General features: G+C 69.9%; 59 protein-coding genes (2 of these 59 only partly in view). 22 read left to right on the top strand and 37 right to left on the bottom strand.

Annotation, left to right across the window (positions count from 1 at the left end):
- The 3 genes from crcB to VF106_RS50375 form a co-directional block, all read left to right on the top strand.
- Positions 1–232, top strand: partial view of a fluoride efflux transporter CrcB gene (gene crcB, locus VF106_RS50385; protein WP_330847284.1) — the 3' portion only. Its footprint begins 125 nt before the window's first position; the window shows 232 of its 357 coding nt (coding positions 126–357); its start codon lies off the left edge, out of view; it ends in the stop codon at positions 230–232.
- A gap of 24 nt (positions 233–256) precedes the next feature.
- Entirely contained in the window at positions 257–985 is a 729-nt protein-coding gene (locus VF106_RS50380) for a thymidine kinase (protein WP_330847283.1), read from the top strand.
- Positions 986–1,233: 248 nt separating this feature from the next.
- Positions 1,234–1,578 (top strand): RNA polymerase-binding protein RbpA, encoded by a 345-nt coding sequence (locus VF106_RS50375; RefSeq protein WP_330847282.1) that lies wholly within the window; start codon positions 1,234–1,236, stop codon positions 1,576–1,578.
- Between the two features lie 62 nt (positions 1,579–1,640).
- Here the strand turns inward: VF106_RS50375 and VF106_RS50370 are convergent, their stop codons facing one another.
- Positions 1,641–2,252: a Rossmann-fold NAD(P)-binding domain-containing protein gene (locus VF106_RS50370; RefSeq protein WP_330847281.1), complete on the bottom strand. Its 612-nt coding sequence runs from the start codon at positions 2,250–2,252 to the stop codon at positions 1,641–1,643.
- A gap of 89 nt (positions 2,253–2,341) precedes the next feature.
- Between VF106_RS50370 and VF106_RS50365 the strand changes: the two genes are divergently transcribed.
- Positions 2,342–3,046: a chitinase gene (locus VF106_RS50365; RefSeq protein WP_330847280.1), complete on the top strand. Its 705-nt coding sequence runs from the start codon at positions 2,342–2,344 to the stop codon at positions 3,044–3,046.
- 43 nt (positions 3,047–3,089) lie between these two features.
- On the opposite strand, the gene VF106_RS50360 is transcribed toward VF106_RS50365, so the two are convergent.
- From VF106_RS50360 to VF106_RS50350, 3 genes are read right to left on the bottom strand one after another with little or no spacing between them, the layout of a single operon-like run.
- The gene (locus VF106_RS50360; protein ID WP_330847279.1) at positions 3,090–3,836 is read right to left on the bottom strand and encodes a polyprenol monophosphomannose synthase; all 747 of its coding nucleotides are present in this window, start codon (positions 3,834–3,836) and stop codon (positions 3,090–3,092) included.
- Between the two features lie 39 nt (positions 3,837–3,875).
- A complete protein-coding gene (gene lnt / locus VF106_RS50355; RefSeq protein ID WP_330847278.1) occupies positions 3,876–5,465 on the bottom strand; it encodes an apolipoprotein N-acyltransferase in 1,590 nt (529 codons plus the stop codon).
- A 59-nt stretch (positions 5,466–5,524) separates the two neighbouring features.
- Complete coding sequence (locus VF106_RS50350; RefSeq protein ID WP_330847277.1) at positions 5,525–5,911, bottom strand: DUF5313 family protein; 387 nt, start codon at positions 5,909–5,911, stop codon at positions 5,525–5,527.
- Between the two features lie 49 nt (positions 5,912–5,960).
- Here VF106_RS50350 and VF106_RS50345 point away from each other — a divergent pair, with 49 nt between their 5' ends.
- The gene (locus tag VF106_RS50345; RefSeq protein WP_330847276.1) at positions 5,961–6,443 is read left to right on the top strand and encodes a MarR family winged helix-turn-helix transcriptional regulator; all 483 of its coding nucleotides are present in this window, start codon (positions 5,961–5,963) and stop codon (positions 6,441–6,443) included.
- Here VF106_RS50345 and VF106_RS50340 read toward each other — a convergent pair.
- Together VF106_RS50340 and VF106_RS50335 are read right to left on the bottom strand one after the other, a co-directional pair.
- Positions 6,407–7,057 carry a response regulator gene (locus VF106_RS50340; RefSeq protein WP_330847275.1) on the bottom strand — a complete coding sequence of 217 codons (651 nt, stop codon included), beginning with the start codon at positions 7,055–7,057 and terminating at the stop codon, positions 6,407–6,409. The genes VF106_RS50345 and VF106_RS50340 overlap by 37 nt on opposite strands.
- Positions 7,054–8,241, bottom strand: a complete 1,188-nt coding sequence (locus VF106_RS50335) for a sensor histidine kinase (protein WP_330847274.1) — start codon at positions 8,239–8,241, stop codon at positions 7,054–7,056. Before VF106_RS50335 ends, VF106_RS50340 begins: the two co-directional genes overlap by 4 nt.
- A 90-nt stretch (positions 8,242–8,331) precedes the next feature.
- On the opposite strand from VF106_RS50335, the gene VF106_RS50330 reads away from it, so the two are divergent.
- On the top strand, positions 8,332–8,685 hold the full coding sequence (locus tag VF106_RS50330) for a VOC family protein (protein WP_330847273.1): 354 nt from the start codon (positions 8,332–8,334) through the stop codon (positions 8,683–8,685).
- On the opposite strand, the gene VF106_RS50325 is transcribed toward VF106_RS50330, so the two are convergent.
- The 7 genes from VF106_RS50325 to kdd form a co-directional block, all read right to left on the bottom strand.
- Positions 8,682–10,721: an AMP-binding protein gene (locus VF106_RS50325; protein WP_330847272.1), complete on the bottom strand. Its 2,040-nt coding sequence runs from the start codon at positions 10,719–10,721 to the stop codon at positions 8,682–8,684. The genes VF106_RS50330 and VF106_RS50325 overlap by 4 nt on opposite strands.
- Before the next feature lie 90 nt (positions 10,722–10,811).
- Positions 10,812–11,282 (bottom strand): GNAT family N-acetyltransferase, encoded by a 471-nt coding sequence (locus VF106_RS50320; protein ID WP_330847271.1) that lies wholly within the window; start codon positions 11,280–11,282, stop codon positions 10,812–10,814.
- A 16-nt stretch (positions 11,283–11,298) separates the two neighbouring features.
- The gene (gene kal, locus VF106_RS50315) at positions 11,299–11,709 is read right to left on the bottom strand and encodes a 3-aminobutyryl-CoA ammonia lyase (RefSeq protein ID WP_330847270.1); all 411 of its coding nucleotides are present in this window, start codon (positions 11,707–11,709) and stop codon (positions 11,299–11,301) included.
- Positions 11,706–12,437: a lysine 5,6-aminomutase subunit beta gene (kamE, locus tag VF106_RS50310; protein ID WP_330847269.1), complete on the bottom strand. Its 732-nt coding sequence runs from the start codon at positions 12,435–12,437 to the stop codon at positions 11,706–11,708. The genes kal and kamE overlap by 4 nt, the downstream gene beginning before the upstream one ends.
- Positions 12,434–14,002: a lysine 5,6-aminomutase subunit alpha gene (gene kamD / locus VF106_RS50305; protein WP_330847268.1), complete on the bottom strand. Its 1,569-nt coding sequence runs from the start codon at positions 14,000–14,002 to the stop codon at positions 12,434–12,436. Before kamD ends, kamE begins: the two co-directional genes overlap by 4 nt.
- Positions 14,002–15,474 (bottom strand): amidohydrolase, encoded by a 1,473-nt coding sequence (locus VF106_RS50300; RefSeq protein WP_330847267.1) that lies wholly within the window; start codon positions 15,472–15,474, stop codon positions 14,002–14,004. The genes kamD and VF106_RS50300 overlap by 1 nt, the downstream gene beginning before the upstream one ends.
- The gene (gene kdd / locus VF106_RS50295; protein ID WP_330847266.1) at positions 15,471–16,499 is read right to left on the bottom strand and encodes an L-erythro-3,5-diaminohexanoate dehydrogenase; all 1,029 of its coding nucleotides are present in this window, start codon (positions 16,497–16,499) and stop codon (positions 15,471–15,473) included. The genes VF106_RS50300 and kdd overlap by 4 nt, the downstream gene beginning before the upstream one ends.
- A gap of 80 nt (positions 16,500–16,579) precedes the next feature.
- Here kdd and VF106_RS50290 point away from each other — a divergent pair, with 80 nt between their 5' ends.
- Entirely contained in the window at positions 16,580–17,980 is a 1,401-nt protein-coding gene (locus tag VF106_RS50290) for a KamA family radical SAM protein (protein WP_330847265.1), read from the top strand.
- 52 nt (positions 17,981–18,032) lie between these two features.
- Here VF106_RS50290 and VF106_RS50285 read toward each other — a convergent pair whose 3' ends face one another.
- Positions 18,033–18,968, bottom strand: coding sequence for an LLM class flavin-dependent oxidoreductase (locus tag VF106_RS50285; protein WP_330847264.1), 936 nt, complete (start codon positions 18,966–18,968; stop codon positions 18,033–18,035).
- Between the two features lie 169 nt (positions 18,969–19,137).
- On the opposite strand from VF106_RS50285, the gene VF106_RS50280 reads away from it, so the two are divergent.
- Positions 19,138–20,520: a serine protease gene (locus VF106_RS50280; RefSeq protein ID WP_330847263.1), complete on the top strand. Its 1,383-nt coding sequence runs from the start codon at positions 19,138–19,140 to the stop codon at positions 20,518–20,520.
- Here VF106_RS50280 and VF106_RS50275 read toward each other — a convergent pair.
- Entirely contained in the window at positions 20,515–20,790 is a 276-nt protein-coding gene (locus tag VF106_RS50275) for a winged helix-turn-helix transcriptional regulator (RefSeq protein ID WP_330847360.1), read from the bottom strand. The genes VF106_RS50280 and VF106_RS50275 overlap by 6 nt on opposite strands.
- Before the next feature lie 113 nt (positions 20,791–20,903).
- On the opposite strand from VF106_RS50275, the gene VF106_RS50270 reads away from it, so the two are divergent.
- Positions 20,904–21,296, top strand: coding sequence for a RidA family protein (locus VF106_RS50270; RefSeq protein WP_330847262.1), 393 nt, complete (start codon positions 20,904–20,906; stop codon positions 21,294–21,296).
- Positions 21,297–21,307: 11 nt separating this feature from the next.
- Positions 21,308–22,360 carry a GDSL-type esterase/lipase family protein gene (locus tag VF106_RS50265; RefSeq protein WP_330847261.1) on the top strand — a complete coding sequence of 351 codons (1,053 nt, stop codon included), beginning with the start codon at positions 21,308–21,310 and terminating at the stop codon, positions 22,358–22,360.
- Here VF106_RS50265 and VF106_RS50260 read toward each other — a convergent pair.
- Positions 22,272–22,934 carry an HAD family hydrolase gene (locus VF106_RS50260; RefSeq protein ID WP_330847260.1) on the bottom strand — a complete coding sequence of 221 codons (663 nt, stop codon included), beginning with the start codon at positions 22,932–22,934 and terminating at the stop codon, positions 22,272–22,274. The genes VF106_RS50265 and VF106_RS50260 overlap by 89 nt on opposite strands.
- Positions 22,931–23,686: an SDR family NAD(P)-dependent oxidoreductase gene (locus VF106_RS50255; protein WP_330847259.1), complete on the bottom strand. Its 756-nt coding sequence runs from the start codon at positions 23,684–23,686 to the stop codon at positions 22,931–22,933. Before VF106_RS50255 ends, VF106_RS50260 begins: the two co-directional genes overlap by 4 nt.
- Before the next feature lie 118 nt (positions 23,687–23,804).
- On the opposite strand from VF106_RS50255, the gene VF106_RS50250 reads away from it, so the two are divergent.
- The gene (locus tag VF106_RS50250) at positions 23,805–24,650 is read left to right on the top strand and encodes a phosphatidylinositol-specific phospholipase C/glycerophosphodiester phosphodiesterase family protein (RefSeq protein ID WP_414639253.1); all 846 of its coding nucleotides are present in this window, start codon (positions 23,805–23,807) and stop codon (positions 24,648–24,650) included.
- Here the strand turns inward: VF106_RS50250 and VF106_RS50245 are convergent.
- Complete coding sequence (locus VF106_RS50245) at positions 24,647–25,660, bottom strand: helix-turn-helix transcriptional regulator (protein ID WP_330847258.1); 1,014 nt, start codon at positions 25,658–25,660, stop codon at positions 24,647–24,649. The genes VF106_RS50250 and VF106_RS50245 overlap by 4 nt on opposite strands.
- Before the next feature lie 63 nt (positions 25,661–25,723).
- Here VF106_RS50245 and VF106_RS50240 point away from each other — a divergent pair, with 63 nt between their 5' ends.
- Positions 25,724–26,335: a DinB family protein gene (locus VF106_RS50240; protein WP_330847257.1), complete on the top strand. Its 612-nt coding sequence runs from the start codon at positions 25,724–25,726 to the stop codon at positions 26,333–26,335.
- 113 nt (positions 26,336–26,448) lie between these two features.
- Here the strand turns inward: VF106_RS50240 and VF106_RS50235 are convergent, their stop codons facing one another.
- Together VF106_RS50235 and VF106_RS50230 are read right to left on the bottom strand one after the other, a co-directional pair.
- Positions 26,449–27,075 (bottom strand): dihydrofolate reductase family protein, encoded by a 627-nt coding sequence (locus VF106_RS50235; protein WP_330847256.1) that lies wholly within the window; start codon positions 27,073–27,075, stop codon positions 26,449–26,451.
- 57 nt (positions 27,076–27,132) lie between these two features.
- Positions 27,133–27,708, bottom strand: coding sequence for a CGNR zinc finger domain-containing protein (locus tag VF106_RS50230; protein ID WP_330847255.1), 576 nt, complete (start codon positions 27,706–27,708; stop codon positions 27,133–27,135).
- Positions 27,709–27,778: 70 nt separating this feature from the next.
- Between VF106_RS50230 and VF106_RS50225 the strand changes: the two genes are divergently transcribed.
- Positions 27,779–28,525 (top strand): methyltransferase domain-containing protein, encoded by a 747-nt coding sequence (locus VF106_RS50225; RefSeq protein ID WP_330847254.1) that lies wholly within the window; start codon positions 27,779–27,781, stop codon positions 28,523–28,525.
- Between the two features lie 87 nt (positions 28,526–28,612).
- Here VF106_RS50225 and VF106_RS50220 read toward each other — a convergent pair whose 3' ends face one another.
- Together VF106_RS50220 and VF106_RS50215 are read right to left on the bottom strand one after the other, a co-directional pair.
- Positions 28,613–29,068, bottom strand: a complete 456-nt coding sequence (locus tag VF106_RS50220; protein ID WP_330847253.1) for an Lrp/AsnC family transcriptional regulator — start codon at positions 29,066–29,068, stop codon at positions 28,613–28,615.
- The gene (locus tag VF106_RS50215) at positions 29,065–30,201 is read right to left on the bottom strand and encodes a M24 family metallopeptidase (protein ID WP_330847252.1); all 1,137 of its coding nucleotides are present in this window, start codon (positions 30,199–30,201) and stop codon (positions 29,065–29,067) included. The genes VF106_RS50220 and VF106_RS50215 overlap by 4 nt, the downstream gene beginning before the upstream one ends.
- A 180-nt stretch (positions 30,202–30,381) precedes the next feature.
- Here VF106_RS50215 and VF106_RS50210 point away from each other — a divergent pair, with 180 nt between their 5' ends.
- Together VF106_RS50210 and VF106_RS50205 are read left to right on the top strand one after the other, a co-directional pair.
- A complete protein-coding gene (locus tag VF106_RS50210) occupies positions 30,382–31,353 on the top strand; it encodes an efflux ABC transporter ATPase subunit, DrrA-related (RefSeq protein WP_330847251.1) in 972 nt (323 codons plus the stop codon).
- Positions 31,350–32,144, top strand: coding sequence for an ABC transporter permease (locus tag VF106_RS50205; RefSeq protein ID WP_330847250.1), 795 nt, complete (start codon positions 31,350–31,352; stop codon positions 32,142–32,144). Before VF106_RS50210 ends, VF106_RS50205 begins: the two co-directional genes overlap by 4 nt.
- Before the next feature lie 39 nt (positions 32,145–32,183).
- On the opposite strand, the gene VF106_RS50200 is transcribed toward VF106_RS50205, so the two are convergent.
- Positions 32,184–35,375 (bottom strand): AfsR/SARP family transcriptional regulator, encoded by a 3,192-nt coding sequence (locus VF106_RS50200; RefSeq protein ID WP_330847249.1) that lies wholly within the window; start codon positions 35,373–35,375, stop codon positions 32,184–32,186.
- 44 nt (positions 35,376–35,419) lie between these two features.
- Between VF106_RS50200 and VF106_RS50195 the strand changes: the two genes are divergently transcribed.
- A complete protein-coding gene (locus VF106_RS50195) occupies positions 35,420–36,352 on the top strand; it encodes a 5'-3' exonuclease (RefSeq protein ID WP_330847248.1) in 933 nt (310 codons plus the stop codon).
- 537 nt (positions 36,353–36,889) lie between these two features.
- Here VF106_RS50195 and VF106_RS50190 read toward each other — a convergent pair.
- Together VF106_RS50190 and VF106_RS50185 are read right to left on the bottom strand one after the other, a co-directional pair.
- Positions 36,890–37,384 (bottom strand): DUF2004 domain-containing protein, encoded by a 495-nt coding sequence (locus VF106_RS50190; protein WP_330847247.1) that lies wholly within the window; start codon positions 37,382–37,384, stop codon positions 36,890–36,892.
- A 39-nt stretch (positions 37,385–37,423) separates the two neighbouring features.
- Positions 37,424–38,080: a TetR/AcrR family transcriptional regulator gene (locus VF106_RS50185; protein ID WP_330847246.1), complete on the bottom strand. Its 657-nt coding sequence runs from the start codon at positions 38,078–38,080 to the stop codon at positions 37,424–37,426.
- A 52-nt stretch (positions 38,081–38,132) separates the two neighbouring features.
- Between VF106_RS50185 and VF106_RS50180 the strand changes: the two genes are divergently transcribed.
- A complete protein-coding gene (locus tag VF106_RS50180; RefSeq protein WP_330847245.1) occupies positions 38,133–39,071 on the top strand; it encodes a beta-ketoacyl-ACP synthase III in 939 nt (312 codons plus the stop codon).
- The gene (locus tag VF106_RS50175; protein ID WP_330847244.1) at positions 39,062–39,658 is read left to right on the top strand and encodes a lysophospholipid acyltransferase family protein; all 597 of its coding nucleotides are present in this window, start codon (positions 39,062–39,064) and stop codon (positions 39,656–39,658) included. The genes VF106_RS50180 and VF106_RS50175 overlap by 10 nt, the downstream gene beginning before the upstream one ends.
- On the opposite strand, the gene VF106_RS50170 is transcribed toward VF106_RS50175, so the two are convergent.
- The 10 genes from VF106_RS50170 to VF106_RS50125 all read right to left on the bottom strand — a co-directional run bounded on the left by VF106_RS50170 (position 39,655) and on the right by VF106_RS50125 (position 49,658).
- Positions 39,655–40,884: a GNAT family N-acetyltransferase gene (locus VF106_RS50170; RefSeq protein WP_330847243.1), complete on the bottom strand. Its 1,230-nt coding sequence runs from the start codon at positions 40,882–40,884 to the stop codon at positions 39,655–39,657. The genes VF106_RS50175 and VF106_RS50170 overlap by 4 nt on opposite strands.
- A 59-nt stretch (positions 40,885–40,943) precedes the next feature.
- Positions 40,944–41,288 (bottom strand): DUF4333 domain-containing protein, encoded by a 345-nt coding sequence (locus VF106_RS50165; protein ID WP_330847242.1) that lies wholly within the window; start codon positions 41,286–41,288, stop codon positions 40,944–40,946.
- An 86-nt stretch (positions 41,289–41,374) separates the two neighbouring features.
- Complete coding sequence (locus tag VF106_RS50160; RefSeq protein WP_330847241.1) at positions 41,375–42,040, bottom strand: DUF4333 domain-containing protein; 666 nt, start codon at positions 42,038–42,040, stop codon at positions 41,375–41,377.
- A 99-nt stretch (positions 42,041–42,139) separates the two neighbouring features.
- Positions 42,140–44,899: a DEAD/DEAH box helicase gene (locus VF106_RS50155; protein ID WP_330847240.1), complete on the bottom strand. Its 2,760-nt coding sequence runs from the start codon at positions 44,897–44,899 to the stop codon at positions 42,140–42,142.
- Between the two features lie 28 nt (positions 44,900–44,927).
- A complete protein-coding gene (locus tag VF106_RS50150) occupies positions 44,928–45,821 on the bottom strand; it encodes a diacylglycerol/lipid kinase family protein (protein ID WP_330847358.1) in 894 nt (297 codons plus the stop codon).
- Positions 45,818–46,747: a twin-arginine translocase subunit TatC gene (gene tatC, locus VF106_RS50145; protein ID WP_330847238.1), complete on the bottom strand. Its 930-nt coding sequence runs from the start codon at positions 46,745–46,747 to the stop codon at positions 45,818–45,820. The genes VF106_RS50150 and tatC overlap by 4 nt, the downstream gene beginning before the upstream one ends.
- 18 nt (positions 46,748–46,765) lie before the next feature.
- Positions 46,766–47,053: a Sec-independent protein translocase subunit TatA gene (gene tatA / locus VF106_RS50140; protein WP_330847237.1), complete on the bottom strand. Its 288-nt coding sequence runs from the start codon at positions 47,051–47,053 to the stop codon at positions 46,766–46,768.
- Positions 47,046–47,309: a bacteriophage holin gene (locus VF106_RS50135; protein WP_330847357.1), complete on the bottom strand. Its 264-nt coding sequence runs from the start codon at positions 47,307–47,309 to the stop codon at positions 47,046–47,048. Before VF106_RS50135 ends, tatA begins: the two co-directional genes overlap by 8 nt.
- Positions 47,310–47,721: 412 nt before the next feature.
- Positions 47,722–48,678 (bottom strand): helix-turn-helix transcriptional regulator, encoded by a 957-nt coding sequence (locus VF106_RS50130; protein WP_330847356.1) that lies wholly within the window; start codon positions 48,676–48,678, stop codon positions 47,722–47,724.
- 5 nt (positions 48,679–48,683) lie between these two features.
- Positions 48,684–49,658 carry a helix-turn-helix transcriptional regulator gene (locus VF106_RS50125; protein ID WP_330847235.1) on the bottom strand — a complete coding sequence of 325 codons (975 nt, stop codon included), beginning with the start codon at positions 49,656–49,658 and terminating at the stop codon, positions 48,684–48,686.
- A gap of 114 nt (positions 49,659–49,772) precedes the next feature.
- On the opposite strand from VF106_RS50125, the gene VF106_RS50120 reads away from it, so the two are divergent.
- The 3 genes from VF106_RS50120 (at position 49,773) to VF106_RS50110 (ending at position 52,012) form a co-directional block, all read left to right on the top strand.
- Complete coding sequence (locus VF106_RS50120) at positions 49,773–50,369, top strand: TetR/AcrR family transcriptional regulator (protein WP_330847234.1); 597 nt, start codon at positions 49,773–49,775, stop codon at positions 50,367–50,369.
- Positions 50,370–50,475: 106 nt separating this feature from the next.
- Positions 50,476–51,198: a FadR/GntR family transcriptional regulator gene (locus VF106_RS50115; RefSeq protein ID WP_330847233.1), complete on the top strand. Its 723-nt coding sequence runs from the start codon at positions 50,476–50,478 to the stop codon at positions 51,196–51,198.
- Between the two features lie 118 nt (positions 51,199–51,316).
- The gene (locus tag VF106_RS50110; RefSeq protein WP_330847232.1) at positions 51,317–52,012 is read left to right on the top strand and encodes a sterol desaturase family protein; all 696 of its coding nucleotides are present in this window, start codon (positions 51,317–51,319) and stop codon (positions 52,010–52,012) included.
- Positions 52,013–52,021: 9 nt separating this feature from the next.
- On the opposite strand, the gene VF106_RS50105 is transcribed toward VF106_RS50110, so the two are convergent.
- A complete protein-coding gene (locus tag VF106_RS50105) occupies positions 52,022–52,696 on the bottom strand; it encodes a TetR/AcrR family transcriptional regulator (protein ID WP_330847231.1) in 675 nt (224 codons plus the stop codon).
- A gap of 85 nt (positions 52,697–52,781) precedes the next feature.
- Between VF106_RS50105 and VF106_RS50100 the strand changes: the two genes are divergently transcribed.
- Positions 52,782–54,935 carry an MMPL family transporter gene (locus tag VF106_RS50100; RefSeq protein WP_330847230.1) on the top strand — a complete coding sequence of 718 codons (2,154 nt, stop codon included), beginning with the start codon at positions 52,782–52,784 and terminating at the stop codon, positions 54,933–54,935.
- Here the strand turns inward: VF106_RS50100 and VF106_RS50095 are convergent.
- Positions 54,932–55,372, bottom strand: partial view of an ArsR/SmtB family transcription factor gene (locus VF106_RS50095; protein ID WP_330847355.1) — the 3' portion only. The gene runs 261 nt beyond the window's last position; only the last 441 of its 702 coding nucleotides appear in the window; its start codon lies off the right edge, out of view; the stop codon is at positions 54,932–54,934. The genes VF106_RS50100 and VF106_RS50095 overlap by 4 nt on opposite strands.

Genomic DNA, 55,372 nt, shown 5'->3' with positions numbered 1-55,372 from the left:
CGGCAGCCTTGTGCTCGGCGTGCTCGCCGGCCTGCCGGCGACACCGGGTCTTTCCGCGCTGCTCGGGGTGGGTTTCTGCGGCGCGTTGACGACCTACTCCACCTTCAGCTACGAGACGCTCCGCTTGCTCCAGCAGCGGACGTACTTGCTCGCGACGCTGAACGCTGGAGTCTCTCTGGTGGCGGGCTTGGGCGCGGCGTACGTGGGGATCACGGTGGCCGCGGCCCTGTAGATAGGGTCTGCTGCCGTGGATCCCATGCCGACGCGTCTCAGTGACCCGACCGACGCACTGTCCTCGGTGCCCGCAGCCGGATCAAGGCGGGCCGCACCCGTCGTGGGACATCTGCGGTTCTACTACGGGCCGATGGACTGCGGTAAGTCCACACTCGCACTGCAGGTCGACCACAACCAGGCCAGGCAGGGGCGCAAGGGGCTGCTCCTGGTCCACCACGACCGGTCCGGCCAGCCGCAGATCACCAGCCGCATCGGCATCACCAGGCAGGCGATCGAGGTGCAGGCCGACGTCGACCTGCGCGTCCTGGTCCGCGCGCGGTGGGCCGCGGGCACGCGGGTCGACTACGTGATCGTCGACGAGGCCCAGTTCCTCACCCCCGACCAGGTGGACCAGCTCGCGGAGCTCGCCGACGACGTGCAGGTCGACGTCTACTGCTTCGGTATCGCGACCGACTTCCGCAGCCGGATGTTCCCCGGCTCGCGGCGGCTGTTCGAGCTCGCGGACGAGCTGGAGCCGGTCCAGGTGGACGTCCTGTGCTGGTGCGGGCTGCCGGCCCGGTTCAACGCGCGGGTGTCCGACGGCGTCGTCATACGGGCGGGCGACACAGTGCTCGTGGCGGACACGGACCGTGAATTACCTGATTCCGTTCCGGCGACTACCGTCCGTTACCAAGTGTTGTGTCGGCGACACTTCCGCGTCGGCGATCTCGGCCCGGCCGTCGCCGGACGCGGGCAGCTGAGCTTGACCTGACCGCCATCCTGGTGAACGTCTTGCACCAAGTGGGCGACGTCATAGAGCAATCCTCGGAGTCACGCGTCACGAACGTGTTTAAGACGCCTCTATACGGTGGAAGCTATAGAGGCAGGGGTTGCCGCGGGTCACCGTGAGCGACGGAGTGCGGTAGGTGGGAACGTTTGGGCGCACTCTGGCGTTGCTGATGGTGAGCACCACCCTTGGTTCCAGCCTGGCCGCTGTGAACCGAACGAAAGGACGTCGCCATGGCCGACCGTGTACTCCGTGGAAGCCGACTTGGCGCGGTCAGCTACGAGACCGATCGTAACCACGACCTAGCGCCACGGCGGACGATCCGCTACGCGTGTCCGAAGGACCATGAGTTCGAGGTCCCCTTCTCCGACGACGCCGAGGTTCCATCGATGTGGGAGTGCCGTCTGCACGGCACCTCGTCCAAGCTTATCGATGGATCCGAGCCAGAGACCAAGAAGGTCAAGCCGCCGCGCACGCACTGGGACATGCTTCTCGAGCGCCGGACCATCCCGGAGCTGGAGGACCTCCTGGCCGAGCGGCTACAGGAGCTGAAGGTTCGCCGCAGCCGTACCGCGTAGGCCGCGCTGGGCTGTGAACGCCGGATGCCACATCGGTTCGCCGATGTGGCATCCGGCGTATTTCAGCTGGCCAACGCGTAGTCCCTGACGAGCTGGCGTGCGCTGCGGAACAGGAAGACGACCCGCTCGTCGTCGAGATGCCGTGCCCCGTACCTGCCGGCCATGCGGCCGGCGCCGACGTGGCTGCGCATCTCCCCGTCGAGCACCCGGCCCTTCGGCGCGGTCAACACGGCGAGGTAGGCGCCGATGAACGCCTCCTGGACGTTCGCGCCGAAGACGAGCCGCCGGACGTTCGAGTGCAGGCCGTCGGCGCCGACCACGATGTCGAACCTTCGCGGGGCGTTGCGTTCGAACGTGACGAGATCGTCTTCGATGCTCGTGATCGAATCGTCGAAAACGTACTCGACGTCGGCGGTCGTCGCGTCGTAGTAGATCTCGCTGAGGTCGTCACGCATGATCTCGACGTGGCGATCGGACGCGGCGCCGAGGACCTTGGTCAGGTCCACGCAGACCGGTGCGTTCCTGCCCTCGCGAACGATCGTCAACCTCGTGGTCGCCGTCTTCGCCGCCTCGACGCGCGGCAGCACCCCCATGCGTTCGGTGATGTCCATCGCCGGACGGAACAGGTCGACCGCGTGTCCGCCCGTCTTGCGCAGCCGAGGAGCCCGTTCCACCCCGCGATCGCCACACTCTCTTGACTGGTTTAGACCAATTCTGGGATGGTTGATGACACTCCGAAGCGACCCTGCCCCGAGGAGTGACCATGAAGATCCGACTGACGGCGGCGCTGATCGCGTTCGCCTCGCTGCTGACGGCGGGCTCCGCCGTCGCTGACGTCACCCCGAAACGCACGTTCGTGGTGACGCAGGCGCAGTTCAACCAGATGTTCCCGAACAGGAACGCCTTCTACAGCTACAGCGGGCTGACCACCGCGATGGACAGCTTCCCCGCCTTCGCCGCCACCGGCAGCGACACCGTCCGCAAACAGGAAGCGGCCGCGTTCCTCGCGAACGTGCACCACGAAACGGGCGGACTCGTCCACATCGTGGAGCAGAACCAGGCCAACTACCCGCATTACTGCGACTGGAGCCAGTCGTACGGCTGCCCAGCGGGCCAGTCCGCGTACTACGGCCGCGGCCCGATCCAGCTGAGCTGGAACTTCAACTACAAGGCCGCCGGCGACCACCTGGGCATCAACCTGCTGAACGACCCGTGGCAGGTCCAGAACAACGCGGCCGTGTCCTGGAAGACCGCGCTCTGGTACTGGATGACCCAACGCGGCCCCGGCACCATGACACCCCACGCCGCGATGGCGAACCAGCGTGGCTTCGGCGAGACGATCCGAAGCATCAACGGCTCGTTGGAGTGCAACGGCGGCAACCCGGGTCAGGTGGAGAGCCGCGTCAGCAAGTACCGCCAGTTCACCCAGCAGATCGGCGTGCCGGCGGGCAGCAACCTGTACTGCTGAGGCAATACGACCGTCCTGGCCGGCGACGGGCCGGCCGGGACGGTCAGCGCCTGAACAGTGCCCTCACCTGGTTGCCGCGACGGCGCAGGCCCCACTTGGTCACGCGGATCAGCGCCTCGCGGACCACGTCGCTGCTCATCTTCGACACGCCGTGCTCGCGCTCGGTGAAGGTGATCGGGACCTCGACCACGGTGAAGCCGGCCTCGATGGTGCGCCAGCCCAGGTCGATCTGGAAGCAGTACCCGCGGGAGGCGACGTTGTCGATGCGGATCTTCTGCAGTGCCTCGCGGCGGTAGGCGCGGAAGCCCGCGGTCATGTCCTTCACACGCGCGCCGAGTGCGACGCGGGCGTAGGTGTTGGCACCCCAGGACAGCAGGTACCGGCTCTTGGGCCAGTTCACGATCTTGCCGCCGGGGACGTAGCGCGAACCGATGGCGAGGTCGGCGTCCCGCAGCGCGTCGAGCATCTTCGGCAGGTCCTCCGGCGCGTGCGAGCCGTCGGCGTCCATCTCCACCAGTACGGCGTAGTCGCGGTCCAGACCCCATGTGAAGCCCGCCACGTACGCCGCGCCAAGACCGTTCTTCTCGGTCCGGTGCATGACGTGGATCCGCTCGTCCTCGCTGGCGAGGCGATCGGCGATCTCGCCGGTGCCGTCCGGGCTGCCGTCATCCACGATGAGGGCGTGCGCGTTCGGCAGTGCGGCGCGTAGCCGGCTCACGATCCGCTCGATGTTGTCCCGCTCGTTGTACGTCGGGATCACCACGAGCACCGGCTCGAGCTGCTCCGCCATTCGTCACCCTCCTCGCCGGCGCCTTTCCGCGCCGGTCAGTCACTCAGTTCGGTCAGTTGCCTGCCGGCCGCGCCGCCGGATCATGATCGCGATGCCCAGCGCGCCCAGTCCGACGAGCACCATGGCCCACTCCGGGGCCGGGCCCAGTTGGTCCGACAGCGTAGTCGTCGACCGGAGCGGCACCCGCTCGACCAAGGCCGCGGCCGTGAAAAGGCCGGTCGACTGGGTGACGGAGCCGTCCGGGCGGACGAAGGCGCTCACTCCGCTCGTCGCCGCCACCGCGACCGTGCGCCCGTGCTCGACGGCACGCACCCGGTCCATCGCGAGCTGCTGGTAGGTCATCTCCGTCCAGCCGAACGTCGCGTTGTTCGTCGGCACGGCGAGGATGTTGGCGCCCGCCACGGACTCACGCACCACGTCGTCGAACGCGACCTCGTAGCAGGTCGCGATGCCGACGCGGGCGTTGGCCATCTTGAACACGACCGGTTCGGTGCCCGGCACGAACTTGCCCGCGCGGTCAACGGCCGAGGTGAAGATGCGGAAGAACCCACGCCACGGCATGGTCTCGCCGAACGGTTGCAGCTTCCGCTTGGTGTACTGGTCGATCGGGCCGCGCTCCGGGTCCCACAGCAGCACCGTGTTGCGGGGCAGGTCGTCGTCACCGACCAGCACGGAGCCGACGGCGATCGGCGTGCCGATCGCGCGGGCCGCGTCGTTGATGGCCGACCACGCGTCCGGGTTGCGGTAGGGGTCGATGTCCGACGAGTTCTCCGGCCAGATCACCAGGTCGGGCTGCGCGACGCGACCGGCGCGGACGTCCCGCGCGAGCTGCTCGGTGCGGGCCACGTGGTTGTCCAGCACCGCCCGGCGCTGGGCGTTGAAGTCGAGTCCGGCCCTCGGCACGTTGCCCTGGATGACCGCGACGGTCGCCTCACCGTCGTTCGCGTCCGTGCCGACGAGCGGCAACGCGCCGAACGCCGCGACCACCGGCAGCGCGAACGCCACCACGGGGGCGACGATCCGGCGGGGCCTGCGGTCGACGAGCAGCGTGCGCACCAGTGCCGTGAGCCCGAACCCGGTCATGGTGACCGCGAGCCCGATCAGCGGGGTGCCGGCGATCGCGGCCAACGGCAGGAACACGCCGTCGGGTTGTGTGAACGCGAGCTTGCCCCACGGGAACCCGCCGAACGGGAACAGCGAGCGCAGGTACTCCCCGGCGACCCAGACGAACGCCGCCCACACCGGCCACGCCGGCAGCACGCTCACCGCGGCGATCCCGGCGCCCGCGAGCCCGAGGAGCGCGGCCTCGGCGAGGCTCAGCGGCAGCCACGCGACGGCGCCGACGAACTCGCCGGTCCACGCGAGCAGCGGGACGAAGTAGCCGAGACCGGCGCACAGCGTGTAGCCGAACCCGGCGCGGGCGCGGCGGCGGTAGATCACCGCGCCCAGCATCGCGATGCCGACCGGCGCGAGCCACCAGAGCGTACGGGGCGGGTTGCTGAGGTAGATCAACACCCCGGCACCGGCCGAAACCAGGACACGCAGAAGCACGTTTCGCCAGGCAGGCGCGCTTACGTCCGATTTGTCGGACAGTGCCGGCTCGTCCGGCGAGACAGCGGGTGCGATCACCCGGCAAGCGTACGGGGTGCCGTGTTCACTCGGCGTTCCAGCCAAATCTGGCCCCAGGATCAGGGTGCCGTGCGGTGGCTGGCGGCGTAGCGGGCACGCTCCGCCGCCTCCTTCTTCTCCTTGCGGGCGTCGCGGGTGGCGCGGGCTATGCCGTGCTGGTAGCCGTGCTTCACTGCGCGCAGTTCGCAGCTCTCCTCCACGTACGACAAGGAGAAGTAAACGCCGACGATGGCCACCAGCAGCACCATCGCCAGTCGCAGCGCCAGTGGACCGGGGAACAGCAGGCATCCGGCGCCTATCGGGGCGAGGATCACCCCACCTCGGGCCGCGTGCCGCAGCACCCAGGTCCTCGCGGTGACGTCGTGGAGCACCCAGGGAGCCAGACGGGCGGGCAATCGGCCACCTACCGCGTACCACAGCCACTGTGCCGGGTTCGGTCGCTTCATACTTAGTAGTCTAATGTTTAGTGCACTAACCATTGAGGTGATGTGAGTCATGCCGCCGATCGATCTCGGGCCTGATCCGCTGGCGTTGGACCGGCAGGTCTGCTTCGCGCTGTCCCTCGCCTCGCGCAGTGTCATCGCGATCTACCGCCCGCTGCTGGAGCCCTACGGCCTCACGCACCCGCAGTACCTCGTGCTGCTGGCCCTGTGGGATCGCTCGCCACGGACCGTTCGGGACATCGGGGAGACGCTGCGCCACGAGCCCGCGACCCTCTCCCCCATGCTCAAGCGGCTGGAAGCGCTCGGCTACGTCACCCGAGCCCGCAGCACGCGGGACGAGCGCGCACTGGCCGTCGACCTCACGGACAAGGGACGTGAGCTGCGCAAGGAAGCCGAGAAGATTCCCTATCGGGTGGTCGAGACGCTCGGGATGGAGCTGTCCGAGCTCGAGGAGCTGCACGCGGCGCTGTCCCGGGTGCTGGCGGCCACCGGTTCGACTCAGAAACCCCCGGGGGACACCAGTCCGGTCTCGTAGGCGACGACCACCGCCTGCGCGCGGTCGCGGATGCCCAGCTTCATGAAAATACGACTGACATGGGTCTTGACCGTCTGTTCCGCCACCACCAGACGGGCCGCGATCTCCGTGTTCGACTCGCCTCGGGCCACCAGCAGGAGCACCTCCCGTTCGCGTGGTGTCAGCGCGGCCAGCGACGGTGGGGTGCTCACCAACGTCGGCTGACGGGCGAAGTGGGCGATCAGCCGGCTCGTCACGGTCGGCGCGAGCAGTGAGTCCCCCGCCGCCACCACGCGTACCGCCGCCACCAGTTCCTCCGGGGTCGCGTCCTTCAGCAGGAAGCCCGAGGCGCCGGCACGCAGCGCGGCGTACACGTAGTCGTCGATGTCGAACGTGGTCAGCATCAGCACCCGCGTCGGGCTGCCGGCCAGCCGCTTCGTCGCCGCCACGCCGTCCAGGACGGGTATGCGGACGTCCATCAGCACCACGTCCGGCACCGTCCGGGCACACACCTCCAGCGCGGCCTCACCGTCGGCCGCGTCCCCGACGACCTCGATGTCGTCCTGCGCGTTCAGCAGGGCGGCGAAACCGGCTCGCACCATGTCCTGGTCGTCGACGACCACCACCCTGGTCACAGGGGTAGCTCCGCGCGCACTCGCCAGCCTCCGTCCGGTTGGTCCACCTCGAACCTGCCGCCCAGCAACACCGTTCGCTCGCGGAGACCCACCAGACCCTGACCCGCGCTGTCCCTGCCTGGCCGTGGGTCGGGTGGAGGCTCGTTGGTCACCTCGATGCTCACCTTGTCGTCCGTCCGCGTGACCTCGACTCGGGTCGGTGCGCCGCCGGCGTGCCGTACGACATTGCTCAGTGCCTCCTGTGCTGTTCGGTACAGGGCCAACTGCACGACCGGTGGCAAGTCGGTCGTATTGGGCGGCAGGTCCAGTGTCACCGGCGTGCCCGCCGTGTTGATCCGCGCCACGAGTGACGGCAGGTCCGCCAGCGTCGGCTGCGGGGTGCGACTCGGGTCGGCACCGTCGTCGCGGAGTGCCGACAGCAGGCCGCGCAGCTCGGACAGCGACCTGCGGGCCACGCTCGCGATCTCCGTGAACTCCGCCACCGCCGCGTCCGGCAACCCCTGGTGGCGGTAACGGGCGGTCTCCGCCTGCACCGTGATCATCGACATGTGGTGTGCGACCACGTCGTGCAGTTCGCGTGCGATCCGCGCCCGCTCTTCGACCACCGAACGAAGCTCCCGCTCTGTCGCACTGACCTGGCGTTCTTCCTCCAGTTCGACCACCATCCGCTGGCGGCCGTTGACGAAGTCACCGAGGATCGCCCCGATCGCGCACACGACCGTGGCCGTCAGGACCGAGGTCCAGTCGCCCCGGCCCGGCCAGAGCGCCAGCAGCAGCCCGAGCGTGGTCATGACGGCGAGCATGACGATCGACAGCTGCCGGGCGCCGCGCGCCGCGACGAGACCGGCGACCAGGGCCACGGCACCGACACTGCTCGCCGCCCACGGCCACGGCTCGTCCGGTGTGACGGGCGCGGCGACGATCGCGGTGGCGAGCACCACGCTCAGTTCGATCACCCAGGCCTCGATCGGCAACCGGCGGCACAGGAGCAGCGGCGCGGCCCTGGCCGCACTGAGCGCATACGCGCTCAAGGGCCCCGTGTTGTAATGCTCGACCAGGTCGAGGGTGCCGAGCACGAACACCCCGAACACGATCACCCCGAGACCGAAGCCGCGGAGCGTCACCGCCGGTTCGCGTTGCGGTCGTTCAGGCCCATACAGTCGACTTGGCGGTGCTCCGCTCATGGGGACCACGCTAGGCGGGCGGGTGGCGGCTGGTCGTCGGGCCGGAGTCCCATGCTGCGCGTCATACCCGGGTACTACGAGGATGACCCCATGCTACGAGTGGGTTCGACAGTGCTGGGTGTGTCCGACATGCGCCGGGCGGCGGAGTTCTGGTGCCGCGCGCTCGGTTATGTCCCGCGAGACGAGATCGAGGAGAGGTTCACGGTGCTCGCGCCGCCGGACGGGGTCGGACAGAACGTCTCGTTGATGGTGAGTGAGACACCCGTGCAGGAGAAGCCGCGCGTGCACCTCGACCTGTACGCGAGCGATCCCGCCGAGGAGATCGACCGGCTCGTCAACCTCGGCGCGTCCATTGTGGACTGGACGGACTACCCGCCGGACCGGGACTTCACGGTGCTCGCCGACACCGAGGGCAACCGCTTCTGCGTGATCGACAAGAGCTAGCGCTCCGGGAGCAACGCGCGGCGGACCACCTTCCCGGCCGCGTTGCGCGGCAACGCGTTCACGAAGATCACGTCGCGCGGCACGGCGAACCGCGGCAGGTGCGCGTGCACGTAGTCACGCACCGCCGTCGGGCTGATCGCCGCGCCAGGTCGCGGCACCACGTACGCCGCGAAGCGCTGGCCGAACTCGCGGTCGGGCACGCCGACCACCGCCGCGTCCAGGACCTGCGGCAGCGTCAGGATGAGCTCCTCGACCGGGCGGGGGAAGACGTTCTCCCCACCGGAGACGATCATGTCGTCGTCCCGGCCCGCCACGAAGAGGCGACCGTCCGCGTCGAGGTAGCCTCGGTCGCCCGTCACCATCATGTCGTCGTACACCGTGTTGGTGCCGCCGCCGGTGTAACCCTCGAACAGCATGTCGTTGCCGACACAGATCCGGCCGACCACGCCAGGCGGGACCGGTAAGCCGGCCGCGTCCACGATGCCGACCCGCGTGCCCACCGGGCACCGTCCCGCGGTCGTCGGCGCCGCCTTCAGGTCCTTCGGGTCCGCGATGCTGGCCCACGACACCTCGGTCGACCCGTACAGGTTGTAGAGGATGTCACCGAACTCGGCCATGAACCCGTTCACCAGCGACGCGGACAACGACGCCCCGCTGGACGCGACGATCTTCAGCGACGAGATGTCGTAGTTGCGGATGACCTGGCGCGGCAGGTCGAGTATGCGCCGCAACATGATCGGCACCGCGATCAACGAGGTACAGCGGTGCTCCTCGATCGCCGCGAGAATGGCCTCGGGGTCGAACTTGCGGTGCAGCACCAGCTTCGCGCGCAACGCCATGCCGATCTGGAGCGCGCCAAGACCCCACGTGTGGAACAGCGGCGCCGCCACCATCATCCGTTCGCCGGCCTGGAACGGGATCCGCGACAGCAGCGCCGCCGAACTGCGGAGGCCGTGCGGGTTCCTGCGGCGCGCGCCCTTGGGGTTGTTGGTGGTGCCGGACGTCAGCACGATGATCTTGCCGGGCGAGTTCGGCGCCTTCAGCCGCTCGGCAGGCGACTCCTTGACCAGTCCGTCGATCGTGATGTCGCCCGGCTCGTGGCCCCACGTGAGGATCCTCGGCAGCGACGCGGGCAGGTAGTGCATCAGCGGCAGGAACTCCTCGTCGACGAGGAGCGCGGCCGGCCGGTGGGTCATCACCGTGTCGCGGACCTGGTCGGCCGACAGGCCGGTGTTCAGCAGCAGCACGCTCGCGCCGAGCTTTCCGCACGCCACGACCGACTCGATCATGCCGGCGTGGTTGCGGCACATGACCGCGACCCGCCTGCCCTGCCGGACGCCGTGCTTGGTGAGCCCGTTCGCGAGCCGCGTGGTGCGCTGGTCGACCTCCTCGAACGTGAGCGTGCCGAGGTCGTCGGTGATCGCCTCGTGCTTCGGGTACCGCACGCGGACCGCCCGGTACCCGCCCGCGACCGTCGCGCCCCACTTCGACAGCACGTTCAGCTGCCGGAGCAGCTGGTCCGGTCGCGCGGGCGCGAGCACCCCGGCCTTCAGCAGTATCCGCGCGACCGTCAGCTGCGACTGGTTCTTCGCCGCCTGCTCGATCCCCTTGCGGGACGTGGTGATCGCCATGCCGCCGAGGTGGTGGTGAATGAGCGTGAACGCCTTGCGGACGCGTTTGCGTAACCAGGACGCGGTGACGGTGGTGTCCATGTTGGGTAGCGAGACGGTCAGCGCCACCTCGGTCCTGGCCAGCGCGAGCGGGGCGAACCGCAGCGACACGTGCCCGCCAGGCCACCGGTCGCTGACGATCACGAAGTGTTCCTGCGGCCGGTTGACGAGGACCTCGATCTCGTGCTTCACGACCGGGCCGCCGTCAACGCAGAAACGGACCTCGTAGCGCCCTGTGTCGGTGCGCTCGCACCAGGACACCTCGGCGACGAACCTCGGGTAGCCCTCGAGGTCGGTCAGCAACGACCACACTTGGTCGAGCGGGTGGTCGAGGACTTCCGTCACCTCGACGAGATCGGTCGTCATGCTCCTCCGTCCGCGGGGCGAACGCCCAGAGCTAGTTTTACTAGCAGTGTGCTCCATTCGGAGCAAGACTTAGTTCCCGTACAGTGGACCCTATATCGCGCGGGACAGTGTTTCGGTGCCAACCCCGGGATTGCTCTCCAGTGGTTCGCGCACGCCGGTCGCGGTGAAGCCGAGGCGCAGAAACAGCTTCCTTGCTGCATCGTTGCCGTCAGCGACCCGTAGCACCACCTCGGACCAGCCGTTTTCCGCCGCCCATCGTAAAACTTCCGTTACTAGCGCGTCGCCGACGCCCCGGCCGCGCTGAGCGGGATCGACCCACAGCCCGATGAGCATGGGTCGGTCCGGTTCCGGCAAGTAGGCACCGATGAGTCCGACGGTCTCGGCGCCGTCGACGGCCACCGCCGAGAGACCCGACTCGAGGCGGCGGCGCCATTCCGACTCGTCCATGGACTGCTCGCGTTCGAGCGTGGAGCCGTAGGCGTAGGGCGCGTCGGCGAGGGCGGCCAGACGCACGTCACGCAGGGTCTGCCAGTCGTCGCAGGTCAGTCGTACTGTCTTCATGCCGGACGAGGTTAGGTCAGGCCGACGCGGGCCCGCCTTCGGTTTTCGGCGGGACGACGATCGTCGCGGTGGCCCTGGTGGCGACGATCGGCGGGTCGAGCACGGTCGCCGCGGACGGCCCGCGTTCCGGCGCCGCCCGGCAGAGCACGCGAGCCTCGAACGCCAGGTCGCGTGAGCGTGTGCCGACACGGGTGAGCGTCGCGGTCACCTCGACCACGTCACCAGCCTGGATCGGCGACAGGAACTCCACGTTCGAGTAGCCGGCGAGCAGGCTCTCGTCACCGTCGGTGTGGATGGCGAGATCCGTTGCCACGTCACCGAACAGCGCCAGCCCGTACGCGCCGTCGACCAGGTTCCCGCCGTAGTGCGCGTGCCCGTACGGCACGTAACGGCGGTGTGTGACGGAAAACCCGACTTCCAGACTCACTTGCTCTCCTTCATCGCGTGCACCAGGTACGAGGCGACCTCACCGGGTGTGGTGCCGCGGCCGAACACCCGGTCCACGCCCAGTTGTTCGGCCATCGCGGGATCGAACCGCGGCCCGCCCGCGACCAGCACCGGTCGCCGGTCCCCCATCGCCTCACGGAAGGCCGCCGACATCTCGCTGGTGTTGAGGATGTGCGCGTCGCGCTGGGTGACGACCTGTGACACCAACACCGCGTCGGCCTTCTCCGCGCGTGCCCGCTTCACCAGCTCCGGCACGGTCACCTGCGCGCCAAGATTGATCACGCGGAGCTCGCGGTAGTACTCGAGGCCCTTCTCGCCTGCGAAGCCCTTGACGTTGAGAATGGCGTCGATGCCGACCGTGTGCGCGTCCGTGCCGATGCAGCCGCCGACGACGACCAGCTTGCGGCGCAACGTTTTCCGCACCTCGCCGTTCACCTCGGCCGGCGACAGCAACGGGTACTCCCGCTCGACGACCGTGACCGCGTCGAGGTCGACGACGTGCTTGACCGAGCCGTACACCACGAAGAACGTGAACTCCTCCCCGATGCCGTGGGAGTGCACGACCATGGCCGGGTCGATGCCCATCTTGTTGGCAAGCTGCATCGCGGCGCCCTCGGCCTTGGGACCAGGCGGGATCGGCAGGGTGAACGAAGTCTGGACCATCCCATCACCCGTAGTGTCGCCATACGGCCGTATGTGTTGGTTCACCGCGTCTCCCCCGACTCCAGGAGATCGGCGGCGGGGTTGCGGTAGCCGGCCGCCTTCTCGATCACGCCGTCGGCGCCCTTTCCCTTGTCCGGTGGGCGTTTCATGAGCCCGAACGTGCCGTCGGCGATGGCGTTCAGCAGGCCGTCGTCGACGATGCGGTCCAGCAGGTCGACCGCCTCGCCGAGCACCTGGTGCGCTCGCTTCACGATGAGGCCGTCCGGCGCGGGGCGGAAGTCCTCGCGCAGCCCGGCCGCCGCGGCCAACACGTACTTGACGTTGCGCAGCGCGAGGTCCCGATCGGACAGGAACGGCGTCACGACCGCCTCGGTCATCATGCCGACCAACAGGATCGACTGTCCTGTTAGGACACTGGCCAGGTTGAAGAAGCCGTCGAGCAGGTGGCCGGCGAACACGTCGCCGGTCATGTGTTTGGTCGGCGGCATCCACTTCAGCGGGGCGTCCGGGAACAGCTCACGGGCGAGCAGGGCGTGTGCCAGCTCCAGGCGGAACGAGTCCGGCACGGTCGGGTTGATCTCGAAGGCGTGGCCGAGGCCGAGCAGTTCGTCCGGCAGGCCGGCCTCGTGCGCGAAGTGCTCGTTCAGCAGCTGCGACACGGTGACGGTGTGCGCGGCGTCCACCGCGTCGGCCGTCGTGAGGTAGTTGTCCTCGCCGGTGTTGATGATGATGCCGGCCCGTGCGTGCACCTGGCGGGAGAACCGCTGGTCCACGAAGGTGCGGATCGGGTTGATGTCGCGGAACAGGATGCCGTACATCGAGTCGTTCAGCATCATGTCCAGCCGCTGCAGCCCGGCGAGGACGGCGATCTCCGGCATGCACAGGCCGGACGCGTAGTTGGTGACACGTACGTACCGGCCGACCTCCCTGGAGACCTCGTCCATGGCGGCCCGCATGATGCGGAAGTTCTCCTGCGTGGCGTACGTGCCGGCGAAACCGTGGTGTGTCGCGCCTTCCGGCACGTAGTCCAGCAGCGACTGACCGGTCGAGCGGATCACGGCGATGATGTCGGCGCCGGCGCGGGCGGCGTTCGCGGCCTGGACGACGTCCTCGTCGATGTCGCCGGTGGCGACGATGAGGTAGATCCACGGGCGCTGGGGCGGGTTGCCGAGTTTGGCGACGAGCCGGTCACGTTGGGCGCGGTTCCGGTCGACCGTACGGATTCCCTTGGCCACGGCGGTACGACCGGCTTTCGCGGCCCGGTCGGCGTCCCGCCCCGTCGGCACCCGGTACTGGATCTGCCCGGCCGCGGTGGCCTCGGCGAGCTCGGTCAGTGAGCCGAGGTCGTGCTCACGTAAGGCGTGGAACACGGGCAGCACCACGCCGCGCTCCAGCCCGCAGTGCTCGCGCACGGTGTCCACGACCCGGTTCACCCACGGCACGTCGCCGGCCCGGTGGGTGGTGTCGGCGCCGGTGATGCCGGCGAGTCGAAGCGTGGCCCGTTCGACGGCGACCGTGGTGTGGGCTTTGGCAATACGGATGACCGGCTCCGCGGCCCGGGCGGCGAGCTCCCGGGCGGTCGCGACGACGGTGGGATCCAGGTCCAGCATCACGGCACCTCGTGAATTGTGTTGCCATCCAGGACTGTGCGCAGGCAGCGCGGGGGCACGTCGAGCGGTGGGAGACCGTCGACCAGGTCGGAGGCGTCCCACACGGCGAAGGTCGCCGGCACGCCCGGCGCGAGGACCCCGCCATCGTCGTCGCCCGAGGCGTGCCAGCCGCCACGCGTGTGCGCGGCGAACGCCTGGGCCGGGGTCAGGCCGGCGCCGGGGGTGCGGTGGTGGACGGCCGCGTGGACGGCGGCCCACGGGTCGGCGGGGGTCACCGGGGCGTCGGAGCCGAACGCCAACACGACTCCGCGCTGGGCGAGCATCGCGAACGGGTTCAACGCCGCCGCACGGTCACCGAGTCGCTGGGCGTACATGGCGTCGGGGCCACCCCAGGTGGCGTCGAACAGTGGTTGTACGGACGCGACCACGCCGAGCCTGGCCAGTTCGGCGGCCTGCTCCGCGGTGACCATCTCCAGGTGCTCCAAGCGGTGCCGGGTCGCACGTATTGCTTCCTCGCCCATGACCTTCTCGGCGTGCTGGAAGCCGGCGACCACCTCGACGACCGCCGCGTCGCCGATCACGTGGAAACCGGCCTGCACGCCGGCCTCGGTGCACGCGACGACGTGGGAGGCGATCCGCTCGGCGGTCAGGTAGAGGGCACCTCGGGTGTCCGGCTGGTCCGTGTAGGGCGCGCGGAGCGCCGCGGTGCGGGAGCCGAACGCGCCGTCGACGAACAGATCGCCGGCGAGGCCGTGCGCGCCGGCTGGGAGGTCGCCGAACGCGCCCCAGTAGCCGACGACCCGTGGCAGGTCGCCTGACCTGGCAAGGAGTTCGGCCAGGTCGTCCGTACCGGAGATGTCCGGGCCGGCACACTCGTGCACGCAGGCGATGCCCGTCGCGGCGGCGTGCCGGAGGAACGCCAGCTGCGCCTCGTCCCGCTGTTCCCGCGTGATGGACTCCCGGGCCGCACGGCGGACGTGGTGGTGGGCATCGCGGGCCAGTGGGCCGTCCGGCGACCAGCCCGGCGCGGTCCGGGCCGCCGGGGCCAGCTCGACGAGTGCCGTGGACGCCAGCGCGGAGTGCACGTCGATCCGTGACAGGTACACCGGCGTGGCGCCGGCCGCCGCGTCGAGTCCGGCGCGTGTGGGCGGGCGGCGCTCCGGCCAGCGTGTCTCGTCCCAGCCGTGCCCCCACAGCAATACGTCCGTGTCGGCTCGGTCGCGGACCGCGTCGAGCACGTCCGAGAGCGATTGGGCGGCCGTGAGGTCGAGGCCCGTGCGCAGCAGGCCGGCGGAGGTGGCGTGCACATGCGCGTCGACGAACGCCGGCGTGACGAACGCACCGTTCAAGTCGACCGTATTAAGGACCTGGCCGGGGAAGTCGTCGCCGAGCCAGGTGATGCGGCCGCCCTCGACGGCCATGGCGGTCGCGGTCCCGCCATGGATGCGCGCGTTCGTGTAGAGGGTCGTCATGCTGTCGCAGTGTGCCGCTCGCGGTGGGAGAACAACGCACGCACACCGGGATTGGCCCGGAATAGCTCAAGTGCGAAGTCGGCGTGGCCTGGCACGAAGCCGTTGCCGACGAGCATGCGGACGTCGGCGGCCAACCCTTCCGCGCCGAGCGCGGCCGAGGAGAACGACGTGGCCATGGAGAAGAACACGATCGTGCCACCGTCGGCGGTGGCCAGGACCGCGCCGTGCTCGCAACCCGGCACGTCCACGCACACCACGGTGACGTCGACCTGACTCCCCACCGCGTCGGCCACCGCCACCGGGTCGCGCGCGTCGGCGACCACGACCTCGTCGGCCAACCCGGCGGCACGCACGGCGTCACCCTCGCTGTCTGTCGGCACGAGCGCGACCAACCGCCCCGCGCCGGCCCGCCGGGCCGCGGCCAGCGAGAGGCTGCCCGACTTGCCGCCTCCACCAAGCACCAATACGGACGACCCGGAACCAGCCTCGCGCACCACACGGTCGGTGAGCGCCGGCGCACCGCACACGTCGAACACGGACAGGGCGAGCTCGGCCGGCAGGTCGGTGGGCAGTACGGCCGCGATGGAACGGCCGAACAGGATCGCGGCACCCTGGCAGGGCACCTGCTCCCCCTCGCCGGACCAGTTCTCGAGGCCGTCGTCGATCCGTAGCGGGGTGAGCGTGAGCGACACGAGCGTCGCGATTCGGTCACCCTCCGTCAACGCCAGTCGCGACTCCGGACCCACCTCGCGGACGGTGCCGAGCAGCATGCCCCCGGAGCCGGTGACCGGGTTGTGCATCTTCCCGCGGCGCTCGATGATCTCGGCCACCGCGCGGCGGACCGCTGCTGGCGAGCCGTGTTCCTCCCGCAGCTGTCGGTACGACGCGGCGTCCAGGTTCAGGCGCTCGACATCGACCAGGACTTCATCGGGCCACAAGGGAAGTTCCGTGGAGAGTCGCCAGGCTTGTTGGGGCAGGACGCCTGCCGGTTCGACCACACGATGTAGTCCGTAGGGGGAAGACACGACACACCTTCCGCAGAATTTGCGCCTATAGTACTTTCCAGCAGCATATCTTTAGGTCAACTTCGCGACCAGGAGGACGGATGACAGCAACACCCGATGCGGTCACCATCGCCACGACGGTCGCGGAGGCCGTGGGTCAACCGTACGAATACACCAGAAGAGAACTTGTCGAGCCCGACTGGCGTCGGTTCCCTGGCTGGCGGGACGTGACCGAGGCGCAGTGGCGGGACGCCCAGTGGCAGCGTGCGCACTGCGTGAAGAACGTCGGTCAGCTGCGGGGCGTGTTGGGCGACCGGGTCGCCGAGTCCTTCTACGAGGACCTGGTCGCCGACCAGGAACGGCTCGCCACGATGTCGATGCTCCTGCCGCCGCAGATGCTCAACACGATGGTGCCGGACGTCACGGACGGTGACCTGACGAAGGCGTTCCTCGCGGACCCCGTCCGGCGCTACATGATGCCGGTGGCCAGCGACCGCGACCCGATGTGGCCGAGCCATCCGCACTCGTCGCGGGACTCCCTGCACGAGGCGGAGATGTGGGTCGTCGAGGGACTGACCCACCGCTACCCGACCAAGGTGCTCGCGGAGCTGTTGTCGACGTGCCCGCAGTACTGCGGGCACTGCACGCGGATGGACCTGGTCGGCAACTCGACCCCGGTGGTGGACAAGCACAAGCTGTCGTTGAAGCCGGTCGACCGCCAGGACCAGATGATCGACTACCTGAAGCGAACGCCGGGCGTGCGTGACGTCGTGGTGTCGGGCGGCGACGTCGCGAACGTGCCGTGGCACCAGCTGGAGTCGTTCCTCATGCGGCTGCTGGACATCGTGTCGGTTCGGGACATCCGCCTGGCGACCAAGGCGCTGGCCGGCCTGCCGCAGCACTGGTTACAGCCGAAGGTCGTCGAGGGACTGGAGCGGGTCGCCCGCACGGCCCACCGCCGTGGCGTCAACCTGGCAATACATACGCACGTGAACCACGCGCAGTCGGTGACCCCGCTGGTCGCCGAGGCGGCGCGGACGGCACTCGAGGTCGGCGTCCGGGACGTGCGCAACCAGGGCGTGCTGATGCGCGGGGTCAACGCGACGCCGGACGACCTGCTGGACCTGTGCTTCGCGTTGCAGGGCGAGGCGAACATACTGCCGTACTACTTCTACATGTGCGACATGATCCCGAACGCGGAGCACTGGCGGGTCGCGGTGTGGGAGGCGCAGCAGCTCCAGCACGCGATCATGGGGTATCTGCCCGGTTACGCCACGCCCCGCATCATCTGCGACGTGCCGTACGTCGGGAAGCGGTGGGTGCACCAGGTCGCGGAGTACGACCGCGAACGCGGCATCTCCTACTGGACCAAGAACTACCGCACCGGCATCGAACACCGCGACGCCGACGCGTTGACCCGTCACTACCCGTACTACGATCCGATCTCCACGCTGCCGGAGCGGGGCAAGGAGTGGTGGCGCACGGCCGGCTCGGATGCCTGAGGCGGGTGCGACCGGGGTCGGCAGGGGCTACTCCGGGCGCACCCGCCAACCGTCACCGGCCCGCGGGACGGTGGACGGGAGTCATCGCGTCGGCGAACAGCCGCAGCGACTCGAGCGCTCGCTCGTGCGACAGACCGGGTAGTCGTGCCCAGTGGGCGAAATGCTCGAAACGTAGCTCGTCGGCGAGGTCGGCGAGACGGGCCGCGACCTCGGCGGGTGTGCCGACCAGGTAGGCATCGCGTGGCAATACGGGCGTCTCGGCTCGTTCCGCGTACCCGCTGATCTGGTTCTCCAGGTACGCGATGCCGGGCGCGGCCTCGGCCCACGCCTGTTCCGCCGACTCCGCGACGTGCAGGACGCTCGTGCAGACCAACGGCACGTCCGGGGCGATCGTGTCGAGCACGGCGCGCCGCGCACGCAGGTCGGCCGGGGTCGCGCAGTAGACGATCACGCCGTCGCCGAGGCGGGCCGCCCTCCGCAGTCCCGCTTCCGTGACTCCCCCGACGTACAGCGGCACCGGACGCAGCGGGCTCGGCGTCACCGGCACCGTGCCGGCACGACCGGTCGTCAGCGCCTCGCGCAGCAGCGCGACGCCCTCGTCGAGCAGCCGGGCCCGATGCCGCCGCGGCACGCCGAACGCCGCGAACTCCTGGTGCGCGTAGCCCTGACCGACACCGAGCACGAGGCGACCACCCGACAGGAGGTCCACCGTCGCGGCCTCCTCCGCCAGCCGCAACGGCTGGTGCAGCGGCAACACCAATACGCTCGTACCGATTCGGATCCTGTTGGTGCGAACGGCGATCGCGGCCGCCAGGACCAGCGGCGCGGGCGTCATGCCGTCGGGCGTCAGGTGATGCTCGGACAGCCACACCGTGTCCAGGCCGAGCTCGTCGGCGAGCGCCACCTCGGCGAGGCACTCCGCGTAGTACTCGACATAGTCACCGCCGCCAGGCCGGCGGAAGTCGTGCAGGATTCCGAAGGTCGGCATGTGCCCAGCCTCGCGACCGCCCCCCGCCGGCGTCCAATGAACGATCCGTTCCAGACGATGCAGGACACGTATCACCGCACGCACCGGACTCCGCTGATCGGCGGCTGTGTTCGGCCGGTCACTCAGCGAGAATGCCCCGTGGTTGACCCTGCGACCGGGGAGTGCGGGCATGGGCATCGGCAGAAGAACCTTGGCGGCCGCGGTCGCGACGACGGTGATCGGGCTCGTCCCGGTCGCGCCGGCACAGGCGGCGCCGCCGGACATCGCGGCCCGGCTCGCCGCGATCCCCGGCATGACCGTGGTGTCCGAGAACCCGGCACCGGCGCCGGGTTTCCGGTTCTTCTTCCTCACCTACCGGCAGCCGGTCGACCACACGAACCCGGCTGGGCCGACGTTCCAGCAGCGGCTGCAACTGCTGCACCGCGACGTGAACCGGCCGATGGTGCTGCACACGACCGGCTACAACATGCCGGAGCGCAGCTTCCGCGCCGAGCCGACCGTGCTGGTCGACGGAAACCAGATCTCGGTGGAACAGCGGTTCTTCACGCCGTCCCGGCCGAACCCGGCGGACTGGCGCAAGCTCGACATCTGGCAGGCGGCCACCGACCACCACAAGCTCACGCTGGCCCTCAAGGCCGTCTACGGCAAGAAGTGGCTCGCCACCGGCGCGAGCAAGGGCGGGATGACCTCGGTGTACCACCGCAGGTTCTATCCGAGGGACCTCGACGGCGTCGTCGCGTACGTCGCGCCCAACGACGCGAACAACTCCGAGGACAGTTCGTACGACGATTTCTTCGCCTCCGTCGGCGCCACCCCCGCCTGTCGAACCGCGCTGAAGGCTCTGCAGCAGGAAGCGCTGTCCCGGCGAACCGACCTGGTGAACATCTACGAGGCGTACGCGGCGGAGAACGGCCTGCATTTCAACCAGGTCTTCGGCTCGCCGGACCGCGCGTTCGAGATGGCAGTGCTCGACACCGAATGGGCGTTCTGGCAGTACAACAACGAGGCCAACTGCCAGGTGCCGGGCCGGGACGCGACGAACGAGGAAATCCTCACGTTCATCGACCAGAACGCGACGGTGTCGTTCTACACGGACGAAGGGATCCTGCCCTACGCGCCGTACTTCTACCAGGCGGCGACGCAGCTGGGCTGGGCGGAGCCGAAGTTCCGGTATCTGGAGGACCTGCTCCACTACCCGAACCTGTACGTCGCGAACTCGAGCCTTCCCCCGGAACTTCGTTCGCCGTACGACCCGGCTCCGATGATCGACGTGGACCGCTGGGTGACGAAGACGTCCAGTCAGATGTTGTTCGTGTACGGCTCGAACGACCCGTGGAGCGCGGAGCAGTTCCACCCCAGTTCGAAGGACTCCTACACCTACACCGCGCCCGGCGCGAACCACGGCGCGAACATCGCGCAGCTCACGGCGACGGACGCCGAGGCCGCCCGCGCGACCGTGCGTCGCTGGGCGGGGGTGTCGGCGCCGGCCACGCAACGCTCGACCGCGGTGCTGGACTCGTACAACCCGGACCTGGAGCGCCGGCCGCTATAGCGTCCGGTACCGCTCGCCCCAGGCACGCAGCTGGGTGAGCAGGGGCTCGAGGTCGCGGCCGAGGCCAGTGAGCGAGTACTCGACCTTGGGCGGCACCACCGGGTACACGTGCCGGTGGACGATGCCGTCGGCCTCGAGCTCGCGCAGCTGACGGGTGAGCATGCGCGGGGTGATGGCGGGCAGCAGGCGTTGCAACTCGCCGAACCGCCGCACACCGTCCCTCAGGTGCTCGAGGATCACGAGCTTCCACTTGCCGCCGAGGATCTCCATGGCCAGCTCGGTCGGGCAGTCGATGCTGGTCCGCGCCAACCGTGTCCGCACCTCGGACACTATACAAAAAGACCGTACTTGTCGGTGGAGCGTGTACTCGCGAAGCTGACCGTATGAACCTCACCAAGGTCACCACGACACCGGACTGGTACGAGCCGTACGCGATCTCGCTGGGTGTCCGGGTGGGCAACCTCGTGTTCGTGTCGGGGCAGGCAGCGGTCGACGAGCACGGCGACACGGTCGGGATCGGCGACTTCGACACACAGGCTCGGCAGGTGTTCGCGAACCTGGCACGGGTGCTGGAGCACGCCGGAACCGATCTGGCGCACGTCGTCAAGGTGACGATCTTCGTCACCGACATGTCCGTCATCGACCGGGTCATCGAGCTGCGGCGCGAGTACTTCACCGAGCCCTACCCGGCGGACACCATTGCCCAGGTCGACTGTCTTGCCCGCCCGGAGTGGCTGGTCGAGATCGAGGCGGTCGCGGTGGTGGATGCCCCGTAAACTCTCACCCGATGCGACCGTCGGGATGGCTTGTTCTCTTCTTCGTCCTCGTGGTGGCCACGCTCGGGTTGGCGGGCGACCACCTGTTCCCCGAGCCGAGACCCCTGCCGGGGCCACCGCAGAACGCGCCAAGAGTCATCGTCGCGATGGGTGACAGCACCATCTCCGGTGAGGGCGCCGGCGACTACGAACGCGGCACCAACGGTGAGAAGGGCAACTGGTGCCACCGCTCACCCCACGCGTCCATCTACCAGGTGGACATGCCGGATGTGGCGAAGGCGTACAACCTGGCCTGCTCCGGAGCGCCGTCCGCGCAGGTCGGCCTGGGGAAGGCCAGGCAGTACACGGAGATCTCGCAGTCCCAGCAGCTCGCCAGGATCGCGACCCGGAACCGTGTGGTGGCGGTCGTGGTGGCGTCCGGCGCCAACGACGACCCGGGGTTCTCGCACGTGCTCAACGCGTGCGTGCAGGCGTGGGCCGGCCGGGAGAAGCCGTGCAGCAGAAGCGTCGGACCCCAGTGGGAGCGGCGCGTCGACCGGATGATCCCGAAGCTGACGAAGGCGTTGAAGGACATCCAGACCGTGCTGCGCAACGCGGGTTACCAGCGCTCGGACTACCAGCTCGTCGTCCAGTCGTACGCGGCGCCGATCGGCCCTGGCGTCGCACGCGACCTGCAGGACCTGTCGGGGTGCCCGTTCCTGTCGCAGGACCTGCGGTGGGTCGAGGAGGACGCGGTGCCGTTGCTCACCGCGGGGGTGCGGACGGCGGCGGCCAACACGGGCGCGCGGTTCCTGGACCTGTCACGGGCGGGAGCCGGGCACGAGGCGTGCTCCTCCGCCCGGGACCCCGACCGCGAGTGGTTCCGCCGGTTGTCCGTCGATTGGGGCGACCTGCAGTCCGACGACCGCGCGACCCACGCACTGCAGGAGTCCTTCCACCCCAACGCGGCCGGGCACGAGGCGTTCGCCATGTGCCTCACGGAGTTCCTCCTGGCCGCCGACCGCGCGGCGGCGTGCCTCCCGGGCCGCGACGGGACGCTGCACGCGGCTCCCAGCCCTGACTGACCAGGAACGCGCGTAGTCCCGGGGTGCCCGTGAAGTGGTGTGCCGTCATGCCGAGCGCGCGGGCCGTGTCGGTGTTCGTTGCGCTGTCGTCGACGAACAGGCACCGTTCTGGCGTCACGCCCGCACGTTCGGCGGCTTCGAGGTAGATCCGGCGGTCCGGTTTGGCGGCCGCGAGGCGTGCGCTGTTCACGATCGCGTCGACGAGATCGGCGAGGCCCAGAATGTCCACATCGGACTCCAGGCGGGTGGTCGCGTTGGTGACCAGGACGACGGGGCCGTGCCGGCGTGCTCGCGCCAGGAGCTCGGCGACCTCCTGGTCGACCTCCCCGACGCTCGCGGACCACGCCGCCACCAGCTCGGTCGCCTGATCGGTGTGCGTTGCCAGGTCCGCGGCGACCGCCGCACGCCATTCCTCGTCCGTGCACCGCCCGGTGACCGCGGGCAGGAGACGGTCGGGGGCGAACGCCGCCGCGGCAAGGGCACCTGGCGGCACGCCGTACGCCTGCTCGATGCCGGTCATGGGCGGCCAGCGGCGCAGCACGCCGTCGAGGTCGCAGAGCAGGGCCTGCCTCATAACGCATGCCCTCCCGCGACCTGGAGCACCTGACCGGTGATCCAGCGGGACTGGCGCGAGGCGAGGAAGACGACGGCGTCGGCGATGTCCGCCGGATCGCCGACGCGGCCGAGGGGCACGACCTGCCGGACCTGTTCGACCAGGTCATCGGTCATCCAGCCGGTTTGCACCGGGCCCGGCGCCACCGCGTTGACGCGGATGCCGGCCGGGCCGAGGTCGAGCGCGGTCGCGCGAGTGAGCGCCTCCAGCGCGGCTTTCGAGGTGCCATAACCGATCTGGCCGGGGAAGGCGCGAGCCGCATCGGTGGAGATGTTGACCACGCACGGCGGTGGGTCACCGGCCCGGCGGGCGAGTTCGGCCGTGAGCAGAGCCGGGGCGACCGTGTTGACCCGGTAGTGCCGGTCGAGGCTCGCCGCGGTGAGCGTGTCGATCGAGTCGGGGGTCTCGCAGTGCGCCGCGTTGTTGACGAGCACGTCCACCTGGCCGACCGCGTCGAACAGGCGGGCGGGCGCGTCTGGTTCGGCGAGGTCGGCGCTCACGGTCGTGCCGCCCAGCTCGGCCGCGAGTTCCTCGGCGCCATTGGGCCGCGTGTGTGCCCAGCTGACACCTTCCGGGGCGGCCAGTCGCGTGGCCAGGTGGTGAACCACCACGCGGGCTCCCTCCGCCGCGAACGCACGGCTGATGGCCGCGCCGATGCCACCCGCTCCCCCGGTCACCAGGACGACCCGGCCATTCAGTCCCGTGTCGATCATGCGCCCGATCATGCCGGGCCGCCCCCAATACGGTCGACCGAAATCATTCGCGGTTCACCCGTGGTTCGCCGTGGTGGCCTAGCGTGGCAACACCTTTTCGAGACAACGGAGGTTTCCGGTGCGGCGTCCCCTGCTGCTGTTACTGACCATCCTCGGCCTGGTCGCCGGCTCGATGCCGGTCGCCGCGGCGCCGGCGCACGAGCGGGTGCGGCCACTCGCGCAGGCCCACGCGCACAACGACTACGAGCACCCCAGACCGCTCTTCGACGCGCTCGACGAGGGCTTCACGAGCGTCGAGGCGGACATCTTCCTGGTCGGCACCGAACTGCTCGTCGCGCACGACCCCGAGGACCTCGACCCGGCACGCACGTTGTCGTCGCTCTACCTGGATCCGTTGCGGGAGCGGGTGATCCGCAACCACGGCGCCGTCTACCGCGGCTACCGGGGCTTCCAGCTGCTGATCGACATCAAGACCGAGGGCGAGTCGACCTACGCGGCGCTCGACGCGCTCCTGCGCGACCCGCGATACGCGTTCCTGTGGTCCAGCTACCGGTACGGCCGTGTCCGGCAGGGCGCCGTCACCGCCGTCGTGTCCGGGAACCGGCCCTGCGCCACGATGACCGCGCAGCCCACTCGGGTCGCGTTCTACGACGGACGCATTGCCAATACGACCGACCTGGGGCCTGGCTCGGACGCCCGGCTGACCCCGCTCGTGTCGGACAACTGGACCAACCTCTTCACGTGGACCGGCATCGGGGCGATGCCGGCCGACCAGCGGGCCAAGCTGCGGGACATCGTCGGGACGGCGCACCGTGCCGGGCAGCGCGTCCGCTTCTGGGCCACGCCGGACGTACCGGGCCCGGAGCGCGACGCGATCTGGGGCGAGCTGGTCGCGGCTGGCGTCGACCACATCAATACGGACGACTTGAAGGGATTGGCGGACTTCCTCCGCGAGCACGGCTAGGACGACGGCCGAGGGTTCGTCGGGTCGGGGCTGGCGTGACGAGTGTCGGTCGCCGCGTTGGCGGACCGGCGGGCCAGGTCCGCGAAGGCCGTCCTCAGCTGGGCCGGGCCGATGACCTCGAAGTCGGCGTCGAACCCGGCAACAGTGGCGGCCAGGCCGGGCCATGACCACGAACCCAGGACGAGCCGGCAGCGGTCCGGGCCGAGTTCCTCGACCACACCGTCACGAATGAAGTCGGCCACCGCCGCGGCGGGGAGATCGAGGATCACCTCGCCGCGGCAGGGCCAGTCGCTGGAACCGTCGGAGCCCCGGAACCTGCCGACGACGAAGGCACCCACGTCGTCGCCAGGCAGGTCGCGCGGGGTGAAGCGAGGACCCGTCGGGGTGCGTGGCGCGATCCGGTCGGCACGGAAGATACGCCAGTCCTCGCGGTCGAGATCCCACGCGACGAGATACCAGCGCCCGCCCCACGTGACGAGGTGGTGGGGTTGCACCCGGCGCGGCGGGGCCGAGCCCTCGTTCCCTGGTGGGTAGTCGAAACGCAGCACCTCACGGGCGTGGACGGCGGCACTCAGCGCCATCAGCACACCGCCGTCGACCGGTGGGTTCGGTCTGCTCGCGGGCGACTCGACGGCCATGACGTGGAGAGTGTCGACGCGGCGGCGCAACCGGGCGGGCATGACCTGCCGGACGGTGTTCAGAGCACGCGCCGCGGCCTCCCCGATGCCGGCGCCGGTGCTGGTGGCGACCCGCAGCGCCACGGCGATGGCGACGGCCTGCTCGTCGTCGAACAGCAGCGGGGGCAGCTCCGTGCCGGCGGCGAGCCGGTATCCGCCCTCGGGGCCCTTGGTGGCCACGACCGGATAACCGAGTTCCCGCAGGCGTTCGACATCGCGGCGCACGGTCCGCGGGCTCACGGCCAACCGCGCGGCGAGCAGCGCGCCCGGCCAGTCCCGGCGCGCCTGAAGCAGCGAGAGCAACGACAGCAGCCGCGCTGAGGTTTTCGGCACGACCGTCATGTTGCCCCAAAAAGCGGCCACAACCTGACCGCTTCCCCTGCGAACGTTCGCGGCATGCCAGACAACGACACCATTCCGAAAGGCCCGAACACCGTGACCACCACGATTCCCGCAACCCTCGACGCCGAGCGGACCGACCTGCTCACCGCGCTCGCGACCGCACGGTCAGCCCTGACCAACACCGTCCGAGGGCTCGACGACGAGCAGGCCGGCGAGCGGCCCACGGTCAGCGCGCTGTGCCTGGGTGGGCTGATCAAACATGTCGCGTCGATCGAGGAAAGCTGGCTGCGGTTCGTGGTCGATGGTCCGTCGGCCATGCGCTACGACCTGCCAGACGGTGTCACCTGGGCCGATCTCGCGGCCGGCACCGCCCGCGAGATCCCGCGGTGGGCGATCGACCACCAGAACGGTTTCCAGATGCTGCCGGGCGAGACGCTGACCGGGATCCTCGCGCGCTACGAGCAGGTCGCCGCCCGCAGCGAGGAGATCATCGCCGGCGTCGGCGACCTGTCGGCGTCGCACCCCTTGCCGGAGGCGCCCTGGCACGAGCCTGGCGCGGTGCAGAGCGTGCGCCGGGTGCTGATGCACGTCATCGCCGAAACCGCCCAGCACGCCGGACACGCCGACATCCTCCGCGAAACGCTCGACGGACAGAAGTCGACCTGACCGGTGCCGGAGCTGGCCCAGGTCGACTGACCGGCTCCGGCACCGCCCGTCCAGTTCATCGTGGTCGACTGACCCGAGCTAGTTCGGGTCAGTCGACCTGAGCCGGCGGGCCCTCACCAGTTCCCGTGCTCCGGGCCCATGGCCCCGTATTCGAGCTCGCCGTTCCGTACGTACGTATTGGCGACGACACCGCCAGCGAAGCTCGTGGTCTTCACCAGTCGAAGCCTGCTCGGGATGGCACCCGGCCCGAAGAGCCGCTTGCCGGTGCCCACGACGACGGGGAACACGAACACCTCGAGCTGGTCGACCAGGTCGTGTCGGAGCAAGGTCTGGAGCAGGTCGGCACTGCCGTGCACCTGTATCTCCGTGCCGTCGGTCGACTTCAGTTCACGAACCAGGTCGGCGGCGTTTCCTCGCAGGAGTGTCGTGTTGGTCCACGACACGGTGTCGAGCGTCCTGGAGGCGACGTACTTGGGCATCGCGTTGAGCTTGGCGCCGATCAGGTCGTCGGGCCTGGCCAGTGGCCAGGTGGCCGCGAAGATCTCGTAGGTTCGCCTGCCCAGCAGCAACGCGCCGGCCCGAGCGGTGATCTCGCCGATCACGTCGATCATGGTCTGGTCGAAGTGCGGTACCGCCCAGCCCCCGTGCGCGAACCCGTCGTCGCGGTCCTCGTCGGGCCCGCCGGGTGCCTGCATGACGCCGTCCAGGGACACGAACGACATCGCCGTCAGCTTCCGCATGTCTCTCCTTTCACCGGTGACATCAACTCGGCGAACGAGCGACCACGAAATCGACAACTACGCCTCGGCGGCTTTGCGGGCGCGGAAGGCCGCGGCCTTGACCCGGTTCTGGCACGCGGTGGAGCAGAACCGGCGGGTGCCGTTGCGGGACACGTCGACGTAGACCCGGTCGCAGGCGGGCGCGTTGCACAGCCCGAGCCGCTCCACGACCGCGTTGCCGAGGACCACCGCGAGGCCCGTCGCCATCGAGGCGGCCCAGCTCACCGCCCACGCGGCGTCCGCGCTGTGGAAGTGCAGGTGCCACGGTTCGCCGTCGTGCCGGGCGAGGGTCGGCATCGCGCCCGCCTCGCGCATGATCCGGTTCAGCTCGACACACGCCGAATCCAGGTCGTCTGTATCGACCAACTCCACCACCTGTCGCAGACGAGCCGCCCATTCCGCCAGCTCAGCGGCATCGGACGAGGTTGGCAGGCCAGGTGTACGGGAACGGGGCATGGCGTTGCGGACGGCTGTCGTCAGGGCGTCCCCGGCGGGCGCGGGGAACGGACGACCGTGCCGTTCGCCGGGTGTCACGTCGTTGATCAGTGTGACCGCGTACTCGACCACGTCGCTCGTGTGACTGTCGAACTCCACTTGACCAGTTACTCCCATTCGAGTTAGCGTCACTGCCGTCAAGCTTAACGCCAGTTACGAAGGAAGCACGATGCAGACGACGACGGCGACCCGGTGGCTCCAGCGGTGGGACGCGCAGCAGGAGCGGTACGTCCCCGACCGCGAGGAACGGTTCCGTGTGGTGATCGACGTCGTCCGGGCCGCCACCGACGACGGCCCGGCGAGAGTGGTGGACCTCGGCTGCGGCCCCGGTTCGCTGTCGCAGCGACTCGCCGAGGCGTTGCCGTCGGTCGAAGTGGTCGGGGTCGACACCGACCCACTGCTGCTGGGCCTCGGCCGGGCCAACTCCAACCCGAGGGTGCGCCTGATCGAGGCGAACCTCGCCAACCCGGGCTGGGCGGACGCCACCGGGCTGCCGGGCCCGTGGGACGCGGCCGTGTCCAGCACCGCCCTGCACTGGCTCGCGCCCGCGGATCTCGGTCAGCTGTACCGGACGCTGGCGCAGAACCTGCGGCCCGGCGGCGTCTTCGTCAACGCCGACAACATGCACGTCGGCCAGCCGCGCCTCGACGCGCTGGCCACGGCGGTTCGTGAGGCACGCACCCGCCGTGTCGGCACCGAGTCCAACGAGGACTGGAGTGCCTGGTGGCAGGCTCTCCAGCAGGACGACGAGCTGAGCCCGCTGCTCGACGCCCGCTCGAAGGCGGCGATCGCACACAGCGGTGAGAACGGCCTGACGGTGTGGGAGCACGCCGAACTGCTCCGGCAGGCGGGCTTCGCCGAGGCGGGCCCGGTGTGGCAGTTCGGCGACGACCACGTGCTCGTCGCCGTGCGCTGACCACCCGCGCTCCCGATGCCACCGTGACAGGTCCGGCGGCGGCCCGCTGCCGGAACTGTTCGGCGAAGAGACGGCCATGACCGGCCGCTAGATCGCCGGTGATCGGGCCTCGTAGGCGGTCGACAGCACGACCGTGGTCCGGGTGGAGACCTTCGCGGCCTCGCGGATCTGCCGGAGCAGTTCCTCCAGCGCGGCCGGGGAGGCCACCCGGACCAGCAGGATGTACGACTCGTCGCCGGCCACCGAGTAACACGACTCGATCTCGCGGATGTGTTCCAGCCGCGACGGGTAGTCGTCCGGGGCGGCCGGGTCGATCGGGGTGAGCGAGATGAACGCGGTCAGCGGCAGCCCGATCACCTCGGCGTTGAGCCGCGCGTTGTACCCGCGGATCACGCCGCGCTGTTCCAACCGTCGCACCCGCTGGTGCACGGCGGACACCGACAGCCCCACCCGCTCGGCCAGGTCGGTGAAGCTGCACCGGCCGTCCGCCGCCAGCTCACGGGCGATCGCCTGGTCGATCGGCTCCAGCTCCGACGCGGTCATCGGACCGGGAGCGACACGAGCTCGTGCGGCCGCTTGTTCACCGACTCGACGCCGTCCTCGGTGACCACCACGATGTCCTCGATCCGCGCGCCCCACCGGCCCGGCTGGTAGATGCCCGGCTCCACGGAGAACGCCATGCCCGGCTCCAGCGGAAGGTCGTTGCCGGCCACGATGTACGGGTCCTCGTGCACGTCGAGGCCGATGCCGTGACCGGTGCGGTGGATGAAGAACTCGCCGAATCCGGCATCGGCGATGATCTGCCGCGCCGCGGCGTCGACATCCTGTGCCAGCACACCGGGCCGGACCGCGGCGACGGCCGCCCGCTGTGCCTCCTGGAGCACCGCGTAGGTCTTCGATACGTCCGTATCGCGCGGCTCGCCCATGACGTAGGTGCGGGTGCTGTCCGAGTTGTAGCCCGCCGCGACCGGGCCGCCGATGTCGATCACCACCACGTCGCCGGCCTCGATCACGCGGTCGGACAGACTGTGGTGCGGGCTGGCGCCGTTGGGGCCGGAGCCGACGATGACGAAGTCGGCGACCGCGTGACCCTCCTCGACGATGGCGGCGGCGATGTCGGCACCCACCTCGTTCTCGGTACGACCGACTTGGAGAAACTCGGCCATGCGGGCGTGGACGCGGTCGATCGCGGCGCCCGCCTCGCGGAGCGCGTCGACCTCCTCGGCGTCCTTGCGCATCCGCAGCTCACGCACGATCGGGCCGGCGAGCACCTGCTCGGCGTCGGGCAGTGCGCGGCGCAGGCCCAGGACGTGCAGTGCGACCATCACGTCGCCGACCGCCACCCGGGACGCCTTCGGCAGCAGCGAGGCGACCAGTGCGTACGGGTCCTCGCCGTCCACCCACGTGGACAGCTCGACGCCGAGCTCGCCCGTCGGCACCGCGTCGTAGCCGGGCGCCTCCAGCTTCGGCACGACGAGCACGGGCGCCGCCTCGGCCGGCACGACGAGGCAGGTGAGGCGCTCGAACGAGCTGCCACCGGCGCCGAGCAGGTACCTCAGATCCGAGCCGGGTGCCATGAGCAGGGCGTCCACCCCGGCGTTCGCGGCGGCCGCACGCGTCCGCTCGAGGCGCCTCGCCAGTGCCGCGGGGTTGGTCGCGGAGACGGTCGTCGACATGGCGGAAAGCCTAGACCTTGCGCGGGGAGCCACAGCGAAGGTGCGCCGCGGGAACGCGGAATCCGGGCGGCGGAAGGGGAGCCGACCCGTGTGTGCGGGGTATCAGCCGGATCTCAGCCCCGTGTCAGCCCCTGGGGTCATCGTCGGCCTCGACAACGATCCCGAAGGGGGATGACCACCATGAACAACGCCGTGTTGGCCGAGGGGCTGGCCAAGCGGTTCGGCGAGACCAGGGCGCTCGACGGCGTCGACCTGGCGGCGCCGGCCGGCAGCGTCCTCGGACTGCTCGGACCCAACGGCGCCGGCAAGACGACGGCTGTCCGCATCCTGGCCACGCTGCTCGAACCCGACTCCGGGCACGCGGAGGTCTGCGGCCACGACGTGGTCCGCGACGCGCACCGGGTGCGGCAGCTGATCGGGCTGACCGGGCAGTACGCGTCGGTCGACGAGATGCTCACCGGCGCCGAGAACCTGCTGCTCATCGGCCGGCTGTTGGGCCAGTCGCGGGTGGACGCGCGGAAGAGGGCACGTGACCTGCTCGAACGGTTCAACCTGACCGACGCCGCCAACCGGGCGGCCAAGACCTACTCCGGCGGCATGCGCCGGCGCCTCGACCTGGCCGCGAGCCTGGTCGGCCGCCCACGCGTGCTGTTCCTGGACGAGCCGACCACCGGGTTGGACCCGCACAGCCGGCTCGACCTGTGGCAGGTCGTACGGGAGCTGGTCGCCGACGGTGTGACCGTCCTGTTGACCACGCAGTACCTGGAGGAGGCCGACCAACTGGCCAATGAGATCGCGGTCGTCGACCACGGCCGGGTGATCGCCACCGGCACGCCCGCGCAACTGAAGGCCCGTACCGGCGCGCAGCCGCTCGTGGTGCGCCCGGCGGACGCGGCCGACCTCGCGATCGTGACGTCGATCGTGCACGACCTGACCGGCGCCGTGCCCACAGTGGACGGCGCCAAGGTCACCGCGTCGGTCACCGACCCGGCGGTGCTGCCGGCCGTCGTCCGCAGGCTCGACGACGCCGACGTGGTCGTCGCGGAGCTCGCGCTGCGGGACGCCAGCCTCGACGAGGTGTTCCTCAGCCTGACCGGCCACAAGGCCGCAGCAGAGACCGATACATCTGACTTGGAAAGGACCTCGGCATGACCGCCGCTGTCGCCCTGCCGCCGAAGGTGCGGCCGTCGGAAGGTCTTCGCCAGAGCGCGTCGCTTTCGTGGCGCACGCTGGTGCAGATCAAGCACAACCCCACCGAGCTGGTCGACTTCAGCGTCCAGCCGATCATGTTCCTGCTGCTGTTCACGTACGTGTTCGGCGGCGCGATCGCGGGCTCGACCGGCGACTACCTGACGTTCGCCCTGCCGGGGCTCATCGTGCAGAACGCCTTGTTCGGCACGCTCAACACCGGTCTCGGTCTGAGCACCGACCTGACGAAGGGGGTGTTCGACCGGCTGCGCGCGCTGCCGATCGCGCGGTGGGCGCCGCTCGCCGGGCGCATCGGGGCGGAGATGGTGAAGCAGGCGTGGGCCATGGGGCTGCTGCTCGGCCTCGGCGCGATCATGGGCTTCCGCGTCGGCACCAACGTGGCAGGCGTGCTCGCCGCGATCGGGCTGCTCCTGGTCTTCGCGCTCGCGTTCGCGTGGATCGCGGTGCTGGTCGGCCTGCTGGTGCGCGAGCCGGAACAGGTGATGGTCTTCGGGTTCGCGGTGATGTTCCCGCTGACGTTCGTGAGCAACGTGTTCGTGCCGACCAACACCATGCCCGGCTGGCTGCAGGCGTGGGTGGACGTGAACCCGGTGACGATCGTGGCCGACGCGCTTCGCGGGCTGCTGGTGAGCGGCCCGGTCGCGGCGCCGGTGACCGGTGCCCTGCTGTGGGCGGCGGGGATCATGGCCGTCTTCGCCCCGCTGTCGGTCCGCGCCTTCCGCAAGCGCGCCTGACCAGGTGGCGGTGGTGGCCGCCAGGGGGTGCCACCACCGCTACGCGGCGAGGACCTCGTCGGTCAACGCGCGCAGGGTTTCCAACGTTGTCGCCACGCCCTTGGCGTAGGCCTCGGTGAACACGTCCTCGCCCAGTTCGGCACGAGCGGCATCCTCGATCTGGGCGTGGTCGAGGATCGAGAGGTCCTTGGCGCCGCGGACGCCCTCGCTCGCCCCGAGCACCGTGGCGGCCTCGTACGGCTTGCCGCGACGCAGAGCCAGGTCCGCGACCCCGACGAGAATATGTGCGACGATCGGCGCGTCGTGGCTCTCCAGCGCGAGCTCCAACGCCTCGCTGTGGTGCGTGACCGCGTCCGCCAGCTCGCCGGTCGCGGCGGCGAGGTACCCGCGCGATCCCTCGATCAGCGCGGCGAACTGCGGCGCGACAGGTTTCGTCCACCGGTAGTAGGTGGCCTTCGACATCTCGACCGCGAGCTCGAGCTGCCGCCGAGACTCCTCGAAGTCCCCCGCGAGCCGTGCGAAGTCACCTCGCGCGTGCGTCACGCCGGCGTAGCTCTCCAGCATCCCGCTGCGTTCCGCGTCCTGTTCGGCCAGTGCCAGCGCTTCCGCCGCGCGGTCGCGGTCGCCGAGGTGCATGTGCAGGTTGGCGAGCCTGAGGCGGTATCGCACCAGGTCGTCGTTGGTGACCAGCGCGGAGAAGAGTTCGTTCGCTTCCTCGTAGTACCGGATCGCCGTGGCGAAGTCACCGCGCCACGCGACCAAGTCCGCCAGCGAGCACAGGCTGAACGACATGCCCCACCGCTCGCCGATCGACCGGAACGCGGCGAGCCCGACGCGGAAGTCGTCCTCGGCCTCCGCGTGCAGCTGACCGGCGTTCAGGGACGCGTGGGCACGCATCACCCGCGCCACACCGAGCACCCACGGGTCCTCGTCGGTGAACAGGACGTCCGACAGGTACATCCGCAGGCTGTCGGTCGGCCGGCCGTAGGTTTGCAGCACGTCGTTCAGCGCCAGGATCATGCGGAGCAGCGGGTGGTCGCGCACTCCCTCGGACTCGACGAGCTCGACGGCCTCGGTGAACCACATGATGGCGCGTTGCTGGTCGTAGATTCCGTCGATGGCGAGCATCGCGGCCAGTCCGAGGGCCAGCGCGCGGTCGGCGGGCGGCACCTCCCCCGTCATGGCGACGACCTCGGCGGCGAGTTCCGCGCCTTCGGTCTTGTGCCCGTGCAGCCACCAGTACCAGCCCGCGTTCGCGAGCAGCCTCGCCGCCGGGACCGCGGCGCCGGTGGCGATGGCCGCTCGGACCGCGGCATGCAGGTTGTCGTGGTCGGCTTCGAGGACGGCGAGCCATTCCAGCTGTTCGGCGCGGCGCAGATGGGGTTCCGCGGTGGCGGCGAGACGGCTGAACCAGTCGATGAACGCGTCCAGGACCCGTTCGGTCTCGCCGGCCTCGTCAAGGCGTTCCCGGCCGTACGCCTTGATCGTCTCGAGGAGCCGGTACCGGTCGCCGACGACCAATACGAGTGACTTGTCGACGAGGGCGGTGAGAAGGTCGAGCACACGCTCGGCAGCGAGGTCGGGGCCGGCGCACACCTGCTCGACGGCCTCGAGTGTGGCGCCACCGGCGAAGATCGCGAGCCTGCGCAGCAGGGTTCGCTCGCCGTCGTCGAGCAGGTCCCAGCTCCAGTCGACGACCGCACGCAGGGTCTGGTGGCGAGGCAGCGCCATCCGGCTGCCGCCGGTGAGCAACCGGAACCGGTCGCCGAGGCGGGTGGCGAGTTGGTCGAGTGACATGGTGCGCAGGCGCGCGGCGGCGAGCTCGATCGCGAGCGGCATGCCGTCGAGCGCGCGGCAGATGTGGACGACCGAAGGCGTGGTCTTCTCGTCGACGGTGAAACCCGGTCGCACCGCGAGCGCCCGGTCGGCCAGCAGCCGGACCGCCGAGAACGTGAGCGCTGTCGGGGGGTTCGCGTCGGCCGGGGGCAGTGTCAGCGGGTCGACCGGCCACAGCGTCTCGCCGGTGATCCCGAGTGGTTCGCGGCTGGTCGCGAGGATCCGTAACCGGGGACACTCGCCGAGCAGCCGGTCCGCGACGACGGCGGCCGCGCCGATCAGGTGCTCGCAGTTGTCCATGACCAGCAGCAACGCACGGTGCGACAGCGCCGCGGCGAGGCGGTCGAGAGGCGCCTCGACCGGTTCGCCGATGGCACGGCTGCTCGACGCCAGTACCTGTGCGCGCATGCCGAGCGCGGTCAGCACCGCGGGCGCGACGTCCGCACCATCGCCGACCGAGGCGAGCTCGACGAACCACACACCGTCGGGCAGGCGGTCGACCAGAGCGCGACCCGCCTCCGTCGCGAGCCGGGTCTTTCCGGAGCCGCCGGGTCCGGTGAGGGTGACCAGCCGCGACTCGTCGACCATGGCCGTCACGCGTGCCAGGTCCTCGTCGCGGCCGACGAAGCTGGTCAGGCCGCTGCGCAGGTTGGTCCGCTGCCGGTCGCCCTGGGTCGCGTGCTGGCCGCGCAGGAGGTCGAGGTGCAGGGCGGCCAGGTCCGCGGACGGGTCGGCGCCGAGCTCGTCGGCGAGAGCGGTCTTGGTGCGCGCGTAGACGGCGAGGGCGTCGGCGACCCGTCCGGTGCGGGCGAGTGCCTTCATGAGCAGCCCGGCGAACCGCTCGTGCAGCGGGTATTCCGCGACGAGCGCCTCCAGTTCGGGGACGAGGCCGCTGCTGTGTTCCAGCTCGGCCTCGATCCGGTCGCCGGTGGCGGCGAGCCGGAGCTCGTTGAGCCGGGCGATCGGCGCCTGGGCGAAGGCGGTGGTCGCGGCGTCGGCCAGTGCCGGACCGCGCCACAGCGCGAGCGCCTCGCGAAGGGTGGCGCTGGTGGTGACCGGATCGGTGGCGAGTGTGGCCCGACCGTGCGCGGCGAGCCGTTCGAAGCGGTGGACGTCGACGTCGTCGGGGTCGAGCGCGAGGTGGTAGCCGGTGGGCCGCGACTCGACGGTGAGCCCGGTGCGGCGAAGGCGGGACACCAGTGCCTGCAAGGCGTTCGCGGCCTCGGCGGGTGGTTCCTCGCCCCAGACCCCGTCGACGAGCCGGGCCGTGCTGACCACGTGGCCGGGGTCGAGCGCGAGCAGGATCAGGAGGGTGCGCAGGCGGGCACCGGTGACCTCGACCGGTGATCCGTCTTCGGCCCGGACGGACAGGGGGCCGAGCATCGCGACACGCACGATGATGATTCTGCCTTCTCGGGGTGGCATGGCAGGCTGGCCCCGTGACTGGCCCACTCGTGTTGCTGGACTCGGCGAGCCTGTACTTCCGGTCCTACTACGCCCTGCCCGACTCGATGACCGCGCCGGACGGCACCGTGGTGAACGCCGTGCGCGGGTTCACGGACACGATCGCGCGGATCCTGACGGAGCGCCGCCCGTCGCGGTTGGTGGCGTGTATGGACGCGGACTGGCGGCCGGCGTTCCGGGTGAACGCGCTGCCGACGTACAAGACGCACCGGGTCGCCGATCCCGTGAACAACGTCGAGGAGGTGCCGGACCCGCTGACCCCACAGGTGCCGATCATCCTCGACGTGCTGGACGCGTTCGGGTTCGCGGTGGCGGAGGCATCCGGGTACGAGGCCGACGACGTGATCGGCACGCTGGTCCATCGCGAGACGATCGACCCGGTCGAGGTGGTGACCGGCGACCGCGACCTGTTCCAGGTCGTACGTATGGAGCCGACGCCGGCGAGCGTCGTGTACGTCGGCAGGGGCTGGGCGAAGGCCGAGGTGATCGGGCCTCGTGAACTGGCGTCGAAGTACAGCCTGCCGGAGGAGAACACAGGGCCGGCATACGCGGACATGGCTCTGTTGCGCGGAGACCCGTCGGACGGTCTGCCGGGCGTGGCGGGCATCGGCGAGAAGACGGCGGCGAAGCTGATCACGAAGTACGGGTCGCTCGACGGCCTGCTGGCCGCGGCGGCCACGACCCCGAGCGACGTGCCACTGCGGGTCCGCACGGCGCTGTTGGACGCGGCGGACTACGTGACGGCCGCGCCGCTGGTGGTGCGGGTCGCACTGGACGCCGAGGTGCTCCAGGACCGAGACGACCGCGTGCCTTCCGAACCGCGGGACCTGACGCGGGTCCGCGAGCTACAGGAGAAATGGGACCTGGGCACGGCTGTCGACCGACTGCTGGCCGCACTTCCCGGCTGACCGCGAACGGGGAGAGATCGGGCCCGTCGTCCTCCTCGGGCCCGCATCCGGCGATCACCACCAGGACGGCACCGTATCGTTCCGGCGGTCGCCCTTCCTGAGCCGCGTCCGCGGAGGGTTGCGCGGCAACCGAAGCCCTCTGTCGCCTATCCCGTACGGTCTTCGCGGTTCTGGGGTTGCGTAGACACCCGGCCCGCAGGGTGGTCGATGTCTCGAGGGTGCCCTTGAGGACGCTGAACGGTCCCGAGGGTGACATCCGGCCACCGGCTTGAACCGTCCCCGAAACGGGCACTGCCCGCCGTCGGACCGCGAAACCACCACACGTGTTCCACGCTCCGATATCGCCAGAGCGGTTTCATGATCAACGCCAACACAGATGGTTGCGTAGGCATCCCCCACCCATACCCGGGGGGCCACCCCGAGGCCATCGTACCAACCGACACAGACAAAACCCCAGGTCGCGGCGGCCTGTGGACAACTTTCGCCGACGAGTCCGAGCGAATGGGACACTCGTGCGGCCGACCAGAGACCAGCCCGTCAGCTCTCCGTGTTGATGCTGACGACGTTTCCCTCGGTGTCGATGCTGACGGCGATCACGTAGTTGGTGAGGTTCTCGTCGATCGTGTAGTCGAGGACCATCGGCTCGTCGGGGTCGACGCCGACGCGGACCAGTCGAAGGGCGCCCACGAATCGCTCGGCGTTGATCGGTGTCGCGATGCCCAGCGCCGTCGCGACCTGGTCCTCGCCCAGTTCCTCCACGTGATGGAGGAGGTAGCTGCCCGCTCCCTCGATCTCGAGGTCCTCGACGTAGTCAGCCAGCATTGTCTGGCGGGCCGATCGGTCCAGGTCCGTCAGTCGTGCGGCGACCGCGGCCAGTGTCTCTACCTGGCTTTCGTCCAGCGGCTCGTCGCCCGGGTCGTAGCTCAGGTCCACCTCGCGGCCCGCGAGATCCACGCTCGCCCGCCAGCTCAGTCCCACCGTGTCGTCGACCTCGACCGCACCCAACACAGGGTGCGTCATCCCGTCTCTCATGCCGGCCCTCCGTGTCGACCAACGCGGCGAGCAGCATAGTCAGAGCCGGTGCGCGGCGGACGCGGAAACGCGAAAGAAGCACGCGAAAAGCAGCATCGGGTAGCCCAGCAGCCGGCCGAGGGCGCGGCGGGCGCGGGCCGGGGCCCTCGTGTCGCGGTGCAGTTGTAGTGCGTTGTTGAGTGCCAGGATCACGCCGCTGACCTCGAACACCAGCTGGTCCGCGTCCGTGTCCTGCGGGAGGTCGCCGGCCTGGGTCGCCGTGCGGATCTGGCGGTAGAGGTCGCGGTCCCACACCGTTGCCAGGCCCGCGATGGCGTCGCGGACTCGGCCGGGGCGGTCGTCGAACTCGGCGGCGGCCGCCGTGAAGAAGCAGCCGCCCGGGAAGACGCGGCGTTCCAGGTACGACACCCAGGCCGCGCACATCGCCGTCAACTTCTTCAGTCCCGGCTCCGTGCCGCGAGCCTTGTCCGCCACCTCGCGGGCGAAGATGTCCGCCGCCGCGTCCACCACCGCCAGCTGCAGGTCCTCTTTCGAACCGAAGTGGCCCAATACGCCTGACTTGCTCATGTTCAGCGCTGTGGCAAGTCGACCGATCGTGAGGCCCTCCAGGCCTTCCGTCGACGCCACACGCACACCTGTCGCCAGGATGTCCGCCCTTGTCTGGCGGGACTCGGCAACTGACCGTCGCGGGCTCACGAACGAAACTGTAGCATTTGGCGACCGAACGTTCGGACGCTAAAGGAGTGCGATGAACGGATCCCGCATCACCGGGGTGGGCCACCACCAACCCGAACACGTCCTCACGAACGACGACCTCGCACGGATGGTCGACACCAGCGACAAATGGATCCGCCGGCGCACCGGCATCGCCAGCAGGCGCATCGCACGCGACGAGTCGGTCACCGACATGGCCGTGGCCGCTGCTGGGAAGGCACTCGCGGCGGCCGGTGTCGATCCCGGCGCGGTCGGACTCGTCCAGGTCGCCACTTGTTCGGCCATCGACCGCTGCCCGAGCATCGCGGCGCAGGTCGCGGGGCGATTGGCCATTCCGGGGGCGGCCGCGTTCGACCTCAACAACGGTTGCGCCGGCTTCACCACCGCGCTCGCCACCGCCGATCACGCGATCCGCGCCGGGGCCGCCCGGCACGCGCTCGTCGTGGGCGCGGAGAAGATGAGCGACATCACCGACTGGACGGACCGCACCACGTGCGTGCTCCTGGGCGACGGCGCGGGTGCCGCGGTGCTGTCCGCCGACGAACAACCACACGTCGGGCCGGTGGTCTGGGGCTCGGATCCGAGCCACGGCAACGCGGTGCGCATCCTCGGCGACTGGCACCCCACCTTCGCGCAGGACGGTCAGACGGTGTTCCGGTGGGCCACGACGACGTTGGCGCCGATCGCGCGGGCGGCGTGCGAGCGTACCGGGATCGCGCCGAGGGACCTCGGTGCGATCGTCACCCACCAGGCGAACCTGCGGATCATCGAGGCGGTCGTCGCCCAACTCGACGTGCCGGACGTGCTCGTGGCCCGGGACGTCGTCGAGTCGGGCAACACCTCGGCCGCGTCGATCCCGATCGCGCTGGCGAAACTGGTGGCACGCGGGGAGATCAGCTCCGGCGCGCCCGCGCTGCTGCTGGGTTTCGGCGGCGGCCTCTCCTGGGCCGGGCAGGTCGTGACGTGTCCCTGATCCGTGTCCATGGCCGCGACCACGTCCCCACCGACGGGCCGGTCATCCTTGCCAGCAACCATCTTTCGTTCATCGACAGCGTGGTCATCCGGTTCGCGGCGCCGCGGCGGGTCACGTTCCTGGCGAAGGCCGAGTACTTCACCGGCCGCGGGCCGCGGGGGCTGTTCATGCGCTGGTTCTTCACCGCCGCCGGCTCTGTTCCGGTCGCGCGTGGCCAGCACCGTGCGGCGCAGGCGGCTCTCGACACCGCTCTGGACGTGCTGGCCGCCGGCAACGTGTTCGGCATCTACCCCGAGGGCACCCGCTCGCTCGACGGGCGTCTGTACCGGGGCCGCACGGGCGTCGCGTGGTTGGCTCTGACCTCCGGCGTGCCGGTCGTTCCCGTGGCGCTGCACGGCACCGACCGGCTGCAGCCGGTCGGCAAGTGGCTTCCCCGCCCGCACCGCGTGACCGTCCAGTTCGGACCGGCGCTGCGGTTCACCGGCGACCCCGCTTCCGCCCGCGCGCGGCGAAACGTGACCAACGAGGTGATGCACGCGATCGGTGCGCTGTCCAAACAGGAGCGCGCGGACCGGTACGCCGCCTAGAACAGGCTTCCGTTCCAGGCCGGTCGGTCGACCGCGAACAGGCGGTCGGCCGCCGGCAGCGCGGCCGGGTCGGCGACGGTGATCCGCCCGATGCCGGCGAGGGTGCTGGCCCGGAACGTGCCGAGGTAGAGCATCGCGAGAACGTCCGGGGTCATCGTCAGCGCGGGCGCGTCCGCCGTCCGTTCCGTCCCTTGTGGACCGATTCGGTAACGGCCGGAGTTGGCGGGCAGCAACGCGTCCACGACCTCGATGACGACCGGGGAGGCCATGTCGTAGGTGCGGGCGGCGAGCGCGGCGGGCACGTCGACGAGCCGGACCCACAACTCCTCGTCGCGTTCGCTGCGGACCGCGAGGTTGTTGACGACGATCTCCTCGATCGGGTCGTCGGCCGGCCGGAAGTACGCGTTGATGTCGTCCACCAGGTCGACGCCCAGCAGATAGCGCCACAGGTCGTTGGCCACGCCCTGGTCGGCCGCCTGGAAGTCCAGCACCCGCAGTCCCGGTTGGACGCGCGGGTCGTCGGAGTGGCTGTCCGCCGGCTCGTACGCGACCCAGCCGTCGACGTCGCCCGCCGGCGTGACATGAGCGGCGACCAGCAGGTACTGGTCCACCAGGCGGCGTTCGTAGACGATCGTCCACCACTGGGCCGAGCGACCCATGAGACCGGTCCGCGTCGGCTGGATCGACGGGTAGGCGGCCTTCAACGTCGGCACGATCTCGTCGGAGTCCAGCAGGCGGACGGTGCCGGCGACGGGAACCTCGGGACGCAGGGCGGTCTTCGGCGAGTGCACCCGGACGGTCCGCGCCACGGTGGCGACGCCGTAGCCGAACCGGCCGTAGATCACCGGTTCCGAGGCGTGCAGGATCGCGAACACGTCGCCGCGGGCGGCGCAGTCCTCGAGCTGGATCCGCATCATGCCGGTGAGCGCACCGCGCCGGCGGTAGTCGGAGCGGACCCCGACGTAGGTGACCCCGGCGGCGGGCAGGATCTCACCGCCGGGCACGGTCAGGCTCGACGGGAACGACATGGCCGTGCCGACCTGGCGGTCACCGTCGAAAGCGCCGAACGTGCGATCGGCGAGATAGGCGTTTTTCAGCACACCCCAGAACTTGTCGGACGCCGGCTCGGTGTGCAGTGCGGCGCGGAAGAGGTCGTTGGCGCCGCGCAACTGGTCCTCGGAAACCCCGCGGAACGTGAGCTCAGTGGGCAGCAGTGTCTGGGTCACCGGCAGAATCATGCCCACCGAACCGGCTCAGCGCGACCGAATTGTGCTGCCGGGGCGGGTTACCTCGGCTCGCTGACCTGGATGCCGCCGGTCTCGTTGAGGACGCTCACGTCGACCGTGCGCTGCTCGCCGCCGATGACGACCGCGCACTCGAACGAGGCGCCCTTCTCCCAGCTCAGCGACGGGGTCGGCGGGCAGTCGACGCTGGCGACGTCCGTCAGCTGGTACTGGTCGGCCAGGTACTTCCTGATGCCGTCCGCGCCTTCCAACGCGCCCTCGCTCAGGCTCTCCAGCGTCTGCATGTCCGGTACCTCGACGTCAGGCACCTCGGGCACTTCCGGCAGCTCGGAGCAGGCCGAAAGCACGAGGACAGAGACAAGGACGACGGGAAGTCGGAAGCGCACGAAGTTCCTCTCCGTAACGGGGACGTCTGATTTGTCCTCTTCAGTGTACGGAAGGCAACCGGCGGGAGGTCATCCCGCCGGTGGCGCTACTTCTCCTCCGGCAGGGCGACCTGGTACTTGCCGTCGTCGCTCGTGACGGTGATCTGCACGGTCATCTCCTTCGGCTCCTCGCCGCCGATCTTGACCGTGCACTCGAACTTGTTGCCCGCCTTGACTTCCTGGTCGGCGGGGCAGGTGACCGACTCGACGTTCTCCATCTTGTACTCGTCGACCAGGATGCTCTTCACGCCGTTGTCGCCCTGCAACGCGTTCTGGTCGAACACCTTCGTGTTCAGGAAGCCCGGGGTGACCAGCCCGAGCACGAGGAACGCGGCGACCCCGAGCACCACGACGACCATCACGATCCAGATCCACGCGCCGCCGCCCTTCTTGGGCTGCTGCTGTTGCTGGTACGGATGCTGGTAGGGGCTCGGGAACTCACCCGACGGCTGCTGACCGTACTGAGGTTGTTGACCGTACTGGGGCTGCTGGCCGTACTGCGGCTGACCGTACTGCTGCGTCGGCTGAGGCTGCTGCGGCTGCTGGCCGTACCCGCCGTACGGCTGCTGCTGACCAGGCTGCGGGTAGCCACCGGGCGCGGGCATCCCGCCCGACGGCGTGCCGGGGGCGGGCCCACCGCCGCCGCCGTAGGGCTGCTGTCCCCACTGCTGCTGCGGGTCGTTCCCACCGGGCGGCCCGTAGGGGCTGGTCATTGTTCGCCTCCGCCTTATCGAGGTCGTGCCTGCGCGCGATCAAACCATAGCGGGACATGGGTATCTCGTGTGGTCCGGCACGCTAATGGTCGAAGGTCGTTATGCCGTCCCCAGAGCCACGACACCTCGGCGCATGGCCTTCACGGCTTCTTTCGCCGCCGCACCAACCGGAGCGCCCGAGCCGACGACGTCCCGGAGTTGCTCCAGCAGGTCGATGACCTGGCGGCACCAGCGAACGAAGTCGCCCGCGGAGAACTCGCTACCCGCCGATTCCGCGGCCGTCATCACCCGTTCCAGTGACTCTCCGCGTGCCCACCGGAACACCGTCCACGCGAAGCCGGCGTCCGGCTGGCGGGTGCGTTCCAGCTTGTGCCGCCGCTCGTCCGCCTCCAGCGACGCCCACAGCCGGGCGGTCTCGGTCAGCGCGTCGCTGATCAGGCCTTCCGGCACCCTGGCCTCGCTCGGACCGTCCCTGCGTGCCTCGTACACCAGCGACGACACGACCGCCGCCAGCTCCGGCGGCGGCAGCTGGTCCCACACGCCGTGCCGCAGGCATTCGGCCGCGAGCAGGTCCGACTCGCTGTACAGCCGGGCGAGTCTCCTGCCGTGGTCGGTGACCGTGTCGACGCCGTCCGCGCTGGCCTCGAGGTAGCCGCGTTCGGTCAGCAGCTTGCGGATCCGGTCGAACGCGCGGGCCAACGAGTGGGTCTGCGCGGCGACCTTCTGCTCCAGCTGCTGGGTCTCTGCGGTGAGTCGGCGATGCCGCTCGGCCCAGCGGGCATGTGTCTCGCGGTCCGCGCAGCCATGGCAGGGGTGGTTGCGCAGTGCCCGGCGCAGCGCGGCGATCTCGGCGTCGTCACCGGCGCCGTTCCCACCCTGCCGCCGGTTGCGCGGCACCTCGATGCCCGTGTTCCGCAGCGTCGACGCGAGGTCCCTGCGGGACTTCGGCGAGCGCAGGTCGACCTGCTTGGGCAGTTTCACCCGGCCGAGTGCCTCGACCGGGTGAGGGAAGTCGGCCACGGAAAGCCGGCCGGCCCAGCGGTCTTCGGTGATCACGAGCGGCCTGGCGTCGCCGGACGGGTCAAGTCCCGGGTCGACGACGATCGCGAGCCCGGCCCGCCGCCCGGACGGCACGGCGATCACGTCGCCCTTGCGCAACGCTTCGAGCGACTTGGCCGCGTCGGCGCGCCGTGCCGCGGTGTTCTTGCGGGACAACGCCTTCTCGCGTTCGTTCAGCTTCGCGCGCAGCTGCGCGTACTCGGTGAAGTCGCCGAGGTGGCAGGTCATCGACTCGGTGTAGCCCGCGAGCGCCTCGCGGTTGCGTTCGATCCGCCGCGCGAGCCCGACGACCCCGCGGTCGGCCTGGAACTGGGCGAACGACTGCTCCAGCATCTCGCGCGCCTCCCTGGCACCGAGCCGCTCGACCAGGTTGACCGCCATGTTGTAGCCGGGCCGAAACGACGAGCGCAGCGGGTAGGTGCGGGTCGACGCGAGCCCACCCACCTGCCGCGGGTCGACACCGGGCTGCCAGATGACGACCGCGTGCCCCTCCACGTCGATGCCGCGCCGCCCGGCACGGCCGGTGAGCTGCGTGTACTCCCCCGGCGTCAGCTCCACGTGGGCCTCGCCGTTGTACTTGACCAACCGTTCCAGCACGACCGTCCGCGCCGGCATGTTGATACCGAGCGCGAGTGTCTCGGTCGCGAACACCACCTTCACCAGGCCGCGGACGAACAGCTCCTCGACGGTCTCCTTGAACGCCGGCAACAGGCCCGCGTGGTGGCTCGCGAACCCGCGCTCGAGCGCCTCGCGCCACTCCCAGTAGCCGAGGACCCGCAGGTCGGCGTCGTTGAGGTCCTTCGTTCGGGTGTCGATGATCTGGCGGATCTCGGCGACCTCGGACTCGCTGTTCAGCCGCACGCCGGAACGCACGCACTGGCTGACGGCGGCGTCGCAGCCGACGCGGCTGAACACGAACACGATCGACGGCAGCAGCCCGGCCGAGTCGAGCCGGGTGATCACGTCGATGCGGGACGGCGGCCGGAAGCGAGGACCGCGCGGCACGCGCCGGCCCCGCCCGTTACGTGGCCCCCAGGTGACGGCCGGGCGGTTCTCGTTCTCGGTGCGGCGCAACAGTTCCGGGTTGATGCGGGAGTCACCGTCCGGGCCCTCGCCGGCGAACAGGTCGAGCATCCGGTTGTTGACCAGCATGTGCTGCCACAGCGGGACGGGCCGGTGCTCGTCGACCACGACGGTCGTGTCGCCGCGGACCTCGACGAGCCAGTCGCCGAACTCCTCGGCGTTGCTGACGGTGGCCGACAGGCTGATCAGGCGCACCGACTCGGGCAGGTGGAGGATGACCTCCTCCCACACCGCCCCGCGGAAGCGATCGGCCAGGTAGTGCACCTCGTCCATCACCACATAGCCGAGGCCGTCGAGCGTCGAGGAGCCCGCGTACAGCATGTTGCGGAGGACCTCGGTGGTCATGACGACCACGGGCGCGTTGCCGTTGACCGACGTGTCGCCCGTGAGCAGGCCGACCTGCTCCGGCCCGTACCGTTCGACCAGGTCGGCGTACTTCTGGTTCGACAGCGCCTTGATGGGCGTCGTGTAGAAGCACTTCTGCCCTTGGGCGAGCGCGAGGTGCACGGCGAACTCGCCCACCACGGTCTTGCCGGCGCCGGTGGGCGCGCAGACGAGCACGCCGTGCCCGTCCTCGAGGGCGGCGCAGGCCTGCTGCTGGAACGGGTCGAGCGTGAACGAGAGCACGGCGGTGAACTCGGTCAGCTGGGGGTAGCTCACGCGCTGGCGGGAGGCCGCGTAGGACTCGGCGGGCGACGGAGAAGGGCTGGCAGCCACGTGTTCAGGTTGTCACATGCCTCTTGGGTCACGTGGCCCGACCGACAACCTTCAGTGCGTTGGGGACGCAGGTCACCTCGACCGGAAGAGGACCGATGCGCTCGCCGTCCGCGTAGGCGACCCACCCGTTTGCCTCGCCGAGGCGGATCGTCCTCGTGCGGGAGGTGGTGACCATCTCGTGGTGTACGTGGTTGCCGGTGCGCAGACCAGGCAGCATCTTGACCAGGTCGAACCGGCTGGCGCGGCGCACGAGGGTGACGTCCAGCAGGCCGTCGGCGGGGTCTGCGGTCGGGCAGATGGGGATGCCGCCGCCGTAGTACGGGATGTTGCCGACGGCGATCTGGGTGGCGTCCAGTTCGGTGCTGCCGCTGTCCTGCCGGACGGTCAGGCGACCGGGTTTGAGCCGGGCCAGCTCGCCGAGGATCGCGAGGTCGTAGCGGCGGGACCCGGACGGCCAGCGCATCCGGTTGGCCCGCTCGTTGACCGCGGAGTCGAATCCCGCGCACAGCACACCGGCGAACCACGGACCGCCTTCGACGCGCCCGAGGTCGATGCTGGTGGTGGTGCCGTCCTTGATGGCCTTGACCAGGGCATCGGTGGCGTCGAGCGGTTCCCGCGGGGCGCCGGCGAGGGTCCGTGCGAGGTCGTTGCCGGTGCCGGCGGGAACGACGGCGAGTGCCGTTCCCGTGTCCGCGCAGAACTGGACACCCTGGTGGGCCGAACCGTCGCCGCCGACCACGACCAGCAGGTCGAGGTGCCCGGCCTCGTTCATGAGGCGGCGCGACTCCTCGACCGTGCTGGCCTCGACGGTGACGAGGTCGTCCACGACGGTCCGCAGCCGGTCGGCGACCGTGCCCGCGATCCGACCGGCCCGGCCGAGCCCGGACGCGGGGTGCACGACCATGGCGGCTTTCACGGTCAGGTCACGTCGTCGGTGTTGACCTTGTCCGGCTTCGCCGGCTCGTCGAAGTCGTAGTCCTCGGGATGGTCGCCCCACCCGTCGGCGACGGCCTCGCGGTCCTTCTTCCGGTCGTGGATCCGGGCGATCTGCACGGCGACCTCGAACAGGACGGTCATGGCCCCGGAGAGGGCGAGCATGCCGATCGGGTCGGTGCCGGGCGTGGCGATCGCAGCGAACACGAACAGCATGAAGATGATGCCGCGACGCCACTTCTTGAGGTTGCGGTAGGGCAGGACGCCGATCCGGTTCAGCATCGTGACCACCAGCGGCAGCTCGAAACTGACGCCGAAGATCAGCAGCATCACCAGGACGAACGAGATGTAGTCGTTGGCCGCCAGCGCGGTCCCGAACTGGTCACCACCGAAGCTGACCAGCACCGCCAGTCCCTTGGGGACGACGTAGTAGGCGAGCACCGCGCCGCCGGCGAACAGGACCGACGCGAGCATCACGAAGATGCGGGTGAACTTGCGCTCGTTCTCGTACAGGCCGGGGGTGATGAACGCCCAGATCTGGTAGAGCCAGAACGGGCTGGTCACGACCGCCCCGGCGGCGAGTCCCACCTTGAACTGGACGAGGAACGCCTCGAACGGCTTGGTCTGCATCAGCTGGCACACGCCGTCCTCGAACTCGATCCGAGGCGGGGACGGCAGAGCACAGTAGGGCCCGGTCAGCAAGCTGCCGAGTGATGGGATCGGGCCGATCCGCCACGCGAACCACAGGAAGCCGCCGATGCAGCCGACCAGCAGGGCAAGCAGAGCAAGCGCAAGCCGGTGACGCAACTCGTACAGGTGGTCCCGAAGGGTCATCGTGCCGTCGGGGTTGTGCCGACGGCTACGAATCTTCTTCTTCTCTTGGCGGTCGTCCCGGCGGTGCGATTCGCGCGCCACCGTTCAGGACCTGTTCTCTCAGTTGGTCTTGTTCTGCTGCTCGACCGACTGCGGCGTGACGCCGTTCGTCTGCGGCTGTGCCTGCGGGGTCGGCGGCTGAGCCTGGGGAAGCTGCTGCTGGACCGGCTGCTGGGCGGCGGGCTTGTCCTTGTCTTCGTCCTCGCCGCGCAGGCCCTTCGTCTCTTCCTTGAAGGCCTTGGCGGACTTGCCGAGCGAACGAGCCATCTCGGGGAGCTTCCTGGCTCCGAAGAGCAGAATGATCACCCCGGCAATGATCAGCAGCTCGGGCACACCCAGGTTACCCACGGTCTTCCTCCTGTCTCCCCCGGCCGTTCGATGGTACGACAGCCGGAGCGTGTTTCACCCGTGCCCGGGTCTCCTTCATCGCCACCCGCAGCGCGGCCAACCGCGCCCTGAGAGTGCCGGTCTCATAATCGATGTTCGCGCGCACGGCGTCCGCGGCTTGGTTGAAGCCACGAACATGCCGCCGCAGCCGCGCGAACACGACAACGAGCAACACCAATCCCACGACGACCACGATCAAGGTCGGCAGGTACGACATCACGGTTTCTACCGTAGTGGGCGTGTGGTGGCGGTGGGATGCCCAGTCACCCACTTCACAGGAACCACACATCCGCTGATAGCCGGCTCACAGGTTGGCGCACGGGTACCTACTCGATCGCGGACGCGGGGTCGCACTACCTCGACAGGATGACTGGTCGGGCACGTGTCGAACCCAACGAAAGCTGGCCGGACGCGAAGTGCCCGGCCAGCCGAAGCGACCCATGAAGCCCGCCGCACACCAACCCCACACAGCTCTAACCGCCCTGCCATACGCCCCCAGCAGCCCAAACCCGCGCCCCACACTCCCCCGGCCCCCCGGCCCCAACCGGCCCACGGCCCCCGGCCCACCGGCCAGGCCCCAGCCCCGGCCCCAGCCCCGGCCCCGGCCCCGGCCCCGGCAAAACGAAACTTCACCGATACCGAGCCAAAGCCCCCAAAGCGCGCGACCGCAGAGCGGACACCAACACCTCCGGTGACTCGACCACGACCTCCCCACCGAGCCCCAACAGCAGGCGCACCATCCAGGACAGGTCCGCGTATCGCATCCACACGCGCAACCGGCCATCGGGCAGTTCGGCCACCTCCTCCATCGGGTAGTACTCCGAGACCCAGCGGGCGTCCGGGGCCAGGACCAGTTGGGCCACCGGCTGGTCGGGTTGCGGGTGGAACAGGCCGGCGGTGGTGTCGGTCTGTTCGGCGTACGGCGGCGGGGCCGCCGGCTCGTCCAGTGCGGTGACGTCGTCGATGCGGTCCATGCGGAACAGGCGTACGCCCTCCGCTCTGCGGCACCATGCCTCCAGGTAGGCGCGGCCCTCGACGATCAGCATGCGCATCGGGTCCACGGTGCGTTCGGTGATCTCGTCCTTCGACGCCGTGTAGTACGTCATGCGCAGTGCCCGGTTCGCGCGCAGGGCGGACTGGACCACCTCGCGGGCGCGGGCCGTCGCCTCGCCCTCGACGACGCCGAGGCCCACGGCCACGGCCGGTGGTTGTGCCTGGCCGGCCGCCGCCTCGACCTTGGCGACCGCGCGGCGGACGGCGTCGGCGTCGGCCACGCCCGGGGCGTCGAGCAGTGTGCGCAACGCGACCAGAAGGGCCGTCGCCTCGGCGCCTGTCAGGCGCAGTGGGCGGCTCATGCCCGCGTCGAAGTTGACCGACACCGTGCCGCCCTCGAACGACAGGTCGATCAGGTCGCCGGGGCCGTAGCCGGGCAGGCCGCACATCCACAGCAGCTCGAGGTCCTTGCGAAGCTGCTTGGCGCTGACGCCGAAGTCGGCCGCTGCCTCGTCGACCGCGATGCCGGGGCGGGCGATGAGGTACGGCACCAGCGCGAGCAGCCGCGGCAGGCGCTCTCCTGAGGTGTTCACCGCGTTCACGTCACCTCCTCCGCCGCCGCCAACAGCCTCTCGTGCACGGACTTGCGCAGCACGTCCGGTTCGAGGACCACGGCGTCCGCACCGTAGCCGGCGATCCAGCTCGCCGCCGAGTCGGTGTGCAGCACCTCGAGCTCGACGATGTCGCCCGGCTCGCCGTCGAACTGGCGTTCCTCGACGACCGTCGCCCGTCTGCGCAGGCCGGCGGCCCGCTGCTTGGCGAGCCACAGTCGCACGGTCGACGTCTCGACGGGTTCGTTGCTGGTGCTGGCGACGAACTTCAACAGGTCGACGTCCTCGGGACGGCGGACCGTGCCGGGCCGGCCCAACAACCGCACCTCGCCGACGATGCGCGACAGCCGGAAGCAGCGTGGGGCCTTGCGGTCGCGGTCGTGTCCGACCACGTACCAGCGGCCCCGCCACGACACCACACCCCACGGTTCGAGCGTGCGACCGCGTAACTCGGCCGGGGACGGCCGGCGGTAGTCGAAGCTGACCGCCTGACCGGCCTGCACCGCGGCGAGCAGTGGGCCGAAGGCCGGCTCGGTGGTGCGGACCTTCGGCTCGACGACCGCCGGCACGCCCTGGTCGACCTCCACCCCGGCAGCGCGAAGCTTCAGCAGCGCGCCGTGCGCCGCGCCGGTCAGCTCCGGGGAGTCCCACAGACGGACCGCCAGCGCGACGGCGGCCGCCTCGTCTGGCTCCAACTCGATGTCGCCGAGCTCGTAGTCGCGCCGCGCGATGCGGTAGCCGTCGACCTTGTCGAAGGACCAGTTGCGCCCGGTTTCCAACGGGATGCCGAGCTCACGCAGCTCGGTCTTGTCCCGTTCGAACATGCGGAAGAACGCGTCGTCACTGGGCGCGTCGTTGTAGCCGGGAACAATCTTGCGAATGCTCTCGGCGGGCAGGTACTGGCGCGTGGACAACAGGCACAGCACCAGGTTCACGAGTCTTTCTGCGCGGACGACGGACACGTTTCGAACTCTAGCCCGACTGGGTGAGGCGAGTCCCGTTGGCGCGCCAAGGTGTTCGAGCGAATGGTCCATTGGTGTTCCGTTCCGTGCCGGGACGTAACTAGAGTGCGGCGAATGGAGCGGACCGGCCGGCCCCGCGACCCCCTCATCGACGACGCCGTGCGTGACGCCACGGTCGAGCTGTTGACGCAGGTCGGGTATGCGCGCCTGACGCTCGAGGAGGTGGCGAGGCGCGCCGGCACCACGAAGCCCGCGATCTACCGGCGGTGGCGGACCCGCCAGCACCTCGTGCTCGACGCGCTCGGCCGACGGCTCGGCACGAACACCACGCGAGTGCCGGACAGCGGATGCGTGATCTGCGATCTCATCGGGGGCATCACCGTGTTCGTGACGGTTTTCCGGCGCGTGCCGCCCGGTGTGCTCGGGGCCCTGCTCACCGACTGCACCGGCCAGCCGGGACTGCGGACGGCCTTCATGCGCACCCTGTTCGAGCCGGCGCGGAACGCGGTCGGCGAGATGGTGGACCGGGCCAAGGCGCGCGGTGACCTGCGCGCGGACCTCGACCGCGACCTGGCGGTCGACCTGTTGGGAGCGCTCGTGCACTACCGCGCGCTGTTCGCCCACGCGTCGACGGACTCGGAGTCGGTGACGAGCGCGGTGATGACGTTGTTGCGCGGCATGGCCGCCAGGAAGCTCGACCACGCGCACTGAGCGATAGAACCGAGGAGCGACATCTCACGTGTGACAGCTGAGGCAGTGTATCCATTGGTGGTATGACCACTTGACCTCTATGTGGCGAACGGGTAACAATTTCGATATGGCACTGCAACCCGTTGCCCGGCGCTCGGTGCCGGATGAGGTTTTCGACCAGATCATTGACGACGTCGTCAGCGGTGAGTTCGCGCCCGGCGAGTCCCTGCCGAGCGAGAGAAAACTCGCCGAGGTCCTCGGTGTCTCGAGACCGGCGGTGCGCGAGGCCCTCCAGCGGGTCGCGCAGGCGGGACTCGTCGAGGTGCGACAGGGCGACGCGACCACGGTCCGGGACTTCCGCCGGCACGCCAGCCTCGACCTCCTGCCCCGACTCCTCCTACCCCGCGGCGAACTGGATCCCGGCGTCGCGCGCAGCGTGCTCGAGGCACGCCTGTTGATCGGCCCCAAGGTGGCCGCCCTCGCCGCCGAACGAGCGGGCGCGCGGATCGGCGGCGCGTTACGGGAGTCCGTCACCGCGCTCGAGGTCGACGACGATCCGGTCGCACGTCAGCGGCACGCGCTCGTCTTCTGGGACCACATCGTCGACGGCGCCGACTCCATCGTGTTCCGCTTGATGTTCAACAGTTTGCGCGCCTCCTACGAGCCCGCGCTGGCCGCGCTCGCCCACATGATGGAGGCCGAGGTCGGTCAGTTCGAGGTGTACCGCGCGCTCGCCGACGCCATCGTCGCCGGTAACGCGGAGGGGGCACGCCGCGCCGCCGAGGACCTCCTCGCACCCGCGACCAACGCTCTCCTGGACGCGATCAAGCGGCTGGAGGAGATGTCGTAGTGAGCGGAGCTTGCGGAGCGAACCATCAACCTTCAGGACGGCACCTCGCATGCGGAGGGCGCCGCAGGAGCGGAGCCTGCGGAGCGTTGCGGCGCCACGCAGCGGGCGAGGGGGCGGCGTGACTCCGGGCGACGTCGACAGGTTGGCGCGGGACCGGCTACGGGCGGACGAGGCCAAGCGGCGGTCGATCGGCCTCGGCGAGGCGGCGCGCGCCTTCTGGTGGCACCCGTCGCCGTGGCTGATCGCCGTCACCCTGGCCGGTGCCGCGACGGCACGGGCGGTCGTCGGGGACTGGCGACTGTCGGACCTGTGGACGCCGCTCGTCATGGTCGCGGTCTTCCCGTTCTTCGAGTGGGTCGTGCACGTGTGCGTCCTGCACTGGCGACCCCGACACCTGGGGCCGCTGACCATCGACCCGTTGCTGTCCCGCAAGCACCGCGAGCACCACGTCGACCCCCGGGACGTGCCGCTCGTGTTCATCCCGTGGCAGGTGCACGTCTGGCTCCTGCCGCTCGTCGTCGCGATCGGACTGTTCGCCTTCCCGCGAACCGGTCTTGGCCTCACCTTCATGACCGTCGTCGGCCTGCTGGGCCTTGGCTACGAGTGGACGCACTACCTCATCCACAGCGACTACCGGCCCCGCTCGCGGCTGTACCGCGCGATCTGGCGCAACCACCGGCTGCACCACTACAAGAACGAGCACTACTGGTTCACCGTCACCACATCGGGTACCGCTGACCGGGTGCTCGGCACCTATCCGGACTCACGGCGCGTGGAGGCCTCCCCCACCGCGCGCGCACTACACGCCGACTAGAGCCACCGCCTAGGACGCCAGCCCTTTCGTCACCAGCTTCTCCTGTTCCTCGGTCAGGCCGCGGCCGCTCAACCCGTGGCCCAACACGATCATGCACTGCATCACGGCCTGGTCCCGCACGTCCTCCGGCAGGTCACGCAGGGGCCCGTCGAGCAGTGCGGACAGGCCGTGGACCATCGCCCAGGCGGCGAGTTCGGCCATCGGCCTGCGGTCCTGACGGAGGTAACCGACCTCGACGAGTTCGTCGAGCATGTCGAGCAGCATCACGTACGGCCCGGTGCCCGTCCGGTCCTCCGGCGACGGCAGCACCGGGCCGCCCGGTGAGAACACCGTCCGGAACAACCCGGGTTCCGCACGCGCGAAGGTGATGTAGCCGCGGCCGATGGCGCCGAGCTTGACCAGCGCGTTGTCCACCGGGTCAGCCAGTCGCGGCCGCGCGGCGACCTCCTCGGCCATCGCCTCCCGCAGCGCGCCCAGCGCCTGCTCCTTCGCCGCCATCAGCAGTTCCTCGTGGCCCGCGAAGTGCCGGTAGGCCGCGGTCGGTGTGACCCCGACCTCCCTCGCCGCCGCGCGGATCGTCACCGACTCGGGTCCGCCCTTGGCCGCGAGTTCCGCGGCCGCCTCGATCAGCGCGTTGCGCAGGTCGCCGTGGTGGTAGCCACGCTTGGCCGCTGAGGTTCCCATGCGTGCGATGTTGACACTAGCCAACTTCTAGTGGCAAGTTAGCAGGCGTCAAGTTTACGCATGTATACATCCGAAAGAGGCCGCGATGTTCCGAACACTCGGACGATTCGCCGCGACTCACGCACGTGGGGTGCTGGTGGTGGCCCTGCTCCTCATGCTCGGCGCCGGCGCACTCGGCGCCACCGCGTTCGGCAAGCTGCGCACCGACGGCGGGTTCATCGACCCCGACGCCGAGTCGAGCCAGGCGCAGCAGCTGATCAACCGCCACTTCGGGGGCGCCGACGACGTCATGTTCCTGATGTCGCCGGCCTCCGGCACGGTCGACGACCCCGCCAACCGCGACGCCGGGACCGCGCTCACCGAGCGGCTCACCGCCGACCGGGCACTCACCGGCGTCATCTCCTACTTCACGACCGAGGCGCCGGGCATGCGCGCCCAGAACGGGCGCCACGCGATCGCGATCGCCAGGCTCACCGACGAGGGTGACGTCGAGCGGCTGCGAGCGGCGTACAGCACCGGATCCGGTCCCCTCCGGGTCCAGGTCGGCGGCCCGAACTCCGTCGGCATCGACATCGGCGACCAGGTCGCCAGCGACCTCGCGATGGCGGAGTCGATCGCCGTGCCGATCATCCTGGTGCTGCTGGTGATCGCGTTCGGCAGCGTCGTCGCCGCCCTGCTGCCGCTGGTGATCGGCGTGCTCGCGGTCCTCGGGACGTTCGCCCTGCTGTCGGTTCTCGGTTCGGTCACCGACGTGTCCGTGTTCGCGGTCAACCTGACCACGGCGCTGGGGCTCGGCCTCGGGATCGACTACGCGCTGCTGATGGTGTCCCGGTTCCGTGAGGAGCTCGACGCCGGGCACGACACGGTCGAGGCGGTCACCCGGACGGTCCAGACCGCCGGCCGGACCATCGTGTTCAGCGGGCTGACGGTCGCCGCGGCGCTCGGCGTGCTGATGGTGTTCCCGCTGTTCTTCCTGCGCTCGTTCGCCTACGCGGGCCTTGGCGTGGTGGTCTTCGCGATGGTGAGCGCGATCGCGGTGCTGCCGGCGCTGCTCGCGCTGCTGGGTAAGCGGGTCAACTCGCTGCGGCTGCCGTGGGTGAAGAGGACTCCCGGCTCGGCGTCCGCGGTGTGGGCGAAGGTCGCCTCGTTCGCGCTGCGGCGGCCGGTGCTGGCCGGTGCGCCGGTGGTGCTCCTGCTGGTCGCGGCCGCGATACCACTGCTCGGCGTGCAGTTCGGCACGCCAGACGACCGGGTGCTGACCACGGCGTCGGAGACCAGGCGCGTCGGGGACGTGCTGCGTGCCGAGTTCCCGAACGACGACGCCAAGGCGCTGCGGCTGGTGACCATGGACCCGGCGGACGTCAACGCGACCGGCGACTACGCGCTCGAGCTGTCGAGGCTGCCCGGGGTGGCATCGGTGACGGCGAGCGCCGGCACGTACGTGGACGGCGTCGGTGTCGGACCGGGCAACCCGACGTACGCGTCGGAGACGGGCGTGCAGCGGCTCTCCGTTCTCAGTACGTATGACCCGCACTCGACGGACGGTCAGGACCTGGTGGCGGCGGTGCGCTCGGCACCCCGGCACGGCATGGACGTGCTGGTCGGCGGCAGCGCGGCACAGCTCGTGGACAGCAAGGACGCCATCGCCAGCCGCCTGCCGCTGGCGGGGGTACTGATCGCGATCAGTACGTTCGTATTGCTGTTCCTGTTCTCCGGGAGCGTTCTGCAGCCGCTGCGGGCCCTGCTGTTCAACGTCCTCGGCCTGTCGGCCACCCTCGGTGTGCTGGTGCTGATCTTCCAGGAGGGCTGGCTGTCGTCCTGGCTCGGCTTCACGCCGCAGCCGCTCGACACGAGCATGCTGGTGCTGCTGTTCTGCATCGTGTTCGGGCTGTCCATGGACTACGAGGTGTTCGTGCTGAGCCGGATCCGGGAGACGCACGAGCAGGGCGCGGACGTGCGTGGGTCGGTGACCCACGGGCTGTCCAGGACCGGACGGCTCGTGACGATGGCGGCCGTGCTGCTGGCCGTCAACCTGTTGGCGTTCGGGACCAGCGGGGTGAGCTTCATCCAGATGCTCGGCATCGGCAGTGGCCTGGCGATCCTCGTCGACGCGACGCTCATCCGGGGGATCCTGGTGCCGGTCGGCATGCGGTTGCTGGGCAGGGCGGCCTGGTGGTCGCCACCGATCCTGCGACGGGTGCACGACCGCGTCGGGCTGCGCGAGGAGGCGAAGGTCTAGCGCGCCGCGGCGTCCAGGGCCGGGCTCTGGGCGCCGCGGGCCACGCCCAAGCGGGCGAGGACCGGCCAGGCGTCGTGGTTGATCGTGATCGCGCGGTGCGGGTCGCGGGTCAGCCACCCGGCGTCGAGCGCGCGACGCAGCAACGCCGCCGGCAGCGCGCCGGCCAGGTGCTCGCGGCGTTCGGTCCAGTCAAGGCAGTCGCGGAGCAGCGACCTCCGGCTCCTCGGCAGCTCCACGCCGAGCTCGGCGAGCGTGTTACGCCCGTGCGGGGTGACGGTGAGGCCGTCTCGGTCGTCGATGAGCCCCTCGGCGAGCATGCCGTCCCGCAGGGACACGCCGAGGCGGCCAGCCAGGTGGTCGTAACAGGTGCGGGCCTCGGCCAGGCGCCTCGCACGGACGCTGGCCCGCAGGTTCCTTGGCGGTTCAGGGCTCGCGTG

Source organism: Actinophytocola sp. (assembly GCF_036378875.1).
In the GTDB taxonomy this organism is placed as follows: Bacteria; Actinomycetota; Actinomycetes; order Mycobacteriales; family Pseudonocardiaceae; genus Actinophytocola.
The sequence above is the reverse complement of the archived record's forward strand: the minus strand, read 5'-3'. Positions and strand labels throughout refer to the sequence as shown.

Coding starts and splice junctions, on each gene's coding strand:
- VF106_RS50135 (WP_330847357.1), bottom strand. CDS start 47,309: ATGTCGTACCTGCCGACCTTGATCGTGGTCGTCGTGGGATTGGTGTTG.
- kamD (WP_330847268.1), bottom strand. CDS start 14,002: ATGCTGGACCTGGATCCCACCGTCGTCGCGACCGCCCGGGAGCTCGCC.
- VF106_RS50365 (WP_330847280.1), top strand. CDS start 2,342: ATGAAGATCCGACTGACGGCGGCGCTGATCGCGTTCGCCTCGCTGCTG.
- VF106_RS50300 (WP_330847267.1), bottom strand. CDS start 15,474: ATGACGACCCTCTACACGAACGCGCGCATCCATGGCGGGACCGCGACC.
- VF106_RS50235 (WP_330847256.1), bottom strand. CDS start 27,075: ATGCGGAAGCTGACGGCGATGTCGTTCGTGTCCCTGGACGGCGTCATG.
- VF106_RS50190 (WP_330847247.1), bottom strand. CDS start 37,384: ATGAGAGACGGGATGACGCACCCTGTGTTGGGTGCGGTCGAGGTCGAC.
- VF106_RS50280 (WP_330847263.1), top strand. CDS start 19,138: ATGGGCATCGGCAGAAGAACCTTGGCGGCCGCGGTCGCGACGACGGTG.
- VF106_RS50115 (WP_330847233.1), top strand. CDS start 50,476: ATGGCACTGCAACCCGTTGCCCGGCGCTCGGTGCCGGATGAGGTTTTC.
- VF106_RS50180 (WP_330847245.1), top strand. CDS start 38,133: ATGAACGGATCCCGCATCACCGGGGTGGGCCACCACCAACCCGAACAC.
- VF106_RS50325 (WP_330847272.1), bottom strand. CDS start 10,721: ATGACGACCGATCTCGTCGAGGTGACGGAAGTCCTCGACCACCCGCTC.
- VF106_RS50270 (WP_330847262.1), top strand. CDS start 20,904: ATGAACCTCACCAAGGTCACCACGACACCGGACTGGTACGAGCCGTAC.
- VF106_RS50330 (WP_330847273.1), top strand. CDS start 8,332: ATGCTACGAGTGGGTTCGACAGTGCTGGGTGTGTCCGACATGCGCCGG.
- VF106_RS50220 (WP_330847253.1), bottom strand. CDS start 29,068: ATGACCGCGTCGGAGCTGGAGCCGATCGACCAGGCGATCGCCCGTGAG.
- VF106_RS50275 (WP_330847360.1), bottom strand. CDS start 20,790: ATGGAGATCCTCGGCGGCAAGTGGAAGCTCGTGATCCTCGAGCACCTG.
- VF106_RS50210 (WP_330847251.1), top strand. CDS start 30,382: ATGAACAACGCCGTGTTGGCCGAGGGGCTGGCCAAGCGGTTCGGCGAG.
- VF106_RS50320 (WP_330847271.1), bottom strand. CDS start 11,282: ATGAAGACAGTACGACTGACCTGCGACGACTGGCAGACCCTGCGTGAC.
- VF106_RS50160 (WP_330847241.1), bottom strand. CDS start 42,040: ATGACCAGCCCCTACGGGCCGCCCGGTGGGAACGACCCGCAGCAGCAG.
- VF106_RS50380 (WP_330847283.1), top strand. CDS start 257: ATGCCGACGCGTCTCAGTGACCCGACCGACGCACTGTCCTCGGTGCCC.
- VF106_RS50285 (WP_330847264.1), bottom strand. CDS start 18,968: ATGCCGACCTTCGGAATCCTGCACGACTTCCGCCGGCCTGGCGGCGGT.
- VF106_RS50260 (WP_330847260.1), bottom strand. CDS start 22,934: ATGAGGCAGGCCCTGCTCTGCGACCTCGACGGCGTGCTGCGCCGCTGG.
- VF106_RS50290 (WP_330847265.1), top strand. CDS start 16,580: ATGACAGCAACACCCGATGCGGTCACCATCGCCACGACGGTCGCGGAG.
- VF106_RS50255 (WP_330847259.1), bottom strand. CDS start 23,686: ATGATCGACACGGGACTGAATGGCCGGGTCGTCCTGGTGACCGGGGGA.
- VF106_RS50345 (WP_330847276.1), top strand. CDS start 5,961: ATGCCGCCGATCGATCTCGGGCCTGATCCGCTGGCGTTGGACCGGCAG.
- VF106_RS50100 (WP_330847230.1), top strand. CDS start 52,782: ATGTTCCGAACACTCGGACGATTCGCCGCGACTCACGCACGTGGGGTG.
- VF106_RS50240 (WP_330847257.1), top strand. CDS start 25,724: ATGCCAGACAACGACACCATTCCGAAAGGCCCGAACACCGTGACCACC.
- VF106_RS50105 (WP_330847231.1), bottom strand. CDS start 52,696: ATGGGAACCTCAGCGGCCAAGCGTGGCTACCACCACGGCGACCTGCGC.
- VF106_RS50225 (WP_330847254.1), top strand. CDS start 27,779: ATGCAGACGACGACGGCGACCCGGTGGCTCCAGCGGTGGGACGCGCAG.
- VF106_RS50120 (WP_330847234.1), top strand. CDS start 49,773: ATGGAGCGGACCGGCCGGCCCCGCGACCCCCTCATCGACGACGCCGTG.
- VF106_RS50375 (WP_330847282.1), top strand. CDS start 1,234: ATGGCCGACCGTGTACTCCGTGGAAGCCGACTTGGCGCGGTCAGCTAC.
- VF106_RS50350 (WP_330847277.1), bottom strand. CDS start 5,911: ATGAAGCGACCGAACCCGGCACAGTGGCTGTGGTACGCGGTAGGTGGC.
- VF106_RS50335 (WP_330847274.1), bottom strand. CDS start 8,241: ATGAGCGGAGCACCGCCAAGTCGACTGTATGGGCCTGAACGACCGCAA.
- VF106_RS50215 (WP_330847252.1), bottom strand. CDS start 30,201: ATGTCGACGACCGTCTCCGCGACCAACCCCGCGGCACTGGCGAGGCGC.
- VF106_RS50265 (WP_330847261.1), top strand. CDS start 21,308: ATGCGACCGTCGGGATGGCTTGTTCTCTTCTTCGTCCTCGTGGTGGCC.
- VF106_RS50205 (WP_330847250.1), top strand. CDS start 31,350: ATGACCGCCGCTGTCGCCCTGCCGCCGAAGGTGCGGCCGTCGGAAGGT.
- VF106_RS50360 (WP_330847279.1), bottom strand. CDS start 3,836: ATGGCGGAGCAGCTCGAGCCGGTGCTCGTGGTGATCCCGACGTACAAC.